Here is a 54,952-nt window from a genome sequence, read left to right as displayed (position 1 = left end):
ATGACCGCCTTCCGAGTTTGCCGCTGGGCCGCTTGGGCCCCCGGCCTGGAAACGCCGGAAGCCTGGAATGCCTGGCTGGCGGCGCCCGTCTGGCCGCTGCCCGCGAGCGACGCCATGGCACCGCTGGCCGAAGTGCCGGCCATGACGCGCCGTCGCATCGACCCACTGGGCCGTGCCGCGCTGCAGGCGGCGTTCTGGGCCCAGGGCGAGGCGGCAACTGGCCCGGTCGTGTTTGCATCCCGCTGGGGCGAGATCGCCCGCTCGGTCGGGCTGCTGCAGCAACTGGCGCACGGCGAGCTGCTTTCTCCGACCGCGTTCAGCCTGTCGGTGCACAACGCCAGCAGCGCGCTCTACTCCATCGCGCGCGGTGACACGGCCAACTACGCCGCCGTGTCGGCCGGGCCTGGCAGCGCGGCGGCCGGTGTCTGCGAAGCCCAGGGTCTGTTGGGGGAGGGCGCAAAGCAGGTCCTCGTCGTATCTGTCGAGGCCGAACTGCCTGAGCCTTACCGGGGCTTCGAGGCGCAACCCGGCCCCGCGCGCGCCTGGGCCGTGCTGCTGGAGGCGGCCGAGCGTGGCCTGAGCCTGCAGGCCTGCGCGCCGACGGACGACGCTGACGCAGCCGACCTGCCCTCCGACCTCGCCACGCTGTGCGTGCTGAACGGCGCCGTGCCGTCCCTGCGCCGCGACGGCTGGCGCTGGAGCCGCGATGTCTGAGCTGCTGCAGTGGCCCGGCCGCGTCTGGCGAATCTTTGCCACGGGGCTGGCCTTCGTCTGCTTCGGCATCGGCGGCATGCTGCTGTGGCTGGTGGTGTTCCCGCTGCAGGCACTGTTGCTGCGCACGCCGGCACGGCGCCAGCAGGCCGCGCGCACGGTCGTGCAGGCCGTGTTCCGCCTCTTCGTCGGCTTCATGAGGCTGCTGGGGCTGATCCGCTACGAGCTCATCGGCATCGAGAAACTGCAGCGCCGCGGCCTGCTGATCCTGGCCAACCACCCGACGCTGATCGACGTGGCTTTCCTCATCGGTCTCGTTCCGAACGCGAGTTGCGTGGTCAAGTCCACGCTGGCAGACCACCCCTGTACACGGGGGCCGGTGAGAGCCACGGGCTACATCTGCAACAATCCGGACTCTGATTTGTTGCTGGCATGTACAGAAACGCTGGCAGCGGGCAGCAACCTGATCATCTTTCCTGAAGGCACGCGGTCGCGGCCCGGGCAAGCCCTGAAGATGCAGCGCGGCGCGGCGCAGATTGCGCTGCGCGGCGGACTGGACATCACGCCGGTGCGGATCCACTGCGAACCGCTCGGCTTGTACAAGGGGCAGCCCTGGTGGACCGTCGCCAAGCGCCCGCTGCGCTTCACCATCGAGGTCGGCGACGACCTGCGCACCGCCCCCGTGATGGAGGCGGCGGATGGCGAACACGGACGGGCCGCGCGGCGGCTGACGGAAAGCCTGATCCAGTTTTTCACAGAACCGACAAGGTCATCGAGGGCGGAAGCGAAGGGGAGCCATGCAAGCGCTGGAACAAGAAATCAAGGAACTGCTGATCTCGGCACTCCAACTTGAGGACCTCAAGCCGGAGGACATCGACGCCGAGCAGCCGCTGTTCGTCGAAGGCCTGGGCCTGGATTCCATCGATGCGCTCGAACTCGGCTTGGCCCTGCAGAAGCGCTACGGTCTGAGCATGGCCGCCGACTCGGCCGAGACGCGCGAGCATTTCGCCAGCATCCGCGCCCTGGCGCTGTTCGTCACGAGCCACCGCAAGCTCGCTGCGTGAGTCCCATCATGACCGACCAGGAAATCTTCGACCGCCTGCGCAGCATCCTCGTCGAGACCTTCGACATCGAGGCCGAACGCATCTCCCCGCAGGCCAAGCTCTACGACGACCTCGACATCGACAGCATCGATGCGGTGGACCTCATCGTGAAGCTCAAGCCCCTGGTGGGCAAGCGTCTGCAGCCCGAGGCCTTCAAGGCCGTGCGCACGGTGCAGGACGTCATTGACGCGCTGCAAGGCCTGATGAAGGCCGAGCCCGCCGAGGCCGGTGACCGGCCGACGGCGGCGACCGCCTGACCCAGGGGCAAGCGATGCGCTGGGCCCTGGTGCTGGCCCTGACGGCCGCGTATCCGCTGATCGTCTACCTCAGCCTGGGGCACATCGAACCACGCTATCTCGCGTTGTTGCTGCTCGCGCTGGGTGTGCTGCGCTGGCTGGCCGGCGGCGCGCAGGTTGTGCAGGCGCGCTGGGTTGCCGTCGTCGCGCTGCTGCTGGCCGGCGGCACGGCGCTGCTCAACCAGAGCCTGCCGCTCAAGCTCTACCCCGTGCTCGTCAACTTCGCCTTGCTGGCCGTGTTCGGCCTCAGTCTGTGGCGCGGCCCCACCGTCGTGGAGCGCATCGCGCGACTGCAGGAACCTGACCTGGACGCTCGCGGCCAGGCCTACACGCGCCGCGTGACGCAGGTCTGGTGCGGCTTTTTCGTGCTCAACGGTGGCCTCGCGCTGGCCACGGCGCTGTGGGCGACGGAGAAGGTCTGGGCGCTCTACAACGGCCTCATCGCCTATGGCCTCATCGGCACGTTGATGGCCGGCGAGTGGCTGGTGCGCCGCCAGTTGCGCGCCCGCTGGGCCAGGGGCCAGGCATGACGCCAGCGCAACGCCTCGCCTCGCTGCTGACGCTGGCGCCGCCGCCGGTTGTCGGCTGGCGTCGTGGTGAGCCGGTGTCCGGTGCCGACTGGCTCGCCGATGCCGCCCGCTGGCAGGCCGCGTTCGCTGCACATCCGGGCCAGCGGTTCGCGCTGTTCTTCCTGGACAGCCTGGCCTTTGCCGCTGCGCTGTTCGGCGCCTGGCAGGCCGGCAAGCAGGCCTGGCTGCCGGGGGACATGACGCCGGCCAGCCGGCAGGCGCTGCGCACGCGCGTCGACGGTTTTGCCGGCGACGGCGCGGCCGTGGACGGCCTGCCTCGCATCGAACCTGCCGCGCAGCCTGCGCGGGCCGAGTGCCCGCTGGACCCCGACGCCCAGCAACTCGTCGTCTTCACCTCTGGCTCCACCGGCGCGCCGCAGGCGCTGCCCAAGCGCCTGCGCCAGCTGTTCGACGAGATCACGGCGCAGGAGCAGGCCTTTGGCGCTGTCGCTCCCGACGCGGCCGTGCTTGCCAGCGTGTCGCACCAGCATGTCTACGGCCTGCTGTTCCGCGTGCTGTGGCCGCTGGCCACGGGGCGGGCGCTGCAGGCGCAGAGCGTCGTCGTCCTGGAAGACCTGGCTGAGCTGACCCCACCCGGCGCGAACGTCATCCTCATCGCCAGCCCCGCCCACCTGAGCCGGCTGCCGCTGCAACCGCAGCCCGGCGTCGTGCAGCTGTTCAGCTCGGGCGCACCGCTGCCCGACGCAGCGATGCCCGACTGCCTGCGCGTGTTCGGCCGTGCGCCCATCGAAATCTACGGCAGCAGCGAGACCGGTGGCGTCGCCTGGCGCCAGCGCAACCCCGGCGCGCCCGCGTACTGGCAGGCGCTGCCCGGCGTCGAATGGCGGCTGCAGGACGACGCGCTGTGGCTGCGCTCGCCGCACCTGGACGAGGCTGACTGGATGCCCAGCGCGGACCGCGCCGCGGCGGTTGACGGCGGCTTCGAGTTGCGTGGCCGCGCCGACCGCATCGTCAAGATCGCCGAGAAGCGCGTGTCGCTAACGGCCGTGGAGGCCGCGCTGCGCGCGTCGCCGCTGATCGCCGACCTGCGCCTGCTGCCGATGAGCGAGCCGCGCGAGCAACTGGCCGTCGTCGCCGTGCCCAGCGAGGCCGGCTGGCAGCTGCACGACGAGCACGGCAAGCGCGCACTGGCCGAGGCGCTGCGCGGCGGCCTGGCCGATGTCGTCGAGCGCGTCGTGCTGCCGCGGCGTTTCCGCTTCCTGCCCGAGCTGCCCGTCAACGCGATGGCGAAGGCGACGCAGGCGCGCCTTCTGGCCGAGTTCGACCCGCGCCGGCCCGCACTGCGTGCCGTTCATCGCACCGAAGACGGTGAGGACCTGACGCTGATCGTCACCGCCAGCCTGCCGCAGTTCGAAGGTCACTTCCCCGACCATCCCATCCTCGCTGGCGTCGTGCAGCTCGAATGGGCGCAGCTGTTCGGCCGCGAGCGCTTCGGCTTCACCGGCGAGTTCGCCGGCATGGAAGCACTGAAGTTCCAGCGCGTCATCGTGCCGGGCCAGCGCGTCACGTTGTCGCTCGCCTGGGCGTCGGGCAAGCTGACCTTCCGCTACCACTCCGAGCTGGGCCAGCACGCCAGCGGCCGGCTGCTGTTCACGGCGTCATGAAGATCGGCGCCGTCATCCCCGTCTACAACCACGGCGGCCCCATCGCGGGCGTCGTCGCGGCGTTGCGCGCCCACGGCCTGCCGGTGCTGCTGGTGGACGACGCCAGCGAGCCCGGCTGTGCCGCCGTGCTCGACCAGCTCGCGTCGCAGGCCGACGTGACGTTGGAGCGACTGCCCGTCAACCAGGGCAAGGGCGGCGCCGTCATGGCCGGCCTGCGCCGCGCGGCCGAACTGGGCTGGACGCATGCGCTGCAGATCGACGCCGACGGCCAGCACGACACGCGCGACGTGCCCGCCTTCACGGCCGCCGCCGTGGCCGAGCCCGCGCAGATGATCTGCGGCTACCCGATCTACGACGACAGCGTTCCCAAGGCACGGCTGTACGGCCGCTACGCGACGCACATCTGGGTCTGGATCAACACGCTGTCGCTGGCCATCCGCGACTCGATGTGTGGCTTCCGCATCTATCCGCTCGCGGGCACGCTGCCCCTCGTGGAACGCCAGCACATCGGCCGGCGCATGGACTTCGACACCGAGATCGCCGTGCGGCTGTTCTGGTCAGGCATGGGCATCGTCAACGTGCCGACGCGCGTGCGGTATCCCGAGGACGGCGTCTCGCACTTCCGCGTCTGGCGCGACAACGTGCTGATCTCGGCCATGCACACGCGCCTCTTCTTCGGCATGCTGGTGCGCGCGCCCATGCTCCTCTGGCGGAAGGCCTTGGCGTGACCAGCAAGCCGCGTCACTGGGCAGCGATGGGCGAGAACACCTTCGTCGCCGGCATCTGGCTGCTGTTCGCCGTGCACCGGTTGCTGGGCCGCGCGGTGTTCCGCGTGCTGCTGTGGCCCATCGTGCTGGTCTACTGGCTGGCGCAGCCGGGCCTGCGCGCGCACAGCCTGGGCTATCTGCGCCGCCTGCAGCCCGCGGCCGGCTGGCGCCAGGGCCTGGCCCATGTGCGGCTGTTTGCCGAGACCATGCTCGACAAGCTGCTCGCCATCGCTGGCCGCTACCCGTTCTCGCGCGTTCAGTCGCGCGGCACGGGGGCGGTCCACGCGCACGCTGCAACGGGGCAGGGCGCCGTGCTTGTCACGGCCCACACCGGTTGCCTGGAGCTGTGCCATGCGCTGGCCGAGACGCATCCCGACCTCAAGGTCAACGTGCTGGTGCACACCAAGCATGCCGAGAGCTTCAACCGCATCCTCACGCGCCTGAACCCGAACCGTGGCGTCGAGCTCATCGAGGTCAGCGACCTCGACATGGGCCTGACGCTGAAGCTCGCCGAACGCGTTGCCGCTGGCGAGTTCCTGGCCATCGCCGGCGACCGCGTGCCGGTGCGCGGCAGCAAGACCGCGCGCATCCCCTTCCTTGGCGGCGAGGCCGACTTCCCGGTCGGCCCCTACCTCATCGCCGGCCTGCTCGGCTGCCCGTTGTTCCTCATGCTCTGCCTGCACGAGGGCCGCGGCTACGCGCTGGAGTTCGAGCTGCTGGCCGACAAGGTGGCACTCCCGCGCCGTGCCCGCGAGGCCGCGCTGGCCGAGCATGCCCGCCGCTTTGCCGATGCGCTCGCCGCGCGGCTGCGCCGTTCGCCCTATGACTGGTTCAACTTCTACGCTTTCTGGGACCGACCCGATGTCACGCATCACGTTTGATGGCCAGCGCCTCGCCATCGAGGACATCGTCGCGCTGGCCAAGCGCCAGGCCGGCGCCGAGCTGGGCCGCACGCCCGAGTTCCAGTCGCGCATCCAGGCCGGCGCGGACTTCGTTGCCCGCCTGCTGGCCGAGGACGGCGTCGTCTACGGCGTGACCACCGGCTACGGCGACTCGTGCACCGTGGCTGTGCCGCCGTCGCTGGTCGCCGAGTTGCCGCACCACCTCTACACCTACCACGGCATCGGCGCCGGGGCGCTCCTGAGCGCCGAGCAGACCCGTGCCGTGCTCGGCGCGCGGCTGGCATCGCTGTGCCAGGGCTATTCCGGCGTGAGCCTGGACCTGCTGCGCCAGATCGAGACGCTGCTGACCCACGACATCCTGCCGCTGATCCCCAGCGAGGGCTCGGTCGGCGCGAGTGGCGACCTGACGCCGCTGTCCTACCTCGCCGCCGTGCTGTGCGGCGAGCGCGAGGTCAGCGTCAACGGCGAGACGCTGCCGGCTCTGGAGGCACTGCGTGCCGCCGGCGCCACGCCGCTGAAGCTGCGCCCCAAGGAGGGGCTGGCCATCATGAACGGCACGGCGGTGATGACCGGCCTGGCCTGCCTGGCCTTCGCGCGCGCCGACTACCTTGCCAAATTGGCCACGCGCATCACGGCGATGAACGTCGTCGCCAGCGCTGGCAACGCGCATCACTTCGACGCGACGTTGTTCGCAGCCAAGCCGCACGCCGGCCAGCAGCGCGTGGCCGAGCGCCTGCGCGCCGACCTGACGAGCGAGCAGCCCTCGCGCAACGACCACCGCCTGCAGGACCGCTACTCGCTGCGCTGCGCGCCCCACGTCATCGGCGTGCTGGAGGATTCTCTGCCCTGGCTGCGCCAGATGATCGAGAACGAACTCAACAGCGCCAACGACAACCCGCTGATCGACCCCGTCGAAGAGCGCGTGCTGCACGGCGGCCACTTCTACGGCGGCCATATCGCGATGGCGATGGACACGCTCAAGACGGCCGTCGCCAACCTCGCCGACCTGCTGGACCGCCAGCTCGCGCTGCTGGTGGACGCGCGTTACAACCACGGCCTGCCGGCGAACCTGAGCGGTGCCAGCGGCGAGCGCGCGGCCATCAATCACGGCCTGAAGGCCCTGCAGATCAGCGTGTCGGCGTGGACCGCTGAGGCCCTCAAGCAGACCATGCCGGCCTCCGTGTTCAGCCGCTCGACCGAGTGCCACAACCAGGACAAGGTCAGCATGGGCACCATCGCCGCACGCGACGCGCTGCGCGTGCTGGACCTGACCGAGCAGGTCGCCGCCGGCCTGCTGATCGCCGCGCGCCAGGGCTTGGCGCTGCGCGAGCGCGTGACGCCGCTGGCGCTGACGCCGGACCTCGCCGCAATGCAGGCCGACCTCGCCGAGCGCCTGCCGCTCATCGATGAGGACCGGGCGCTGGACAAGGAGCTGGGCGCACTCATCTCGGCCATCCGTGGTCAGGCGTGGGACTTGTATGCCTGAGTTGTGGCACGAGATCGAGATCACGCCGGCCTTCCATGACCTGGACCCGATGGACATCGTCTGGCACGGGCATTACGTGAAGTACCTGGAGCTGGCCCGCAACGCGCTGATGTCCCGCTTCGACTACGACTACCCGCAGATGCGCGAGTCCGGCTACGCCTGGCCCATCGTCGACATGCGGCTCAAGTACGTGGACATGCTGCCCTACGGCCGCCGCGCCATCGTGCGAGCCGAGATCGTCGAGTGGGAGAACCGCATCAAGGTCGACTACGTCATCCGCGACGCCGAGACTGGCAAGGTCATCAACAAGGCCCACACCATCCAGGTTGCGCTGAACATCGCGACGCGCGAGATGGAGTGGGTCTGCCCGCCGGTGCTGTGGCGCAAGCTCGGAGTGAGCCCCGCATGAAGCGCCGAGCGCTGCTGATCGCCGTGCTGCCCGCCACGGGTTGGGCTGCCGAGGCCAACCTCGCCCAGGCCGTGCGCGAGCGCCTGCAGCAGCCCGAGTGGCTGCGCGGCGAGTTCACGCAAACCAAGAAGGTGCCGGGCTTCGCCAAGCCGCTGGTGTCCACCGGCAATTTCGTCGCGGCGCGCGGCCGCGGCGTGTTGTGGCGCACGTTGAAGCCCTTCGCCAGCGAGCTGAGGCTGACGCAGAACGAGATCCGCGCGACGCAGGGCGGCCAGACGGCGATGAAGCTGGACGCCTCGCGCGAGCCGGCCGTGCGCCTCATCAACACGCTGATGTTCGCGCTGCTGAACGGTGACGTCGGCGGGCTGGCCGAGCTGTTCGAACTGAGTGGCAGCACCAAGGGCCCGGCGTGGCAGCTCGCGCTGACACCCAAGCCCGGCCCGCTGCAGCAGGTGCTGAAAAAGGTCGAACTGGAAGGCGACGGCTTCGTGCGCCGCATCCAGCTGTTCGAGGCCAACGGCGACGAGAGCCTGATCCAGCTGACCCAGCCGCGCACCGACGGCGCGGCCGAGCCGGGCCTGTTCCAGTGAGCCTGGAGCGCACCACTCGCCGCCTCGCGTGCCTGTGGCTCGTGCTCGTGCTCGCCTGTGTCGCCCACAACGTCTGGCACTGGGCCGTGCAGCACCGCGCGCCGGTGACCGACATGCTGGCCATGCTGCCGCGCGACGAGCAGCGCCCGCTGGCGGCCCAGGCCACGCAGGCGCTGGCCGATGCGGGCGCGCGGCGCATCAGCGTGCTGATCGGGGGGGGCGACGCCACCCAGGCCGCGCGGGCGGCGGATGCCTTCCTGCAGGCGCTGGGCGACGTGCCGGCACGCCACCGCGTCGCCGATGCCGACCAGAATGCCTGGCTGGGTTTTTATGCGCCGCTGCGCGCCGGGCTGCTGTCGCCGCAGGCACGCGAGCAACTCGGCACGGCCACGACCGACACGCTGGCCGACCAGGCACTGGCTGCGCTCTACCAGCCCGTCGGCGGCCCGCGCGTCGGGGCCTGGGCGGATGACCCGCTGAACCTTTTCGGCCAGTGGCTGGCCGAGCGCGGCCAGATGAGCCGTGTGCGCGTGCAGGACGGCCGGTTGATGCTGACCGACCCGGCAGCACCCGACCACCACTTCGCGCTGGTGCTTATCGAGCTGCCCGGCTCGGGCTTCGAGATCGGCGCCCAGCGCGCGCTGCAGCCGAAGCTGGACGCCGCCGTGCGCGCGGCGCAAGGGCAGGGCGCGACGGTCCTCCGCGCCGGCGTGCCGCTGTTCGCGGCGGCTGCGTCCGAGCAGGCGGAGCGCGAGATCCACACCATCGGCCTGGGCTCGCTGGTGGGCATCGTGGCGCTCACGCTGCTGGCCTTCCGATCGCTGCGGCCACGGCTGCTGGTGGCCTTGTCGATGGCCGTGGGTCTCGCGGTCGCAACGTCGGTGAGCCTGCTGGTGTTCGGCGAGCTGCACCTCGTCACGCTGATCTTCGGCGCCAGCCTGCTGGGCGTGGCCGAGAACTACGGCAGCAACTACTTCAGCGCGCGGCAGGGCCTGGAAGCGCACGAGCGCTGGGCGATGCTGAAGCGCCAGGTTCCCGTCGTCAGCCTCGCGATGGCGACCACCGTCATCGGCTACGCGCTGCTGGCGCTGCCACCGTTCCCGGGCCTGCGCCAGATCGCGGTGTTCTCGGCGGTCGGTCTCGTCGCGGCCTTCGTGACGGTGCTGTGGTGGTTCCCGCTGCTGGACGGCTCAGGCCGGCTGCAGCCGACGCGCTTCGCCCAGTGGCTGGGCTCGCGCCGCGCGCTGTGGCCCAGCCTGGGCCGGCGCGACCTGACCGTGTTGCTGGTGGCGACCGCTGGGCTGGTTGCATGGGGCGCCAGCCGCCTCCAGGTGAACGATGACATCCGCCAGCTGCAGTCCGCGCCGCCGGCACTGCTGGCCGAGCAGCGTGAGTTCGCACGGCTGATGCAGGCGCCCGGCCTGGCGCAGTTCTTCGTCGTGCAGGGCGCGAGCGAGCAGCAGCTGTTGGAGCGCGAAGAGGCGCTGACGGCGCAACTGCGTGGTCTGGAGGTCGGCGTGCAGGCTGTCAGCGATTGGCTGCCGTCGCAGCGCCGCCAGCGTGACGACGCCTTGCTGTCCGCCCGCCGTGCGGCCGAGCTGCAGCCGGTGCTGGCGGACAAGCTGGGCCAGCCGGTTGCGGCCACCACCGTCTCACCCAATGAGCTGACGCCGCAGGCCTGGCTGGCCAGCCCCGTCAGCGAGCCACTGCGCGCGCAGTGGCTGGGCCGGCTGGGAGGCAGCTTCGTCAGCGTCGTGCTGCTGCATGGCGCCGAGGCGGCCGACACGCGCGCCGAGCTGGCGGCGCTGAAGCTCGACGGCGTCGCCTGGGTCGACAAGGTCGGCGAGGTCAGCCACCTGCTGGGCCGCTACCGTGAGCTGATGTCCGTCGTGCTGTTCGTCGGCTTCGCGCTGACCTGGGGCGCGCTGGCCTGGCGCTTCGGCCGCGCGGCGTGGCGCGCGCTGGCGCCGACGGCGCTGGCCACGGTGCTGACCGTGGCGCTGCTGGCCATCGGCGGGCAGGTATTGCAGCTCTTCCACATCCTGCCGCTGCTCATCCTGCTCGGGCTGGGCGTCGACTACGGCATCTTCCTGCTCGAACAACCCGGCCGCGCGGAAGTGCGGCCTTTCCTGTCCGTGACCCTCGCCGCCGCGTCGACGCTGCTGTCCTTCGGGCTGCTGGCCTTGTCCGGCACACCTGCCCTGCAGGCCTTCGGGCTGACGCTGCTGATCGGCGTCTTCCTGGCCTGGCTGCTCACTCCGCTGTTCCTTCCGTCCCATGCCTGAGACCAAGAAGTTCTCCCCGCCGAAGCAGCGGGCCTTCGACGCCCGCTTCGAGGCCCAGAAGATCGCTTTCGGCCCGGTCGTCTTCCACTGCGTGCGCTACGCCTGGAAGCGCGGCATGCTGCAGGCGCTGGCCGAAGCCGGCGCGCAGGGCATCACGCTGGACGCGCTGGAGGCCACCGGCCGCTGGAGCCGCTACGCGCTGAAGCTGGTGCTGGAGTCCTGCCTGTCGGCGGGCGTCGTCATGATCGAGGGCGGGCGCTGGCAGCTGGACAAGGCCGGCTTCTGCCTGATCTCCGACGACATCACGCGCATCAACTTCGATTTCGTTCACGACGTCTGCTACCAGGGCCTGTTCGAGCTGGAGCGCTCGCTCGACGCCGGCAAGCCGCTGGGCCTGGCGCATCTCGGCCCGTGGCCCACGCTGTACGAGGGCATGGCCGAGCTGCCCGAGCCGGCCAAGACGAGCTGGTTCGCGTTTGACCACCACTACTCCGACACGTCCTTCCCCGACATCCTGCCCGACGTGTTCGCCACCGCGCCCAGGCGCGTCATGGACATCGGCGCCAACACCGGCAAGTTCAGCCGGGCCGCGCTGGCGCACGATGCGCGCGTGGAGCTGAACCTCGTCGACCTGCCGCAGCAGCTCGCCGTGGCCGACGCCAACCTCGCCGCCGCCGGCCTGCGCGAGCGCGCCCGGCTGCACCCGCGCAACCTGCTCGACCCGGCGGCGTCGCTGCCCGAGGGCATGGATCTGGTGTGGATGAGCCAGTTCCTCAGCTGCTTCGGCGAGGCCGAGATCGCCAGCATCTTCGAGCGCGCCGCGGCCTGCCTGGCCGACGGCGGCCAGGTGCTGGTCATGGACACCTTCTGGGACCGCCAGCGCTACGACATCGCCGCCTACTGCCTGATCAACACGTCGCCGTACTTCACGGCCATGGCCAGCGGCAACAGCAAGATCTACGAGAGCGGCGACTACATCCGCCTCGCCGAAGCCGCCGGCCTGCGCCTGCTGACGGTGCGCGACGGCATCGGTTACTGCCACAGCCTGCTGAGGTTCACCCGCGCATGAAGCGTCGTCTGTTGCTGCTGACTGCCGCGCTGCTGGCCGGCTGCGCGAGCACGCCTCCCAAGCCCAGTGGCCTGCCGGCGCTGCGCCTGGCGCCAGCCTTGCTGGGCGATGCACGCTGGGCCCTGAGCCAGCGCCTGAGCGTGTGGCGGCTGGATGCACCCGCCGCGCCGCCGCAGCGCGTCGATGTGCAGCTGCAGCTGGACGCGTCGGGCCTGCTGCTGGCCGGCTTCGCCTTCAGCCAGCGCGTGCTGCTGATGCAGTGGGACGGCAAGGATCTGCAAGTCCAGCGCCACGCCATGCTGCCCGCCGAGGTCGACACCGACCGCATGCTGCGTGACCTCTGCCTGACTTTCTGGCCGGCCGATGCCGTCCGCGCGGCGCTGCCCGACGGCTGGGCCTGGGTGGCCACCGCCGACGGCCAGGCGTTGCAGCAGGCGGGAGAAGCCCGCGTGCTGCTGCGCCGCCCGGGCGCGAACATCGTCGAGATCGTCAACCTGGCCGAGGGCTATCGGCTGCTGATCGAATCCCTGTCCGCGGAGGCATCGTCGTCGTGAACCTCTACCTGCAAGCCCCCGGCGTCATCTGCGCGGCCGGCCACAACCTGGCCGCGCTGCGCGAGGCCGTCTTCGCCGACCAGCCTTGCGGTGTCGCAGCGAACGGCGCGGTCTGGCCGGGGCACGAGCTGCACCTGGGCGCCGTGCGTGCCGAACTGCCCTCGGTCGAGCACCTGCCGCTGCCACAGCGCAGCCGCAACAACGCGCTGCTGCTGGCGGCGCTGGCGCAGATCCGGCCCGCGGTCGACGCGGCCATCGTGCGGCATGGCGCCGGGCGCGTCGGTGTCGTGCTCGGCACCAGCACATCGGGCGTCGGCGAGAGCGAGGCGGCTATCGCCGCGCTGGCCCGCGACGGCGCGCTGCCGGCGGGCTTCCATGTCGAGCAGCAGGAGCTGGGCTCGCCGGCACTGATGCTGGCCCAGCTGCTGGGCATCCACGGGCCGCGCTACGTCGTGTCGACGGCCTGCTCGTCCGGCGCCAAGGCGCTGGCCAGCGGCGCGCGGCTGCTGCGTGCGGGTCTGTGCGACGCGGTGCTGGTGGGCGGCGTCGATGCGCTGTGCGCGATGACGGTGGCCGGCTTCACGGCGCTGGACTCAGTGGACGCCGCGCGCTGCCGGCCGATGAGCGCGACACGCTCGGGCATCAACATCGGCGAGGGGGCGGCGCTGTTCGTGCTGAGCCGCGAGGCTTCGCCCGTGCGGCTGTCGGGCTGGGGCGAGAGCTCCGACGCCCACCACATCTCGGCCCCCGAACCCGGCGCCCGGGGCGCACTGGCAGCGATGCGCGAGGCGCTGGATCGCGCCGGTCTGCAGCCCGCCGACATCGGCTACCTGAACCTGCACGGCACCGCCACGCCGCAGAACGACGCGATGGAAAGCCGCGCAGTGGCCGAGCTGTTCGGGCCGGCACTGCCGTGCTCGTCGACCAAGCCGCTGACGGGCCATGCGCTCGGCGCGGCCGGCGCCATCGAGGCCGCCATCGCGTGGCTGACCGTGGCCGGTGATGGTCGATTGCCCGTTCATCATTTCGACGGCCGGCGCGACACTGAGTTGCCGGCCATTGCACTCGTCACGCCGGGCCAGCGCCTGACGGCGGCGCCGCGCCATGTGATGAGCAATTCCTTCGCCTTTGGTGGCAACAACGCGGCGCTGATCCTCAGCCATGACTGACACGCTGCCTCCCATCCGCGAACTGGTGCCTCATGCCGGCGCTATGAGTCTGCTCGACCGCGTCATTGCCGTCGAAGGTGATCGGCTCCGCGCCGAGGTCGTCGTGCCGGCCGAGGGCCTGTTCAGCCAGGACGGCGGCGTGGGCGCCTGGGTGGGCATCGAATACATGGCCCAGGCCGTTGCTGCCTGGGCCGGCTGGCAGGCGCGCGAGAAGGGGCAGCCGCCGCGCATCGGCCTGCTGCTGGGTACGCGGCGCTACCGCTGCAGCGTTCCGCGTTTCATGGTGGGGCAAAGGCTGCAGGTCGACATCGAGCGCGGCTATCAGGCGGACAACGGCCTGGGCCAGTTCGAATGCCGCATCCACGCCGACGGCGCGGAGCTGGCGAGCGCCACGCTGACGGTGTTCGGGCCCGAGGACCCGAGCACTTTTTTGAATGGAGAGAACGTATGAGTACGGTGCTGGTCACCGGGTCGTCCCGCGGCATCGGCCGAGCCATCGCTTTGCGACTGGCGCGCGATGGCTACGACATCGTCCTGCATTGCCGCAACCAGCGCGAGCAGGCTGAGGCCGCTGCGGCAGAGATCACGGCGCTGGGCCGCACGGTCCGTGTTTTGCAGTTCGACGTGGCCGACCGCGAGGCCGCGTCCGCAGCGCTGCTGGCCGACGTCGAGGCGCACGGGTGCTACTACGGCATCGTCTGCAATGCCGGCATCGCCCGTGACGGAGCCTTTCCGGCGCTCACCGGCGAGGACTGGGACGCCGTCATCCACACCAACCTCGACGCCTTCTACAACGTGCTGCAGCCGCTGACGATGCCGCTGGTGCGGCGCAAGGCGCCGGGGCGCATCGTCACGCTGGCGTCGGTGTCGGGGCTGATGGGCAACCGCGGCCAGGTCAACTACAGCGCGGCCAAGGCCGGCATCATCGGCGCGACCAAGGCACTGGCCGTCGAGCTGGCGAGCCGCAAGATCACCGTCAACTGCGTCGCGCCGGGGCTGATCGAGACGGACATGATCGACGCCGGCCTCGTCGAGGAAGCCTTGAAAATCATTCCCGCCAAGCGCGTCGGTCGACCCGAAGAGGTGGCCGCGGTGGTGAGTTTTCTGATGGGCGAGGATGCGGCGTACATCACTCGCCAGGTGATCTCCGTGAATGGGGGCATGGTGGGATGAGCAAGAAGAGAGTCGTCATCACGGGCATCGGCGCGCTGTCGCCGCTGGGCCATGACATCGAGACCGTGCTGGACAGCCTGCGCGCCGAGACCAACAAGGTGCAGCGCATGGTGGAGTGGGCCGAGTACGAGGGGCTGAACACCCAGGTCGGCGTGCCCTGCGCGCCGTTCGAGCTGCCGGGCGACCGCTACAACCGCAAGAGCATGCGCAGCATGGGTCGCGTGGCGCAGATGGCGACGCGCTCGGCCGAGCTGGCGCTGGAGCAGGCCGGCCTCATCGGCGACCCGCTGGTGACCAGCGGCAAGCTGGGCGTGAGCTTCGGCAGCTCCAGCGGTACGCCCAGCGCCGTGGGCGACTTCGGCCGCATGATGAGCGCCAAGAGCATCGAGGGCATCAACGCCAACACCTACGTGAAGATGATGTCGCACACAGCGACGGTCAACATCGCGGTGTTCTTCGGCATCACGGGCCGCATCATCACGACGAGCAGCGCCTGCACGTCGGGCAGCCAGGGACTGGGCTATGCCTACGAGGCCATCCAGAGCGGCCGGCAGATCGCCATGCTGGCCGGCGGCGCCGAGGAGCTGGACCCGACGCAGGCCGCCGTGTTCGACACGCTGTTCGCCACCAGCACCAAATACAACGACCAGTCTCGCCTGACGCCGCGCCCCTTCGACAAGGATCGCGACGGCCTGGTGCTGGGTGAGGGCGCCTGCACCTTCGTGCTGGAGGAGTACGAACACGCCAAGGCGCGCGGCGCGCACATCCTCGGCGAGATCGTCGGCTACGGCACCAACTGCGACGGCACGCACGTCACGCAGCCGCAGTCCGCGACGATGGCGCAGGCCATGCGCCTGGCGCTGGAAGACGCCGACCTGCCGCCCGAGGCCATCCCCTACGTCAACGCGCACGGCACGTCGACGGACCAGGGCGACGTGGCCGAGAGCCAGGCCACGCAGGCCGTGCTGGGCAGTCGCGTCGCGATCTCGTCGCTGAAGAGCTACATGGGTCACACGCTGGGTGCCTGCGGGGCGCTGGAGACGTGGATGACGCTGGAGATGATGAAGGCTGGCTGGTTCGCGCCGACGCTGAACCTGCGCCAGGTCGACCCGCGCTGCGGCGAGCTGGACTACGTGCTCAGCGGTGGCCGCAAGCTCGAGACCGAGTACGTCATGACCAATAATTTTGCTTTTGGTGGCATCAACACGTCGTTGATCCTGCGGCGCCTTTGATTCACAGGGAGGGAACTGATGGAGAAGAACGTTCTGACCGTTGCGTTGCTCGTGGCTTGCGCCGCGACGCAGGCCGCGACGCCTGAGCAGGAAGTTGCCGAAGGCAAGAAGATCGCAGCCGGCCTTTCACAGGCAGGTCGAGACCTCTGTGTCTTCGACAACGGTGCGCCGGCCGATGTGCCGCACCAGATCGTTCGCAAGCTCAAGGTGGCCAAGGGTACCTATGGTGGCGTGAAGGAGTTGCTGCCGAAGCTGGTGGAAGAAGCGCTGGCGAGCAAGGCCGATGCCATCGCCGACTACAACAGCTCGCAGCGATTCGGCTTCTGGCCGTGGCGCGTAGTGCGCCCTGTCGTCACGGCGACGGCTATCCGTTGGGATGAACCGCCACGCAAGACCTGCGAGGCGATGGGGGGCGTCCGCCTGGAGGTCATCCTCACGACCAACCGCAGCCCCGAGGCGCTCGCGAATTCGCGGGGGCCGTCGTCCGAAACCCCAACGCCCGCCGAGGCGGGCGAGCCGGCGGCGTCCTCGCCCCAGTGATGGTTCGGCGGGTGCGCGTTTGTCGGACTTTGCCTATCTGATGCCCTCGACCGCCGTTGCATCATCAGCGGCTCTCTCCTTCTGAAGGAACCTGTTCATGAAGTCTCGTTTTGCTGCTCTGGCCGCCGTGGCCCTGATGTCGTCGCTGTCGAGCGGCCCCGCTGCTGCCCGGGACACGGTGCTGCACATCCCGCTGGCCGATGTGCTGGCCATGCCTGAGGCCAAAGCCAAGCTCGATCCCGCCTTCAAGTTCTATCTGGCCGGCCAGGCGACGCCCAACGTGTCCAGGCGCTTTTCGAGCGACGTGAGCAACCCCAAGACCAACGGCTTCGGCAAGGACGACAACTTTGGCTGCAAATGGGCGGCGCTCAGCGCGCTGATCAGCCTGCAGGAAAGCGCCAAGCGCCAGGGCGGCAATGCCGTCGTGGACATCGTCAGCTACTACAAGAAGGTCGAGTACAGCAACCCGACCGACTTCGAATGCCATGCCGGTGCGTTCATCATCGGCGTCGCTCTCAAGGGCACGGCAGCCAAGGTTGACGAGTAAGCATTCGACCTGGGCCTGCGCCGCGCCGCTGGAGCAGACCCTCGCGCCGGTCGGTACCGATGCCGGCTGGCTGAGCCCGGCCGAGCGCGAGCGCTGCGAGCGCTTCTCCGGCGCGCAGCGGCGCCGTCAGTTCGTCGGCGGACGCTGGCTGGCGCGGCTGCTGCTGGCCCATGTCCGCGGTGTGGCCGACCCTGCCAGCCTCGTGCTGGGACTGGACCCCGACGGCCGCAGCAAGGCGCCGCCGCCGTGGCGGCTGTCGATCAGCCACAGCGGTGACTGGATCGGCGTCGCGGTGGCCGACGCGTCGCTCGTGGGCATGGACCTGCAGGTCGACGCGCCGGGCCGCGACTGGCAGGCACTGGCCGCGTTCGCCGGCCTGCAGCCGTGCCTGGACTCGGCGTATTTCTACCGGCACTGGACGCTGGCCGAAGCCTGGCTGAAGGCCCACCCGGACATCACCAGCCTGACATCGCTGCGCGGCCTGCGCTGGCAGCCCGATGCCGCCGGCCCGGCCTGGCATGGCCAGGTCGGTGCGCTGCACTGGACCGTGGTCGGCGCCAGCGCGCCGCAGTGGGTGGGCAGCCTGCTGCCGCAGAGCCTGCAGCCCGCACCCGGTGATGGCTGGGCGCCGCTGGACGGAACGGTCAGCGGGGCTTGACCGCCACCGCGTTCAGCAGCGTTTCTTCCCGCACCTTGGGCACGCCGAAGCCCATCCACTCCAGCGCGCCCAGGTCCTTGCGGCTCCACCACAGGTAGGGCGTGCTGATGTGCTCGTCGGCGACTTCGAAGCCGGCCGCGCGCAGCATGGCCAGGAACTCCGGCGCGCTGCGTTGCACATGCATCGGGTGGCGGAACAGCAGCCGGATGATCCAGCTGTGGATGTAGGCGCGCGTGCTCTCGGCCAGCAGCAGCCGGCCGCCCGGCTTGAGCACGCGAAAGACCTCGGCCAGCGCGGTGGTCTGGTCGACGATGTGGTGCAGCGTCTGGTGGCACAGCACGACATCCACCGACGCGTTGGGCAGCGGGATGCGCTCGGCATGGGCCTGGTGCAGCGTGACCGGCACGCCGCAGGCCTCGCGAGTTGTGGCGACGCGCTGGGCGAAGTCGGGCTCGGGGTCCAGCGCGTGGATGTGGGCCGGCTTGAAGCGCTCGGCCAGTTCGAGCAGCGAGTGGCCCTGGCCGGTGCCGATGTCCAGCATGACGGCGCCGGGGGGGATGTCGGGTGCCATACGCTGCAGGTCGCTGAGCGCGCGGCCCAGCACGTGCACGCGCCAGGTCGGTGTGGACAGGAACCACAGTCCGAAGCGAGTCTCGGGGACGAAGGCCGGCGCGCGGGCCGAATTGGGCTGGAGGGTGTTCATGGTGATGTTGTCGTGCTCGGCCGGCTGCAGTCGCTGGCGCTCCCTGTCCAGCGGGTGGCGATGATAGGAGGATCGGCTTCCCACGCGATGCACCCACGCACCAGCCGCAGCAGCAGCTTGTGGCCGATCCGGAAGTTCCGTTTGAAGCGGGCCAGCGGTACGAAGAAGCAGGACGTGTGGCCCACGGACAGGCCGATCTCGTTGGCGATGGCGCCCGTGCCCCCTCAAGGCTTGAGCCTCAGCAGCGAATGCCAGAAGCCGGCGATGTGCTGAACCGGTTCGCCGGCGCTGACGGTGCGGGCCAGCGCGACGCGCTCGATGTCTTCGCCCTGGCCGTAGAACGGCCGCTCCGACACGCGCAGGCCCTCCCGTCGCGCGCTGTCGACCAGCAACTGCAGGTATTCGGCCAGGTGCTCGGCAGTGAAGGGATTGGGGTCGTGGAAGGTGACGACGACGGGGATGACACCGTCGACGACCGGCAGCTCGCCGGCCTGCACGCGCGGCCTCAGCAGGTCCATCTGGTAGCGCATGTGCTGGCGCCGGCGCGGGCTGCCGTTGGGCCAGACGATCTTGCCGTCGTTGGCGCTGACGTCGGTGATCAGCGCGTGCAGGCCAGCCTCGGCGTAGATATCCAGCGTGCGTGCGTCGTAGGCCCACATCGGCGGGCGCACGAGGCGAGGCGTGCCGCCGCTGATGTCGGCGTGATCGGCCAGGCCGTCCTGGATGCTGCCGCGCAGCTTCTCGCTGGGCATGCCGAGGTGGTTGGTGTGCCCCGGCGTGGCCGTATGGAAGCCCAGCACATGGCCCAGCGCCAGTTCGCGCGCCATCAGCGCCCGGCCTTCGGGCGTGCCGCCGCCGTTGGTAGTGCGGGTCTGCACGAAGAAGACGGCCCGGATGCCCGGCTGCAGCGGGTTGCTGGCCAGCGTTCGCAGCACCTGCGCCGTCGGGTTGGGCTCGCTGCGGATGCTGGGGCCGTCGTCGAATGTCAGCAGGAAGCGCAGCGGCGGCGTGTCGGGCGATACGGGCAGCGGCGTCGAGCGGCAGGCGCCCAGCAGCGCAGCGGTGATCAGTGCAAGGCCGACGGTGGCGGCGCGGAGAGAGGTGCGGCGGCTCAAGACAACGGGCGGCTCGGTCAGGGCCGGCCGGTGTCTCGACGGCAATCTCTGCGAGGCGGGATGTTTTGCGGGGTGACGATTCTATGAAGTTCCGCGATCCCGCACCCTCCTGAGGACGCGGGGGCAGTCCACGCGCACTCGCGCCGAGACGGCCGCGCCCACCACCGTGACCTGGGTGCCGTGGGGCGGCGCCGGGAACCTAAACTGCCGGCATGCCTCTTGCCAGCCACGAATCCATTCAACTGACCGCGCCCGATGGCGCCTCCGTTTCGCTGTCGCTGCATGGCGGCCAACTGCTGTCGTGGAAGCCGGCCGGCGCGCCCGAGCAGCTCTACCTGTCGCCGCGCAGCGAGTACGTGCCGGGCAAGGTCATCCGCGGCGGTGTGCCGGTGTGCTTCCCGCAGTTCGCCGATCGCGGTCCGCTGCCCAAGCATGGCTTCGCGCGGACACTGCCGTGGGAACCGGTGAGCCAGGAGGTCGGCAAGGATGACGCGCTGGCGGTTCTGCGCCTGCGCGACAGCGACACGACGCGCGCGATCTGGCCGCACGCGTTCGAGCTGGAGCTGAGTGTGCGCGTGTCCGGCCGCGCGCTGGACGTCGAGCTTGCCTGCGAGAACACCGGTGACGCTACGCTGCAGTTCACGACGGCACTGCACACCTATCTGCGCGTGGCGGACCTGGACGACGTCAGCATCGAAGGCCTGGCCGGCCTGCGCTACTTCGACAGCATCAAGCAGGCCGAGGCGCTGCAACGCATGGACCTCCTGCTGACCGGCGAGAAGGGCGTGCTGGACCTGGACCGCATCTACTTCGGCGTGAAGGAGAAGCCGTTGCTGGTGGCGGAGAACCGTCGGCAGCTCGTGATCACGCAGCAGGGCTTTGACGACGTGGTGGTCTGGAACCCCGGCCCGGAGCGCTGCGCCAAGCTGGCCGACATGCCACCCGAGGGCTGGTCCGAAATGCTGTGCGTGGAGGCGGCCAGCATCGGTCGCCCGATCGAGCTGCAGCCTGGCGAGAGCTGGGTAGGACGCCAGAGCATGAGCTTGCTCTGAATCAGAGGAAGGATTGGGGCCGCCGCCGATAATCCGGCGATGTTCGCCCCCCTGCAAAACGACACCTTCCTGCGCGCCTGCCTGCGCCAGCCCACCGAACACACGCCCGTCTGGCTGATGCGCCAGGCGGGGCGCTACCTGCCGGAGTACCGCGCCACGCGCGACAAGGCCGGCAGCTTCATGGGCCTGGCGACGAACACGGACTACGCGACCGAGGTGACGCTGCAACCGCTGGAGCGCTTCCCGCTCGATGCGGCCATCCTGTTCAGCGACATCCTGACCGTGCCCGACGCGATGGGCCTGGGCCTGTCGTTCCAGCAGGGTGAAGGGCCGAAGTTCGCCAAGGTCGTGCGCGACGAGGCCGCCGTCGCGGCGCTGCAAGTGCCGGACCTGGACAAGCTGCGCTACGTCTTCGACGCGGTCACGTCCATCCGCAAGGCCTTGAACGGCCGCGTGCCGCTGATCGGCTTCTCCGGCAGCCCGTGGACGCTGGCCTGCTACATGGTCGAAGGCGGGGGCTCCGACGACTACCGGCTCGTCAAGAGCCTGATGTACTCGCGCCCGGATCTGATGCACCGCATCCTGGACGTGAACGCTCGCGCCGTTGCGGCTTACCTCAATGCGCAGATTGACGCCGGCGCGCAAGCCGTCATGGTGTTCGACTCCTGGGGCGGCGTACTGGCGGACGGCGCCTTCCAGCAGTTCAGCCTGGCCTACTCGCGCCAGGTGCTGGCCGCGGTGAAGACCGAGCATGATGGCCGGCGTATCCCGCGCATCCTGTTCACCAAGGGTGGTGGCTTGTGGCTGGACGAGATCGCCGACGCCGGTGCCGACGTCGTGGGGCTGGACTGGACGATGAATCTCGGCGCCGCCCGCGCCCGCGTGGGCGACCGCGTCGCGCTGCAGGGCAACCTGGACCCCAATGTGCTGTTCGCGCCGCCCGAGGCCGTGCGTGCCGAGGTTCGCCGTGTGCTGGACAGCTTCGGCCCTCACCCGGGCCACATCTTCAACCTGGGGCACGGTATCAGCCAGTTCACGCCGCCGGAGGGCGTCACGGCGCTCGTGGACGAAGTTCACAGCTACTCGCGCCGGTTGCGCGCGGCGGGCTGACGAAGCGAGAAATTTGCACTTGCCCGGGGACTTATCCCCAAAAATTGGGATACGAGGCGGCGCGTTGAAGAATGGTGCAGCGCAAATTAGCGTTTTCCCTCTCCGCTGCTAAGTGATTGATTTTCAAGGGCTGCCCCAAAACCATGCGTCGGGCCACGTCGGGGCGCTCCGCTCGGCGCCTGTGCTGCGATGGACCTCGATAGCCGAATTGCTCACAAACTTATCCACAGAAATTGTGGGCAACCCAAGAAGTCAAACTAATCATGGACTTGGCTTTGGTTCTTGAGCCGCAGCTTCACAAAACGCGCGGAGCGGAGCGTGGTTGAGAACCCGGTGGCGGGCGTCGTCCGCGTCGCCGTGGACGCCCCCCAGCACAGCGGTTTGAACGGCCCGCTTGACTATGCGAGTGAGCAGGCGCTCGCCTCCGGCTCGCTGGTGCGGGTGCCGCTGGGCAAGCGCGAGTTGCTGGGTGTTGTCTGGCCGGGCGACGCGGTCGGCGAGCCCGAGGTGGCGTTGCGGCCGGTGGCGGCCGTGTTCAGTGTGCTTCCACCGTTGGGCGCGGACTGGTGCCGGCTGCTGGACTTCGCGGCCGGCTACTACCAGCGCTCGGTTGGCGAGTTGGCCAGCGCCGTGCTGCCGCCCCAACTGCGCGAACTCTCGCCCGAGCAACTGGCGGCCCGGTTGCGCAAGCTGGAGAAGAAGCCGGCCCAGGCCGCGGCGGCCGAGCCGGTCAAGCCGGAACTGGCGCCCGAGCAGGCCCAGGCCGTGGCCCGCATCGAGGCTCAGCTCGGCGAAGCGGCACCCAAGCCGGTGCTGCTGTTCGGCGTGACCGGCAGCGGCAAGACCGAGGTCTACCTGCGTGCCGCCGAGGCCGCGCTGGCCGCCGGCCGCCAGGTGCTGGTGCTGGTACCCGAGATCAACCTGACGCCGCAACTGGAGGCCCGTTTCACGGAGCGCTTCGCCGCGCTGCTGCCGGAACCCATGGCCATCGTCTCGCTGCACAGTGCGCTGACGCCGGCCCAGCGCCTGCAGAACTGGCTGGCTGCCCACCTGGGGCGCGCCCGCCTCGTGCTGGGCACGCGGCTCGCGGTGTTCGCGTCATTGCCCGAGCTGGGCCTCATCGTCGTCGACGAGGAGCACGACCCGTCCTACAAGCAGCAGGACGGCGCCCGCTACTCGGCGCGCGACCTGGCCGTCTGGCGTGCACACGACCTGAAGGTGCCGGTCGTGCTCGGCTCGGCGACGCCGTCGCTGGAGAGCTGGCAGCACGCCGAGAGCGGCCGCTACGAGCGGCTGACACTGGCCGCGCGCATCGGCGGCGGCGCGCTGCCGCGCGTGCGTCTCTTCGACATGAAGGCCCTGCCGCCTTCACCCGGCGTGACAACGGCGTTGACCGCGCCGCTGCTGGCCGCCCTGAAGGAGCGGCTGGATCGCGGCGAGCAAAGCCTCGTCTTCCTGAACCGCCGCGGCTACGCGCCGGTGCTGCACTGCGGCGAATGCCAGTGGAAGAGCGACTGCCCGCATTGCAGCGCCTGGCGCGTCTTCCACAAGCGCGACCGCACGCTGCGCTGCCACCACTGCGGCTTCACCGAGCGCGTGCCGCAGGCCTGCCCCAACTGCGGCAACCATGACATCGCACCGATCGGGCGAGGCACCGAGCGGCTGGAGGAGCAGCTCGCCGAGGCCCTGCCCGGCGCGCGCGTGCTGCGCATCGACGCCGACTCCACGCGACGCAAGGGCGAGCTGGAGGCGCAGCTGAAGGCCGTGCATGACGGCGAGGTCGACATCCTGGTCGGCACGCAGATGATCACCAAGGGCCACGACTTCCGGCGCATCCGCTTCGTTGCGGCCGTGAATCCGGACGGTGCGCTGTTCAGCAGCGACTTCCGCGCGCCCGAGCGGCTGTTCGCGCTGCTGATGCAGGCCGGCGGCCGGGCCGGGCGGGATGCCGCCGGTGAGTCACCCAGCGAGATGTGGGTGCAGACCTGGCACCGCGAGCATGCGCTCTACCAGGCGCTGGCGCGGCACGACTATGTGCGCTTCGCCAGGGATCAACTGGCCGAGCGTCAGTCGGCCGGCCTGCCGCCGTTTGCCCATCTCGCGCTGCTGCGCGCCGAGGCGCGCACCGTGGAGGCGGCCAAGGCATTCCTGACGGCTGCCGCGGACCTGATGCAGGACGACGGCGTGCTGGTCTACCCGCCGGTGCCGCATGCCGTCGCGCGGGTGGCCGACGTGGAGCGCATGCAGATGCTGATGGAAGCGTCGCAGCGCGGGCGGCTGCAGGCCTGCCTGCGGGCCTGGGTGCCCGCGCTGATCGCGCTCAAGCGCGAGCACAAGGCCGTGCTGCGCTGGGCGGTCGACGTGGACCCGCTGGCGATCTAGGAAGCGTCGCGCTTCAGCGCGCTCGCCAGCGCGACCGCACGGCGAGCTTCGGCGCGGCGGCGCAGCACGGGCGGCATCAGGAAGGCGCCCGCCAGCGCAGCAAAGGTCAGCGCCAGGCTACCCGGCTCGGGCACACGGTTCTGCAGGCTGACGTTGTCGAGGCTGCCGCCGACGCTGTCGCTGGTGCCCACCGCCGCGAAGCTCAGCAGGTTGCGGCCCGCCTGCGCGGTCAGCAGGTACTCGTGCATGCTCCAGTTGTTGCCACTGCCGCCCGTGCCGGTCAGCGTGTCGCCAATCTGCACGCCGTTCCAGAACACCTGGATACCGTTGGTCGAGGCGGCCTGTCCTTCGCGTGGCGAGTACCAGAAGCTCAGGTCGTAGACGGCACCGCCGACGAGGCTGTCCAGGTACTGACCGATGGTCGTGTTGCCGTTGGTGTCCAGCTCGACGTAGTTCCTGCCCTCCTGGGCGGCGCCGGCCACGTTGTTGCGGACCTCGAAGCCCGTGCCAGGGCCGGCCAGCCGGGTCCAGCCGGCGATGCTGGAGACGTTGACCCAGTTGCCGTTCGCGACGGTGGTGCTTTCGAAGCCGCCGTTGACGAGCAGGTTGGTGACGGGGGCGGCCGAGGCGCAGGCGCCAGCGGTGGTCAGCGCGATCAGGGCGAGGAGGCGTTTCATGGCGTGCGGCTTGTTGTGTTGGCCGCGATTCTTCGGCCTGTGCCGCTGGGCGCCGGGTGCAGACTTCACACCCGATGAAACGACCCCCTCAAGCGGGTGTGTGCCGTGTGATGCAAGTCACTGCCGGCAGATCTCAGCTGCGCGGCTGATGGCCCAGCGTGCTGGCCAGCGCCGTGGCGCGGCGCTGCTGTTCCTGGCGGCGCAACAGCCGGACGACGGGACGCGACAGCGCAAAGCCCAGCACGCACAGCGCGACGAGTAGGTAGCCCGGCTCGATCTCGTTGGCGACGCCGCTGAAGTTGGCGCCTTCGGAGCCCGAGCGGCCGGCGTCGGTCCAGGGCCTGCCGTCGTTGAGCGAGGACAGGCTGGTCGAGGACAGGTGGTCGGCACCGGTCATGACGGCGACTGTGGCGGTGTCGGCTTTGGTGGCGGTCTCACGTGCAGCACCGGCGAAGGCGGTGGAACTCAGGGCAGCAAGAGCGGCAGCAAGGATCAAAGCTTTCATGATGCGGGCTCACCGTGAAGAAGGGCTGGAACGCATTGTTCGCAGCCTAGCGTGGCAAAGCTGTGAAGACTTCACGAGCTTGCGGGGGGCCCCCGTGAATGGGCGATCCAGTGTCCGCAGTCCGCAGTTTTGTCGTCAGGGCTGCGGCTCGTCCCGGGCCGCCGCCTTGGCAGCCAGCTCCGCCCGCATGCGCTTGAGCTTCTCGCGCGGGTCCTCGCGGGTGCCGCCTTCGTTGAGCTTCATCTCGGCGAGGAAACGACTCGGAATGCCCACGACGGTGTCACGGCCTTTCTTGCGCCGGCGCAACGTCGACACAGCCAGCGTCGTGCGCGCCCGCGTGATGCCCACGTACATGAGCCGCCGCTCCTCCTGCAGCGCCTCGGCCGTCATCTCCTCCTCGTCGCGCTTGAACGGCAGCAGGCCCTCGTTGACGCCGGCCAGCACGACATGCGGCCACTCCAGCCCCTTGGATGCGTGCAGCGTCGTCAGCGTGACCTGGTCCTGCTCCTCGCCGCGCTCGGCCAGCGACAGGATGACGGAGATGGTCTGGGCCACGTCCAGCACGCTCTGCTTGGGTTCGGTGAAGCTGACGCCGCCTTCCTCGCTGTGCTGGCCGCCGCAGCGCTTGGCGATCCAGTCGACGAAGTCCAGCACATTGCCCCAGCGCGCCTGGGCGACCTTCTCGTTCTCCTCGTTGTCGATGAGGTGGGCCTCGTAGCCGATGTCCTTGAGCCACTCGGTCAGCATTGCGTGCGCGGCAGTGTGGCCTTCGGTGTGCCTGGCCTTGTACTGCAACTCGTTCACGGTGCGGCCGAACTCGTGCAGCTGCGCCAGCGCGCGCGCCGTGACGGCGGTGGCCAGGCTCTCGGAGAACAGCGCCTCGAACATGCTGCACTTCCACTGCGCCGAGAACGTGCCCAGGGCACCCAGCGTCGTGTGGCCGATGCCGCGCTTGGGGGTGGTGACGGCGCGCAGGAAGGCGGGGTCGTCGTCCTGGTTCACCAGCAGGCGCAGCCAGGCGCACAAGTCCTTGATCTCGGCCTTGTCGAAGAAGCTCTGGCCGCCCGAGACCTTGTACGGGATCTGCGCGCGGCGCAGCGCCTGCTCGAACACGCGGGCCTGGTGGTTGGCGCGGTACAGGATGGCGAAGTCCTTGAACGCGGGGCCTTTGCCGTCGGCGCGCAGCTGCTGGATGCGCGCGACGGCGCGCTCGGCCTCGTGCTCCTCGCCGTCGGCCTCCAGCAGCACGACGGGCTCGCCGTCGCCGTACTCGCTCCACAGCTTCTTTTCGAACAGCTTAGGGTTGCCGGCGATGACGTTGTTGGCCGCGCGCAGGATGGCGCCGGTGGAGCGGTAGTTCTGCTCCAGCGGGATGACCTTGAGCGCCGGGTAGTCCTGCGGCAGCCGCTTGAGGTTCTCGATGGTGGCGCCACGCCAGCCGTAGATGCTCTGGTCGTCGTCGCCCACGGCCGTGAACATGCCGCGCTCGCCCACCAGCGCCTTCAGCAGCTCGTACTGCACGGCGTTGGTGTCCTGGTATTCGTCGACGAGCACGTAGCGAAGCTTGTTCTGCCACTTCGCGCGCGCCTCGGCGTCGGTGGTCAGCAGCTTCAGCGGCAGCGTGATGAGGTCGTCGAAGTCCACGGCCTGGTAGGCGGCCAGGCGCTCCTGGTAGCGCACCATGACGGCGGCTGCGGCGCGCTCGTCGTCGTCTGCGGCGATCTGCGCGGCCTGCAGCGGGCCCACGCCGTTGTTCTTCCACAGCGAGATGGTCCACTGCCAGCGCTGCGCCTGCTTGGCGTCCGTCGTGCCGCCGGCGTCCTTCAGCACGTTGAGCACGTCGTCGCTGTCGAGGATGGAGAACTGCTCCTTCAGCCCTAGCCGCGTGCCCTCCTCGCGCAGCAGGCGCACGCCCAGGCTGTGGAAGGTCGAGATGGCCAGGTCCTTGGCGGCCTTCTTGCCTACCAGGTGCTGGGCACGCTCGCGCATTTCCTGCGCGGCCTTGTTCGTGAACGTGATGGCGGCGATCTGGCTGGCGCGGTAACCCGAGTGCAGCAACTGCCAGATCTTGGTCGTGATGACCTTGGTCTTGCCCGAGCCGGCGCCGGCAATGACCAGGCAGGGGCCGTCCAGGTGGTGGACAGCAGCTAGCTGGGCCGGGTTGAGGCCGGCGGACGGCGGGGCGTTGGACGACATAGACGTTTGGAACTGCGCGGGCCGAGCGCCGGGCCGCTCCCAAGCCGGCCCGCACTGGCGATGTGCGAGCGGCTCAATGCCGCGAGCATCGCCGTCCCCTCGGGAGCTGAGGCCGGACTCATTGTGCCCAGTGGGCACGATGTGCCTGCCGAAGCGTTACGGCGCAAGCCGCGGCGCGGTCCCGGCCAAGGTACGCCTTGGACGAGGGGTCCACATCATGCCACCCTCGCCACACCTTCCCCTGGCAGCGCCCGCAAGCCCAGGCCCAGCAGCAGCAGCGTGAAGAACAGGAAGCCGATGCGTGGCGCATCCAGCAGGCTGTCGAAAGCGCCGACGGTGCCGAAGCCGATCAGTGCGGCCACGATGGCCGGCGCCAGCGGATGGTCGCGCCCGCGGCCGAAGCTCAGGCGCACCAGTGCCAGCGCGTACGCGCCGCCCAGCAGCGCCAGGCCCACGAGGCCTTGCTCGAACAGCACGTGCAGCGCGACGTTCTTGATGTGCCAGGGCAGGTGGTAGCGGTCGCTGGAGAAGAACCAGCGCGCCATCTCGCGGTTGAAGTCGCCGTTGGCGAGCAGCTGGCGGCCCTGCGAGTCCTGCATGGCGATGCGGGCGATGTCGACGCGAGCGCCGCGCGTGTCCAGCGCCATCGAGAAGGTCACGAAGCGCGGCGCCCACCAGTCGCCGCCCAGCGCCGGCACGGCCCCGAGCGTGATCTTGCTGGTCTGCCAGGCGCTGGCGCCGGTCTCGGGCTGGCCCTCGGCGCGAACCGGCTTGAGCAGGGGCTCGACGCTGCTGCAGCGGTCCGGGTAGATGAGGTTCTTCTCGCAGATCTGCAGCACGAGGTTGGCGTCGGCCGCGGTGCGGCTGACCAGCGTGATCGTGACCGGCCCGGGCGCCGGCGCCGCGATGCGCTGGCTGAGGCGGAACTGCTCGCCGCGGCCCAGCATGTGCTTGCCGCCGGTCAGGGCGACGAAGGCCTCGGTCTCGTCGGTGCGCAGCCGGTAGTCGCCGATCTGCGAATCGGCGGGGCCCTCGTACAGGTTGCTGCTGACGAAGCGGCCGGCGCCCTTGCCCAGCAGCCATTGCTCACCGCCGTGCAGCAGGTGCAAGCCGTCGCGCCAGTGGGTCAGGCGGGTCTGGCCGTCCTCCTTCCAGTTGGCAACGCGGTCGCGCAGGTAGGAGCCGCCGCCCAGCACGGCGACGATGGCCATCACCAGCAGCAGCCCGGCCACCAGCAGCGCACGCTTGCGCCAGCCGGCGGCGCCCGCCTTCTGCAGCGGCCACAGCTGCGGCTGCAGCAGCATGGCGGCCCACACGCCGGCCAGCGCCAGGCCGGCGGCCAGCGCCGTCCAGCGCCCGCTGGTGCCGCCCCAGTAGTCGGCCACGATGACCATCGTGGCCAGCAGCCAGAACCAGGCTGTCGTCACCAGCAGCACGTAGATCGGCCGCTGCCGGCCCGGCTCGTCGCGCCAGCGCAGCGCGGCGCAGCACAGCGTCGCGATGAAGTTCAGCACGTAGGCGGCCTTGGGCACGGCCATGGACAGCGCCCAGCTCGCGCCACCCAGCAGCAGGGCCAGCACGCCGCCCATCAGCAGCGCCGTCAGCCGCTGCGCCAGCGGCGGCAGCCACAGGCTGGCCGGCATCGTCAGCAGGATGACCATGACGAAGAACAGCGCCAGCAGGCCGCGGTAGCCACCGCCACCGAACACCAGCGCCGCCGCCAGCGCGAAGGCGGCGGCCATGCCCAGCGCACCGATCTTGGCCAGGCGCGGCATGGGTTTGTCGACGGCGCCCAGCGTGCTGTCGATGTGGCTGCTGTCCGCGCCCGACGCGGCCGCGCGGCGGCGCTGCGCGTCCGCCAGCAGCACCATGGGCACCAGCGCCAGCGGCAGCGCCAGGTACACGCCGCGCGAGAAGGTCGTCAGCACCGCATAGGCCGCCAGCAACGCGATGACCAGGCCCACGGCAAAGCGCCACGGCGAGCGCGTGCGCAGCAGTGCCAGCAGCGCGAACGGCAGCGTCATGACGAGGAAGCCGTCCAGCGCGGCGCCGCCCACGTGCATCTCCCAGAACAGCGCGGTCGTGCGGTAGTCGGTGGAGAAGTCCAGCAGCCCCGTGTAGGCCAGGCGCTCCCACAGCGCGGCGGCGCTGCCGGCGGCCAGCGCGGCAACCAGCCCCAGCAGCAGCCCGCGCGAGAAGCCGCGCGGTCGCGCCGCCGCGGCGGCCGTCCACAGCGGCAGAAGCGCCAGCACGAGGAAGATCGCCTTGGCGTTGCGCACCGAGTTCATGGCCTCGTGGTAGCCGTGGAACCAGCCGAAGGCGAAGCCGCCGGCATCGTCGAAGCCGCGCTTCACGCTCAGCAGCGTCCACAGTGCCACCGCCAGGATCAGCACCAGCACGGCCGGCGAGTAGACGAGGGCGTGGCGCCAGGCGGGCGCGCGGTCGCGAGCGTTCAGCTGCAGCGCGTAGGCCAGATAGCCGCCACAGCCGCAGGCGGTGACGAGCAGGTCCTGCTCCTCGAAGGTGATCCAGCCGCTCCACGGCGCCAGGCCGATCAGCGGCAGCGGTGCGAGCAGCAGCACCGGCGTCTTGACCCAGAACAGCGCCGCCAGCAGCACCACGACACCCCAGGCCGCCAGCGCCAGCGGGCCGGACAGCGGGTGGTGCCAGGCCAACTCGGCGCCGACCAGGCCCAGGCCCACGCCGGCAGCCAGCGCCAGCCATTGCACCTTGGTGGCGGGCAGGCTGAGCCGCAGCTCGCCGAAGCCCGTCAGCCCGGCCGGGGGCGCTACACCGAGGGCAGCCATCAGCGCTTGCGCCGCCAGCCGGCCAGCAGAACCAGCCCGCCCAGCAGCAGCGCGGCACTGGCGGGTTCGGGGACGGCGGTGACCTGGATGTTGTCGAAGCCGACGATCTCGCCGGGCCCGGCGTGCAGTTCGCCATTGATGGTCAGGCCGGTCACGTGGGCGAGCACGCTGGCCAGCGGGGCGCTGCCGGTCCAGCCGGCGGCGGACGTCAGCGACACGCTGTAGTGGTGCCACAGGCCGTCGGCCGTGGGCTGGCCGGGCGCGGCGATGTCGAGCACGACGCTGCCCGCCGTGCCGCTGATCGTGACTTCGCCGAAGCCCGGCCAGTCGGTTGAGAGGCCGTTGACGTTCCTGGCGTCGAAGGAGAACGTGCCGCCGTTGTAGGCCGACCAGTCGCCCAGCCAGGCCGAGGGGGCCGTGAGGTGGATGTCGGTGTTGCCGTCGGTGTCCTCCACCTGCACCCAGCCTCCGCCGTTGCCACCGGTGGGCATCCAGGTCTGCGTGCCACCCACAGGCGTCGTCCAGCCCTCGTCACCGGAATTGAAGCTGGCCGACGCGGCGGAGGCGGCCAGGGGCAGGGCGATCAGTGACGCAAGCAGCAGCGAACGACGGGCCATGGGAACCTCCACGAGTGGGCGCGCATTGTTGCGCAGCGCCGTGACAGGCGCATCCCGAGAACCCCGCGAACTTCGCGAAAAGGCGGCTCGTCAGGCGCGGGGCTGCGCCGGCCGCAGCCAGCGCTTCCACCAGGCCAGCGGCTTGGCGGGGGCCTCGGCGGCCGTGGCACTGCGCGGCGGGCTCAGGCCCAGCCACTCGCGCAGTTCGTCGGCCAGGCCCTCGGCGCCGCGCGTGCGCAGCTCGGGCGCTTCGGCCATCGTGGCCCGCAGCAGGGCGTCGAGCTTGATCTGCTGCTCCTCGCGCATCATGGGCCACTGGTCGGCCGCGCTGCCGCGCAGCGGGGCCAGGCCCTTGGGCGTGTCTTCCCAGCCGCAGATCAGCACGCGGGCCAGGGCGCCCAGGCCGTAGACCTCGCTGGCCAGGCTGGGCGGCTCGCCGTTGCGGCGCTCGGGCGCGACGAAGGCGGGCGACGCGCCCAGGCTCAGGCCGCGGTCGAAGGGGTCCGTGGGGTCGGGGATTCGGGCCAGGCCCAGGCCCATCAGCCGCACGGCGCCGTCGGGGCCGATCCAGATCATGGCTGGGTCCAGTTCGGCCAGCAGCCAGCCCTGCTGGTGGGCCGAGCGCAGGGCCTCGCACAGCTGCACCAGCAGCTCGATGCGCTCGCGCAGGCCCAGCTGGTGCAGGCGTGGCAGCAGCGGCTCGCCATGCTCGCCCTCGAGGATGAGATAGGGGTGGGCGTCGGGCGTCACACCGCTGTCGCTGGGCACGGCGATGTGGGCGTGCTGCAGCCGGGCGAGGTCGCCGGCCTGGTCGGCGTAGCGCAGCATGACGCCGGCCCCCTGGTCGCTGCGGTCCAGCACGAGGACGGCGGCCTTCTGCTCCTTGGCCAGCCCATGGTGGGCGCTGTACCACTGGCCGGCATGCGCCTGCTCGCCGTCGGGCAGCGGCTGCTCCAGCCGCCACACGCCCAGCGCCTGGCCTTCGTCCAGCGGAGCGGCGGCGGCAGGCGGTGGCAGGGAGAGGTTGGGCATGCGCATGGCGACGCATATTAGGGGTGACCCGAGGGGGCCGCCCATCGTCCGCTGTAACAAAGCCGGGGTGGCCGCGCATTCGCTCACGCCCGCATGGCGCCGGTCGTCCTCAGCGCGTGGTGGGATGCGGGGGGGCGGGGCAGGCTGATCGCGACCCTCAGCCCGCCGCCGTCGCGGTTGCTCAGCGCGATGCGGCCGTCGTGCGCCTCCGCGATCTCGCGCACCAGCGCCAGGCCGAGCCCTGTGCCGCCCTGTGAGCCGGCGTCAGAACGTTTTGTCGAATAGAACGGCAGCAACGCCTGCGCCAGCACGGCCTCGCTCATGCCGGGGCCGCGGTCCAGCACCTCGATGCGCTGCTCGCCGCCGGCCTGCGTCAGCCGCAGCGCGATCTCGGCCGGGTCGCTGCCGGACTCGTGCGCGTTCTTGATGAGGTTGAGCAGCGCCTGCTCGACCTGGGCCGGGTCGAACCAGCCGGGCTCCGGCGGTGCAGGGCCGTCCATGCGGAACTCGCCCAGCGTGGCCAGCCGGGCGAGGAATGCCGTCCAGTCCACTGCCTCGCGCCGCGGCGCCGGCAGCTTGGCGAAGCTCGCGTAGCCGCTCAGGAATCCGTGCAGGTGCGCGGCCCGCTCGCCGATGCTGGCCAGCACCTGTGGCAGCCGCTCAGTGTTGCCGCGCCGGGCCAGCTCCGCGCCGCTGTGGGCCAGCGACGAGATCGGCGCCAGCGAGTTGTTCAGCTCGTGGCTCAGCACGCGGATGACGCGCTTCCACGTTGCCACCTCGGCGCGCGACAGCTCGCGCGTCATGCGCCGCAGCAGCCGCAGCCGGTGCGGCTGGCCCTGCAGCCGGAACGAGCGCGTGCTGTGGTGGAAGGTCTCCTCGGTGCCGCCGGGCAGCGTCACCGTGAACAGCCGGTCGCCGTCACCAGCCAGCGCCTCGCGCAGCGTCTCGGGCAGTTCGGCGATGACGGTGGCGAAGTCCAGGCCGACGAGGCTGCGGCCGTCGCCCAGCAGCTGGCGTGCGGCCAGGTTGGCGATGGCGATGCGCTCGCTCGGGGCCGTCAGCACCAGTGCGACGGGCGTGTTCTGCACGACGGTGTCCAGCAGCAGCTCGCGCTGCGCAAGATGCTGGCGCTGCTCGCGCAGGGCCAGTCCCAGCCCGGCATGCAGCTGCGTCAGCTGCACCAGCTCGCGCGGGCCGTCGGGCCGGAGGTTGAGGCTGAAGTCGCCGTCGCGGTAGCTCAGCACGGCGCCTTCCAGCGCGCGCGTCAGGCGCAGCAGCGGCGCCAGCCAGCGCGAGGCCAGCCAGGCCAGCAGCGGCAATGTCAGCAGCGTGGTGGCCGCGATGGCGGGGATGTCAGCCAGACCCAGCCGGCGCGCGCCGACGAAGATCAGCGGCGGCAGCACCGCCGCAGCGGCCAGCGACAGCAGCGCGCGGACGCGCAGCGGCAGGTTCAGCGTCAAGGCGTGATCCCGTAGCGCTCCAGCCGCCGGTACAGCGCCTGGCGCGACAGGCCCAGCTGCGTCGCCGCGCGGCTGACGTTGCCGCCCACCGCGTCCAGCGCCGCGATGACGGCCTCGCGGCTGGGCTCGTCGAGGTTGCGCCAGGCGCCGGCGTTGCCGGTGGCTTCGTCCAGCCCCAGCAGCGTCGGCGTGATCTCGCCGCCCTGGCACAGCAGCGCGGCGCGCTCGACGGCGTTCTTCAGCTCGCGCACGTTGCCGGGCCAGCGGTGCGCCAGCAGCGCATCGCGCGCGGCATCGCCGAGCCGTGCGCGGCCGGCCAGGAAATGCTCGGCCAGCGGCAGCACGTCGTCGCGCCGCTCGGCCAGGGCGGGGAGCTTCAGCTCGATGAGGTTGAGGCGGTAGAACAGGTCTTCGCGGAAGCTGCCTGACTTCACCATCGAGCGCAGGTCGGCGTTGGTGGCGCTCAGCACGCGCACGCGGGTCTGGCGCGTCTTGCTGGAACCCAGACGCTCGAACTGGCCCGTCTCCAGCACGCGCAGCAGCTTGACCTGGCCGGCCAGCGGCAGGTTGCCGATCTCGTCGAGGAACAGCGTGCCGCCGTCCGCCGCCTCGAAGCGCCCCACGCGCGCCTTGGCCGCGCCGGTGTAGGCGCCGCTGTCGCTGCCGAACAGCTCGGCCTCGATGAGGTCGGACGGCAGCGCACCGCAGTTCAGCGCAACGAAAGGGCCGTCCTTGGCCGCCGAGTTGGCGTGCACGAAGGCCGCCACACGCTCCTTGCCGGCGCCGTTGGGTCCGGTGATGAGCACCGGCACCGGCGCGGTGGCGATCTGGCCGGCCAGTTCCAGCAGGTTGGCCATCGCGTCGGAGCCGAACACCACGCCGGCGAGGTCGTAACGACGCGCCAGCGCCGCGCGCCTCGCGGCGCGCGCCTCGCGCAGCCGCGCGATCTCGCGGTTGGCTTCGCCCAGTTCCAGCAGGTTCTCCACGGTCGCGACGAGCTTGGCGTCGTCCCACGGCTTGGCGAGATAGTCGGCCGCGCCGGCCTTCACGAGCGCGACCGCCGCGTCCAGCCGCGTCCACGCGGTCAGCAGGATGATGGGCAGGTCCGGCCGCTTTGCGCGGATGGCGCGGAACAGCACCTCGCCTTCTTCGCCGGAGGTCGTGTCGGCCGTGAAGTTCATGTCCTGGATGACAAGGCCGAAGGGGCGTGTCTCCAGCAGCGCCAGTCCCTCTGCCGGGCTGGCGGCGACGCTGGCCTCGATGTCGTGCAGGGACAGCAGCAGCTCCAGGGCCTGGCCCACGCCTGGATGGTCGTCGATGATCAGAACGCGTCGCATGGCGCGCGAGGATAGGGCGTTTCGCCCGGCCCTTCGCGCGGAACATCTCTAACGGCCGGTTACCACTGCACTATCACGCTAGGTATTTACGCGTGCGGTTGTGCATGTCAATGACATACGTCAAAACGTATGCTGCGAACCCGTTCGTGGCACCCCTGCGAGCGGGCCGATGGCCGCGATCGCGGCTCATTTCAAACAAGTCGTTGAAGGAAACAATCGATGTCTTCCGTTGGAATTGATGCCGTGCCCGGTCCGGGCCGGAGCTCAGGCTGGCTGGACAAGGAGAGAACCATCGCCGGCGTCGGCTTCAACCGCTGGCTCGTGCCACCGGCCGCCCTCGCCATCCACCTGTGCATCGGCATGGCCTATGGCTTCTCGGTGTTCTGGCTGCCGCTGAGCAAGGCGCTGGGCATCAAGGAGGCCATCAAGTGCGGCCCCGAGGTCGGCTTTTTCCAGGAACTGTTCGTGTCCAGCTGTGACTGGAAGGTCTCGACGCTGGGCTGGATGTACACGCTGTTTTTCGTCTTCCTCGGCTGCGCCGCGGCGATCTGGGGCGGCTGGCTGGAACGTGCTGGCCCGCGCAAGGCCGGTGTCGTGTCGGCCGTGTGCTGGTGCGGCGGCATGCTGATCTCGGCACTGGGCATCCACCTGCACCAGTTCTGGCTGATGATCCTCGGCAGCGGCGTCATCGGCGGCATCGGCCTCGGGCTGGGCTACATCAGCCCGGTGAGCACGTTGATCAAGTGGTTCCCGGACAAGCGCGGCATGGCCACCGGCATGGCCATCATGGGCTTCGGCGGCGGCGCGATGATCGGCTCGCCGCTGGCGGCCGAGCTGATGAAGATGTTCGCCACGTCCACCGACGCCGGCGTCACGCAGACCTTCATCGTCATGGCGCTCGTCTACTTCGTCTTCATGATGGGCGGCGCGCTGGGTTACCGCGTGCCGGCCACCGGCTGGAAACCCGCCGGCTGGACCGCGCCCGCCGCGCAGGCCGGCAACGCCATGATCACGCAGCGCCACGTGCACGTGAAGAAGGTCTGGGGCATCCCGCAGTTCTGGCTGGTGTGGATCGCGCTGTGCATGAACGTGTCCGCCGGCATCGGCGTCATCGGCATGGCCAGCCCGATGCTGCAGGAAGTGTTCGGCGGCTCGCTGATCGGCCTGACGGCCAAGTTCGGCGAACTCGACAAGGCGCAGCTCGCAGCCATCGCCGGCGTTGCCGCCGGCTTCACGGCGCTGCTGAGCCTGTTCAACATCGGTGGCCGCTTCTTCTGGGCCAGCCTGTCCGACAAGCTGGGCCGCAAGATGACCTATGTGGTCTTCTTCGTGCTGGGTGGCGTGTTGTACGCCAGCATCCCGAGCAGCGCGGCTGCCGGCGCCAAGCTGGCCTTCGTCGGTGCCGTTTGCATCATCCTGAGCATGTACGGCGGCGGCTTTGCCACCGTGCCGGCCTACCTGGCCGACCTGTTCGGCACGCAGATGGTGGGCGCCATCCACGGCCGCCTGCTGACGGCCTGGGCCACGGCCGGCATCCTGGGGCCGGTCGTCGTGAACTACATGCGCGACTACCAGCTGGGCCTGGGCCTGCCGCGCGAGCAGGTCTACAACCAGACCATGTACATCCTCGTCGGCATGCTGGTCATCGGCCTTGTCGCCAACCTGCTGGTGAAGCCGGTCGCGGACAAGCACTTCATGAGCGACGAGGAACTGGCGCACGAGAAGAAGCTGGCCCACGAGCGCGCGGTCGCTGCGGAAGTGGGCAGCGGTGCCGGCCAGGCCGCGGCCACGTCCGGCGTCACCGTGCTGCTGGCCTGGGCCGCCGTCGGCATCCCGCTGGCCTGGGGTGTCTACAAGACCCTCATCAGCGTCGGCAAGTTCTTCCACTGAGACACTGCGTGCTGACCGGCCCCGTGTCCTGCACAAGGCGCGGGGCCTTTTTGCTTGAAGAGCCATGAGCGAACAGAAGATTGAGTTGTACGACGGCCCTGCCGGCGGCTGGGGCGCGCTGAAGAGCGTGGCCCGGACGCTCAACGAGCAGGGCATCGCCGTGAAGGGCGCCAAGACGCTGCTGCATGCCAACCAGGCCGACGGTTTCGACTGCCCCGGCTGCGCCTGGCCCGACCGCGACCACCGCTCGACCTTCGAGTTCTGCGAGAACGGTGCCAAGGCCGTGGCCGCCGAGGCCACCGCGCGGCGCGCGACGCCCGAGGTCATCGGGGCGAAGACGCTGGCCGAGTGGGCCGAGGTGTCGGACTACGAACTGGAGGCCGCCGGGCGGCTGACCGAGCCCATGGTCTACGACGCCGAGACCGACCGCTACCAGCGCACAACCTGGGACGCGGCCTTCGCGCTGATCGCCGCGGAGCTGCAGGCATTGCCCAACCCGAACCAGGCCATCTTCTACACGTCGGGCCGCACCAGCAACGAGGCCGCCTTCCTGTACCAGCTGTTCGTGCGCGAGTACGGCACCAACAACTTCCCCGACTGCTCCAACATGTGCCACGAGCCCAGCGGCTCGGGGCTGCGGCCGACCATCGGCGTGGGCAAGGGCACGGTCACGCTGCACGACTTCGAGCAGGCCGACTGCATCCTCGTCTTTGGCCAGAACCCCGGCACCAACCACCCGCGCATGCTGGGCGAGCTGCGCGCGGCCCGCAAGCGCGGCGCGCGCATCGTCAGCTTCAACCCGCTGCGCGAGCGCGGCCTGGAGCGCTTTGCCGACCCGCAGAACGCGATGGAGATGGCCACGCTGGGCGACTCGCCGATCAGCAGCCACTATTTCCAGCTCAAGGTCGGCGGCGACTTCGCCTTGCTCAAGGGCATGTGCAAGCGCGTCGTCGAGCAGGGCGCGCTGGACCATGCCTTCATCGCCGAACACACGCAGGGTTTCGACGCCTTCATCGCCGACCTGCGCGCGCAGCCGTGGGAGCCGCTCGTCGAGGCCTCGGGCCTGACGCGCGAGCAGATCGAGCAGGCAGCCGACATCTACGCCACCAGCGAGCGCGTCATCGCCTGCTGGGGCATGGGCATCACGCAGCACCGGCACTCGGTGGCGACCATCCAGATGATCGTCAACCTGCTGCTGCTGCGAGGCAACCTCGGCCGCGAAGGCGCCGGCGCCTGCCCGGTGCGCGGCCACAGCAACGTGCAGGGCGACCGCACGATGGGCATCTACGAGAAGCCAGCGGCAGCCTTCCTCGACAAGCTGGGCGAGGTCTTCGGCTTCGAGCCGCCGCGCGAACATGGCGTCGACACCGTCGGCGCCATCCAGGCCATGCTTGACGGCAAAGGCAAGGTCTTCATCGCGATGGGCGGCAACTTCGCCGCCGCCACGCCCGACACGGCCGCCACCTGGCGAGCGCTGCGCCAGTGCGAGCTCACCGTGCACGTGACGACCAAGTTCAACCGCAGCCACGTCGTGCATGGCAGGAAGGCGCTGGTGCTGCCGGTGCTGGGCCGCACCGAGATCGACGTGCAGGCCAGCGGCCCGCAGGGTGTGACGGTGGAGGACTCGATGAGCATGGTGCACCTCTCGTCGGGCATGAATGCGCCGGCCTCCGAGCACCTGATCTCCGAGCCCATGCTGGTCGCGCGCATGGCCACCGCCACGCTGACGAACAGCCGCACGCCGTGGCTGCAGCTCGCCGGTGACTACGCCCTCATCCGCGACAAGATCGAGGCCGTGCTGCCGGACTTCGCCGGCTTCAACGAGAAGATCAAGCAGCCCGGCGGCTTCCGCCTGCGCAACACCGCCAGCGAGCGCGTCTGGACCAACCCCGGCGGCAAGGCTGCGTTCAGCACGCATGCGATGCCGACCGACCTCGCCGTCGAGCGCGTCGCCGAGCGGCAGCGCGATGTGCGCGTGTTCACGCTGACGACGCTGCGCTCGCACGACCAGTACAACACGACCATTTACGGCCACGACGATCGCTACCGCGGCGTCTACGGCCACCGCCGCGTCGTCTTCATCCACGCCGACGACCTGAGGGACCTCGGCATGAAAGCCGGCGACTGGGTGGACATCACCAGCCTGTACGTCAGCGAATCGGGCACGGATGTGCAGCAGCGCCACGCCGAGCGCTTCCTGCTCGTCGAGTACGACATCCCGCGTGGCTGCCTCGCCAGCTACTACCCCGAGACCAATCCGCTGGTGCCGCTGGAGAGCTTCTCGATCACGGCGCGCACGCCCACCAGCAAGTCCATCCCGGTCACGCTGAGCCGGCATGGCTGAGCACGCGCTGCTGCGCCTGCTGCTGGAGCTGGACGAAGGCAGGGGCGTGGCACTGGCGCGGCTGGCCAAGCGGCTGGACGAGCGCGTCAGCGTGCTGCTGCGCGAGGGCACGGCGTTGAGCGCCGCTGTCATCGGCGGCGCGCCCGGCCCAGGCTGGGTGCGGCTGGTCTGCGACGATGCGGGTCGTTGGACCGCCCATCTCACCCCCGCCGGCCGCGAGGCCGCGCAACAACTGACACCCCCGCCATGAAGCTCCTCGGCCGCCTCGCCTCCATCAACGTCCGCAAGGTCATGTGGACTGCCGCCCAACTCGACCTGGACCTCGAACGCGAGGACTGGGGGCCAGGCTTCCGCTCGCCCAAGGAGCCCGAGTACCTCGCGCTGAACCCCAACGGCCTCATCCCCGTCCTCATCGACGGCGACTTCGTGCTGTGGGAGAGCAACAGCATCTGCCGCTACCTCGCCGGCAAGTTCGGTGCGACGACGCTGCTGCCCACCGAGCCGCAGTCGCGCGCCAGGGTCGAGCAATGGATGGACTGGCAGGGCGGCGAGCTGAACAACTCGTGGCGCGTGGCCTTCATGGCCTTGCTGCGCGGCCAGCCGGCCACGCCCGAGGCCATCGAGGCCAGCGTGACCAACTGGAATCGCCACATGACCCTGCTGGACGCGCAGCTCGCGCGCACCGGCGCCTACGTGACGGGCGACGACTTCACGCTGGCCGACGTCGTGCTGGGCCTGTCCGCCCAACGCTGGAAGAACGCGCCGATCACGCGTGCTGAACTGCCTGCCGTGGACGCCTGGTTGCAGCGCCTGAGCACGCGGCCGGGGTTTGCTGACTACGTCGGCAACGGGATGGCTTGAGGGCGCGCCTACTGGGCCTGCCGTGCGGCCTCAGCGCGATCAGCCCACGACTGACAGCGCGAGGTGCGCAGCCGACCGCAACGCAGAGAACAGCAGTTCCAGCACCCAGCGAAGGAACGCGACGGTGATCTGCGTGCCCTGGATCACCGTGCGGCCCAGGAACTTGAAGATCATGCCCACCAGCGTCGTGATGCCGCGGCCGAGCTCGACCGAAGCGTGTACCGCCTGGTTCAACAGCCAGGCGATCTGGTCGAGGATGGTCACGCCGCCGGCGAAGGCCAGGCCCACGGCACCGCCAATCACCTTGCCGGCAGCCTTGAGCAGGTAGGTCAGCACGCGGCCGATCATGTCGATCAGCTTGGCCGAGCCCATCACGAAGCCGCCGGAACCCTGGGCGGCGTTCTCCAGCCACCCCTTGACTTCTCGCTCATCGGGTGCCTTGACTCGAAGGTGCTCCCAGCTCCTTGCAGCAACACCGGGACAGCGACTTGAACATCAGCGCGCCCGACGTGCCGGTGAAGCGAGATGAGCCTCCGACAAGCCGTCGATCTTCAGAGGGGCGGTCTTGGCGATGCTCATCGCCTCCGAAGGCTCGACGCGCAGGGAGCAGACGCCAGAGGCAACGGTCGCAGCCTGACTGGGAGTGTGTGTGTGCTCATGATGGGCTGCCCTCCCTGAGATTTGTTAGTTGAATTCGCAAATGCTCGTGATGTCGCCGTGGGCGGCGAGCTCGGCTTCAAGGCGGCAAGTGATGTTGATGGGCCGCCCGTTGGTCTCGTCGTTGTGGTTGTAGTCGCGCTTGAAGTACGCCCAGGCGTCGTAGCTCTTACCCTGGTACTCGATCGTCATGACCTGCTCGATCACCGGCTCGTGCGGCAGGAAACCGAGCAACGAGCGGCCTTCGATGGCCGGAAAACTGAACTCGCCCGCCGCGTTGGCCACGGTCCGATCAGATCCCTTCTCGTTCTTCCAATGCCAGCTGTAGTTCCTCACCAGCACCGCCCCCGCCGCCGGCTGCCCCTTCAGCAGCACGCGGCCTTTCATCGCTGACCACAACACCATCTTTGCCATTGCCGTTCCTTGCATGAAGCCGAGCACCACCACCACGGCGCCGATGGCTATCCAGAGTCCACGTCGATTCATTGCGCGACACCCCACCGCGTTCGCGACGTCAGGCCATTGTTCAAGCCCTTGATGGTTTGCTTCATCAGGTTCATCGGCCCCCCCCAAGGCCGGTCATGTCGTCGCGACTTCGCCAGCCCTTTCGTTGACGTGGAGGCTTGCGAAGGTCAAGGCGTCGACATTGTCATCGCTCACCCGCTGGACTCCGGATCGCGTGCCTCCTAGAACGGCTTCACTGTTTTTCCGGGGTCATGGCTGCCCGGCGGCCTTCAGCCGCGCGACGATCTGCTGCCCGGCCAGCGTGGCCGCTGCCTGCTGTTCGGGTGTCGGCGGTGTCTTGAACCGCTGCGCGCTGTGAATGGCCAGGGACCGGGCCACGTTGATGCTGTGCGGTTCGTCGGGCTCGTCGCCCAGCTGCTTCACGGCGGCATGGAATCCCAACCGTTCGGCGTCGGTCAGCCCCCAGGCCTCGTCGGCCTCCATGGCGGCGAGCAGACTCATCACGCCGTTGGTCTGGGCGTCGCGTCGCAGCGCGTCGGCCACTTCCTGGCGCTGTGTCGCGGTCAGGCTCGCGGGATCGACGGCACCGGCGTAGGCTGCCGCGGCCAGCGGCACGGAGGCGCGCATGGCCCGTGCGGCCAGCTCCGGCAGCATCGCGCGGTGCTCGGCGGTGACGGTCTGGCAGCGGCGGGCTTCCGCGTCCATCTGGCCCATCAATGCGCCGGCCGCCTGCTGCGGCAGCGTGCCCTGGTCGCGCAACTGCTCGAAGATCTTGCGCCGCTGCTCGTTCGAGGCGCAGTTCTGCAGCCACTGCACCGCCAGCCAGGCGGCGGCGATGTCGTCGCCGGCCAGCGCGCGCTCGATGTGCGGGCCATAGCCCTCGGAGCCGACGGGTGGAGGCGAGGCCGGGGCGTTGATCGCGGGAGGCGCTGCCGAGGCTGGGGCGGCGCTGGCCGGCGCGGCGTGGGGCAGGTTCGATGCCCGGGCGGCCATGGCTGGCCGCTCGGCTGCCGCCGGTACGCCTTCTTCAGGGGCGCGCGTCGCGAAGAGCAGGCCGGCGGCCACGGTGCCGGCGGCGAGCAGGGGCAGCGTCCAGCGAGGCGCGTTCATGCCGTCACCGGGGCATTGCCTTGGCGCGGGCACGCTCCACGATCGCCTGCGCCGCCTGTTTGGCCACGGCCAGTTGTTCGGGTGTTGGCGGTGCCTTGAAGCGGACGATGCCCTGTTCGAGCAGGGTCTTGGCGGTGGTCGTGGCGTCGGGTTGGTCCGGCAGGTTGCCGTAGGCCGTCAGGTAGCCCAGCTTCTCGGCGTCACTGAGCCCCCAGGCCTCGTTTGCAAGCATGGCGCCGAGCAGGCTCAATGCGTCGCCGGCATTGGCGTCGCGGCGCATGGCGTTGGCTACCTCCTGGCGCTGCGCCGGCGTCAGGTCGCCGGGAAAGACGCTCTCGGCATAGGCCGACGCCGCCTCGGGCACGCCGCCGCGCATGGCCCGCGCGGCGAGCTCGGGCAGCATGGCGCGGTGTTGGGCCGTGACGGTCTGGCAGCGGCGCGCTTCGGCGTCGGCCTCGACCATCAACTGCGTCATCAGCTCCGGCGCCACGCCCTGGTTGCGCACGTTCTCGAAGCTGTTGCGTCGCGCCTCGGTGGAGGTGCAGTTGCGCAGCCATTGCACCGCCTCCCAGGCCGCCTGCGCGTCGTTGCCGGCCTGCGCGCGGTCGATGTGCGGGCCGTAGCCTTCGGAGCCGATGCGTGGCGGTGGCGGGGCAGAAGTGGCAGGTCTCGCCGGCAGCGTGGCAGTCAGGATGCCGCTGGCCGCCGTGGTCGCAGCCGACGCGGCCGCGGGCAGGCTCGTCGACGATGCCGGCGCCAGCGGCTGCGGGGCGGGCGGGGGCGGGCCGTCGGCAGGCTCGCGCGCCAAGAGAAGCAGGCCCGCGGCCGCGGCACCGGCGGCCAGCAGGGTCAGCGTCCAGCGCAGAGGTGTCATGTCAGCTCGCGAAGTTGAATCGCACGACAGCCATGCTGAGCGCGAACAGGTAGCCGTAGGCGAAGCGGTCGATGCGCAGCACGGCGTCGCCGCGGCGGGCGCGCCAGCGGCCCAGCAGCGCCATGACCAGGCCGGCGATGACCGGCGTGACGACCAGGTTGAGCAGTCGCGGCCAGCCGTCGCGCATGAGGTGGTGGGGCCAGGCCCACAGGCTCAACGCACCCAGCAAGGCACCCAGCAGCGCGTGGCCAAGCACCGCCAGCCAGACGTTGGGCTGCCTGCGGAACGGGGCGACCAGCGACTGCAGGCCCACTTCCACGAGCACCTCGCCGAGAACCTGGAAGAGCAGTTCGGCCAACAGTTCAAAGAGGATTTCCAGCGCGCGCCCCGTGGTTGATGCGACGGCGCGCAGCCTAGCGCAGCGGGTGGCCGCAGCCGGCGTGAGTTTTCACCCGGCCATAAAAAAGGCGGACCCGCAGGCCCGCCGAAGGTGTGCGCCGAGCCGATCAGCCCAGCCGCACCGGCACGAAAATCTGCTGGCCGTCGCGCGACACGAGCAAGGCGACCTGCTTGGGGTTGCTCTTGAGCGCGGCACGCACCTGCTCCACGTCCTGCACGGGCTTGCCGTTCAGCGCCAGCAACACGTCGCCGGGCTGCACGCCAGCCAGCTGGGACGGGCCGGCCACGCGTTCGATCAGCAGGCCGTGGTCCAGCCCCGAGCCACGCAGCTCCTGCGGCTGCAGCGGGCGCAGTGCCAGGCCCAGCGAGGCGCCTTGCGGTGCGGCGGCGGCTTCCTGTTCGTCCTTGTCGGCATGGCCCAGCGCCACGGTCTCGGTGGTGCGGGACTTGTCGCGCCACAGCTCCAGCTTGAGCTTGTCGCCGGGGCGCGCCAGGCCCACGCGGCTGGAGATGTCACCCGCCACGTGCACCGTCTCGCCGTCGATGGCGGTGATGACGTCGCCCGCCTTCAGGCCGGCCTTGGCTGCGGCGCTGCCCGGCACGACGCTGGACACCAGGGCGCCGTTCGGTGCGTCCAGCCCGAAGGACGCGGCCAGCGGGGCCGACAGGTCCTGCAGCGTCACGCCCAGCCGCGCATGCTCGACCTTGCCGTGCGCGACGATCTGGTCCTTGACCTTCAGCGCCACGTCCACCGGGATGGAGAAGGCCAGGCCCTGGAAGCCGCCGCTCTGCGAGTAGATCTGCGCGTTCACGCCGACGACGCGGCCCGAGGCGTCGAACAGCGGGCCGCCGGAGTTGCCGGGGTTCACGGCCGCGTCGGTCTGGATGAAGGGCACGACGCTCTCGCCCGGCAGCGAGCGGCCCTTGGCGCTGACGATGCCCTGCGTGGCTGTCTGCTCGAAGCCGTAGGGCGCGCCGATGGCCAGCACGTAGTCGCCCACCTGCACCTGCTTGGGGTCACCCAGCTGCACGGTGGGCAGGCCCTTGGCATCGACCTTCAGCACGGCGATGTCCGTGGCGGGGTCGCTGCCCAGCACCTTGGCGGAGAACTCACGGCGGTCGCTGAGCTTGACGGTGACCTGCTTGGCGTCGCGCACGACGTGGGCGTTGGTCAGCACCAGGCCGTCGCTGCTGATGATGAAGCCCGAGCCCTGGCCGCGGAAGGGCTGGGCGCCGGGGTTCATCTGCTGCGGCATGCGCAGGCCGGGGATGCCGCGGAAGAAGCGGAAGAAGGGATCGTCGCCGCCCTGGCCGTTCGAAGCACTGGAGGCGTCGTCGTCCGACTCCATGTTGCCGACCTTGTGCAGGCCGGCCACGGTGATGCCGACGACGGCCGGCCCCTGCGTCTGCACGATGGCGCGGTAGTTGGGCAGCTGGGCGGGTGGCAGCGCGCCGGCGGTGGCCGGTGTTGCCGTCGGCGTGGCCAGGGCCACCGTGGTGGGCGATGCGCTTCCCGACGAGGCATCGGCGGCCGCGGCGGTCGCGGGGGTCTTGCCAAAGCCGGGCAGGGTCCAGCCCGAAGCCGTGGTGGTCAGCGTCACGCCGGCGGCCAGCAGCGCGGCGGCTGCGGCGGTCAGCGACATCTTGGCGGTCTGGGTCATCGAGAACTCCTTGGTCAGGCTGCGGCGCAGCCGATGACGTTGACTCTAGGCAGCGCCGGTGAGGGCTCGATGAGGCGAAGGTGAGGCGAAAGTTAGGACGGTGCCCGCGAGAGCCATGGACGCAGATGGACCGGACAAGACAGAGGCCACTGCCGCTGGCTCCGTTGTCGGAGCGTCGCTTGCAGTGGCCTCGTCGAGCATGGGTGGCGGCTCTGAGCCGCTGGGGTCAGCGCTGTGTCGGTGCCGGCACGGCGCGGGTGGACCACAGCGGCTGGCGTGCCAGCTCGGCCGCGGTCGCATCGTCGGCGGTCACGGCGTACTCGTGGCTGCTGCGCTCCACGAAGTAGGCCGAGCGGTAGCGTTGCAGCAGGTTTCCGAGTGCCTGGCGGGCCTGGGACGTCGGGCCGTTGAAGGTGAGGGTCAGCGTGGTCATGGTCGGGCTTTCGTCAAGGGGCCGGTTTTGTTGGCCGGTGTCTCCTTGAACGTCGGCCCGCCGGCTCGGTTGACGGGCCGGAGTGCTACAGCTTGTGAACGGGCCTCAATCCGGCAGCCACTGCAGCGCCGCCGCGGGCAGCGCGAGGTCCAGCCGCGCGCCGGCTCCGGGTGGGTGCGCGCCGGGCGGCAGGTTCAGCACGAGGGCATGACCGTCCCAGGCCCGCAGCTCGACGCTGGTGTGCTGCAGCCCGGGGTGGGCCGCCACCACGTCGGCAGTGAAGCGCCAGGCGTCGGCCGGTGTGTCAGGCGTGGCGATCTGCAGCGACGCGAGCGGGGCGATCCAGCTGCCGTTGTCGCGGCGCCAGGGTTCGGGCAGCGTACGTGCATCGAGCCGGTTGAAGGCGCCGAGGAAGTCGGCCACGCGCCGCGTGTGCGGGCGCTGCCACAGCTCGGCCGGCGGGCTGCATTGCTCGATGCGGCCGTCGAACATCACGGCCACCTGGTCGGCCAGCTCGAAGGCTTCGTCGCGGTCGTGCGTGACGAGCACGCAGCTCTGGCCCAGCTCGCGCTGCAACTGGCGGAAGGAGCGGCGCAGCGGGATGCGGAAGGATTCGTCCAGCGCCGAGAAGGGCTCGTCCAGCAGCAGCAGCGAAGGACGCGGCGCCAGCGCGCGCGCCAGGGCCACGCGCTGGCGCTGGCCGCCGGAGAGCTGGCCGGGGCGCTTGGCCGCGTGCTCGGCCAGGCCCACCAGCGCCAGCAGTTCGGCGATGCGGGCCTGCTGCGCCGCCGCACTCTCGCCGCGGGCCTGCAGGCCGAAGCCGATGTTGTCCTGCACGCTGAGGTTGGGGAACAGCGCGTAGTGCTGGAAGACGACGCCGATGCCGCGCGCCGTCGTGGGCACCCGGCTGACGTCGCGGCCGTCGAGGTGGACCGTGCCACCGTCCAGGGCCTGCAGGCCGGCGATGGCACGCAGCAGCGTGGTCTTGCCGCAGCCCGAGCCGCCCAGCAGGGCCAGCACCTGGCCGCGGGGCAGGTCGAGATCGATGCCTTGCAGGATGGCCCGGCCGCCAAGGGCCAGGTGGGCCTGGTGGATCAGGAGCGCGCTGGGGTTCGCCATGAGGTGAGCAGATGCACGAGGATGCCGAGCAGGGTGACGATGGCGAGGCTGACGACGATCAGCGCCGCCGCGAGGTGGCCGTTGGCGCCGCGCAGGCCGTTGACGAGGGGCTGCAGCAGCTCCAGCGAGCCGGCCAGCAGCAGGTTGGCGATGGCGAACTCCATGGCCGCCGTCGTCCAGGCCAGCAGCCCGGCCGCCGCGAAGGCCGGCAGCAGCAGCGGCAGCAGCACGCGGCGCAGCAGCAGGCCGTCGGAGGCACCCAGCGTGCGGCTGGCGTCGATCAGCGGCCGGGCGTCCAACTGCTGCAGTGCGGCGGACAGCGTCTGGTGCACCAGCGGAAACAGCAGCGCGGCCAGCAGGCCGACGTAGACGGCGCGCAGGTCCAGCACATCGCCCCAGCGGCCGACGAACAGGTCCAGCGCGCCGATGGCGACGACGACCGGCGGGATGGCGTAGGGCAGCAGGGCCAGCGCATCAAGCAGGGCCTTGAGCCGCGGTGACGCGAGATGGCCGGCCAGGCTGGCCGCGCCGCCCAGCACCACGGCCAGCGCGGCGGCGGCGCCGGAGATCCAGACCGAGTTCCACGCGGCGGTGCGCACGTGCTCGTCGGCGGCCAGCCCGGCCAGCCAGTGCCAGGTGGCGCCTTGCGGCAGCAGGCCCTGGTCCCAGCGCTCGCTGAAGGCGTAGGCCGCCACGGCCAGCGGCGGCAGCAGCACGAGCAGCGCCGCGGCCCAGAAGGCGATGGCGGGCAGGCGCCAGGGGCGGTTGAGCGCCTTCATGCCGAACGCCTCAGCCGTGCTGACCACCAGCGGCCGCCGGCGATGACGGTGAGCAGCAGCACGGCCATCACCAGCGACAGGGCGGTGGCCAGCTCGGGCTGCGAAAAGATGTCGCCGCTGACGGCCGCGGCGATGCGCACGGCCAGCACGGGGCTGGCCGTGCCGGCCAGCGCGAAGGGCGTGGCGTAGGCGGCGGCCGCGTTGGCGAACAGCAGGCTGGCCGTCTCGACGAGGCTGGGTGCCAGCAGCGGCAGGCCCACGCGGCGCCAGAAGGCGGCGGGCCGGGCGCCGAGCGTGGCGGCGGCTTCGGCGAGCGCGGGGTCCAGCAGGCGCACCGGTGCGATCAGCAGCGCCACGGCCAGCGGCACCTGGAAAGCGGTGAAGGCCAGCAGCAGGCCGGCATCGCTGTTCAGGTCCCAGCTCTGCAGCAGGCCGGCGTCGCGAGCGATGGTGGTCAGCACGCCCTGGCTGCCGAGCAGCAGCGTGAGCGACAGGGCCAGCGGCACGCCGGCGAAGTTGGCGCCCAGGCCGGCCAGCACGGCGACCGGCTTCTCCCAGCGCGGGTGGGCGACGAGGTGCAGCGCGGCGCCCAGACCCAGCACCAGGCCCAGCGCCGTCGATGCCGCCGACAACAACACGGTGCGCGCGATGGCGTCGATGTAGAAGCGGTCGGCCCACAGTTCGTGCAGCGCGCATTCGCTGCCGCTGACGCAGGCACGCAGCAGGTCGACGCTGCGCCAGCCGAACGGCAGCAGCAGCGCCGCGGCCATCAGCAGGAGCAGAGGCCCGGCGGCGAGCCAGGCGCGGGCCGGGGTCAGCTGCATCCGAGGCGCCGCGCGACGAAGCCGCGGAGGCCAGTCTGCGTCGTGGGCCAGCCGGCCGGGGCCTCGGCGCCGCCGGTGTGCGGCAGCCAGACCAGCGGCACGTCGCGCTCGACGGGCAGCGGGCCGCCGTGCCAGTGGTCAGCGTGCATGCCGTGGTCGCTGGTCAGCAGCAGGTCGTAGCCGGCGGCATGCCAGCGCGGCAGCGCCTGGGCCAGCACCATGTCGAGCTTGCGTGCGGCCATCGAGTAGCCGGTGGACTCGCCGCCGTGGCGGTGGCCGGCCAGGTCCAGCCCCATCGGGTGGACGAGCAGAAAGTCGGGCGACTGTGCCAGGCGCATGGCCTCGGCGTCGGCCAGCAGGTGGGAGTCGGGATAGTCGTCCTCCCAGTACCAGCGAGCGGCCTCGATGCCGAGCTGGGGCAGGGCGGTCTCGCGGTGCGCCAGCGGGTCGAAGACGGCGCCCGTCAGCAGCTCGAAGACCCAGTGATAGGCCGCGACGGCCGACGTACGGCCGGCGGCGGCGAGGTCGTCGAAGACCGTGTCGCCACAGCGCTGGCCAGCCTGGCTGTTGCCGAGGATGCCGTGGTCCAGCGGCGTGCGGCCGTTCAGCACGGTGGCGTAGAGCGGGCGCGACAGGCTGGGCAGCTCGCAGCGCAGCGTGCTCCAGTGCGCGCGGCCGGCCTCGTTCAGGGCCTGGACGTAGCCGAGGTAGTCGCGCGCCGTGTCGGCACGCAGGCCGTCGACGAGGAGGAGGACGAGCTTGTTCATGCGCCGAGGACTTCCCGTTGCCAGGCGCGCGGCAGCTTCTTGACCTCTTCGGTCCACAGCTGCGGCTTGAGCGCGCGGGCGGCCGCGTACTGCGCCGCCGGCAGCAGCTTCTTCTTCACGTCGTCGGGCAGGGCCAGGTGATCCACGCGAATGGGTCGCGCGTTGCCGCGGGCGAGGTTGAGCTGGCCGGCGTCGCTGAAGATGTACTCGCGCGCCAGGTTGCCGGCGTTGGGGCGCTTGGAGTAGGTGTTCAGCAGCGTCGTGTAGCCGCTGGTGATGGAGCCATCGCCGGGGATCAGCACTTCGTAGTCGGCCGCGTTGGGCAGCTTGTCGCGGTAGCTCAGTGCGTTGAAGTCCCACAGCAGGAAGACCTCGGCCTCGCCGCGCTCCATCAGCGCGGGCGACGGGTCGGTGGACAGCAGCTTGCGCGCCTTGGCGAGTTGGGCGAAGGCCTGCAGCGCGGGCTGCAGCTTCGTCTCGTCGCCGCCCAGCGCGTGGGCCGCGGCCAGCACGGCCGCGTTGGCCTGGGCCGCGCGGCCGACGGCGCCGACCATCACGCGCGGTGCCGCCGCGAACAGCGCCTTCCAGCTGCGCGGCACGTCCTTCAGCAGCCGCTTGTTGACGGCGAAGGCGATGGTGCCGGTGTAGGCCAGCGCCCAGTGGCCGTCGGCGTCCTTGGCCCAGTCGGGCACCTGGGCCCAGGTGGTGGGCTTGTAGGCGCGCGTGATGCCGCGGGCCTTGGCGATGGCGCCGAACTCGAAGCCGACGTCGCCGATGTCGATGCTCGCGTTGGCGCGCTCGGCCTCGATCTTGGCGATCTCCTCGGCGCTGGTCATGTCGGTGTCGACATGGGCGAGGCCGTACAGCCGCTGCAGGTCGGCCCAGGTGGCGCGCCAGTTGGCCCAGTCGTCGGGCATGCCGACGCTGGCGACGCGGCCCTCGGCGCGCGCGGCGGCCACGAGGTTGGCCGGCTGCGCACCGGCGAGCGGCGCGAGGCCGGCACCGGCCAGGCCGGCGAGGAGTTCACGGCGGGTGAGAGTGCTCATGCCTTGCTGGGAAAGCGGAGTTGGTCGAGGTTCAGGCGGTGTTGCAGGCGGGTCTCGCCCTTCACGTCGCGGATGCTGAGGGTCAGCGCCGGTACGGGGCCGGAGAAGTCCAGGTCGACGAGGCCGAAGTTGATGTCAGCATAGACCCCGCCCACGCGGCGCGCGTTGGGGGTCGGGATGTCCCAGACCTCGGTCAGGCCGCTGGAGGTGAGGTCCCACAGCGGGTAGCAGGCGGGGGTGTCCCAGCGCGACAGGTCGGCGTAGTGCATGTCGCCGCTGACGACGACGACGCCTTCGGCCCGCTTCTCGCGGATCAGGTCGACGAGGCGCTGGCGTTCGAGCGGGAAGTTGTTCCAGCCCTCCCAGCCCGTGCCTTCGGCAGCCAGCTGCACGCTGGAGCAGAGGATGCGCACGTCGGCCGGCTCGGCCAGGCGCTCGGCCAGCCAGGCCCACTGCGCCTCGCCCAGCAGCGTGGCGGCGGGGTCGAGATTGGGCACGTACCAGCCCTTCATCGGGCCGCCGCCGAGCTTGGCCTTCGTATACATCGCCACGTAGCCCTGCTTCAGCGCGGGGTCGGCGACGAGCGACGTGCGGTTGAAGCGCAGGTCCAGCATCAGCACCTGCACCGTGCGGCCGCCGCGCTCGATGCGGTAGGCCTCGTAGACGCCCGGTCGCGTGCGGCGCGGCGAGTCGGCGGGCTCGCCCCATTCGTCGCAGAACAGCTGCTGCGACAGGGCCTTCAGCGGGTAGTCGCCGCCCACGTCGTCATCGCCGAAGTCGTGGTCGTCCCAGATCGCGAGGTGGGGCACGTCGCGGCGGAAGGACTGCAGCGCTTCGACGCGGCGGAACTCGGCGTAGCGCTGGCGCAGCGTGTCGGCGTCCTGCGCGTCGGCGTACAGGTTGTCGCCGAGGAAGAGGAACAGCTCCGGCCGCGCGGCCCGCACCGCCGCCCAGATGGGCTGCGGCTTGGACTGCTTGGCGCAGGAGCCGAAAGCGATGCGCAGGTGCTGCGCGTCGGCGGGCGCTCCGAGCGCCAGCGGGCGCGAGCCCGCCTGGGCGCTCACGCCCACCGCCGCCAGCCCGGCGGCCAGCACGAGCTGGCGCCGGTCGAGCTGGGCGGGGGCCATCAGAGCTTGCCGGTGAAGGTCACGAAGAACTGGCGCGGTGCGCCGGTCAGCAGCGTCTGGCTGTCGCCGCTGTTGCCGAAGCCGTTGCTGCCCACCGTGGAGATGTACTTCTTGTCGCCCAGGTTGGTCACGCCCACCTGAACGCTGCCTTCGGACAGGAAGCCCAGCGACTTGGCGCGCAGGCCGCCGCTCAGGTTGAACAGCGTGCGGCCGGACACCGCGGCGTCGTTCAGGTAGCTGTAGTAGCGCTTGGACATGTAGTCGGCGCCGAGGTTGCCGAACCACTGGCCGTCGTCGTAGCTGAGGATGCTCTTGACCATCTGGTCGGGCGCGTCGACGACATGCTTGCCGGCGGTGGCCACGGTGACGGGGTTGTTGCTCGCGTCCTTGCTGACGACGTTGTCGCGGTAGGTCGAGTTGCTCAGGCTCAGGCTGTTGTACCAGCTCACGCCCGGCATCAGGCGCAGCGACAGCGCGGCTTCCAGGCCCTTGGTGCGCACGCCGCCCACGTTGCTCAGCACGGTGGGGTTGCCCTGGATGCCGGAACCTTGCGTCACGCCCAGCAGGCGGTCCTTGAAGTTGACGAGGTAGGCAGTGACGGCAGCTTCGTAGAGCTTGCTGCTGGTGCGCCAGCCGGCTTCGAAGTTGTCCGACGTTTCAGGGCGCAGCGAGCCCTTGATCGCGTCGAAGCCGGTCTGCGTCGTCGCGAACGGCGTCGTACCGGTGGCGGCGCCCTGGTAGGCGCGCATGTTGCGCGACACGCTGGCGAACAGCTCGTCGCTGCGGCTGAGGCGGTAGTTCAGGCCCACCTGCGGCAGGAAGCCCTTGCTGGCCGTGATGCTGCCCACCGGACCGGTGCCGACCTGGCGCTCGGCGTCGATCTTGGCGCGCAGGGACTTGAAGCCGGCACCCAGCGTCAGGTCTTGCGTGAGGGCATAGGTGTCGGACAGCGAGAACTGGTCCGTCTTGGTGTGGAAGGTGTACTGCCACTGCGTCGCGAACGGGTTGCTCGGGAAGCTGTAGACGTCCGGAATGGCGTTGGCGCTGACGGCGTAGAAGCGGCGGGCCTGGTCGAAGTCGTTGCTCTCGTGCCAGACCGAGGCGCGCAGCTGGTGGCCGGCGATCTCGTAGTCCAGCGTGGCGGTCAGGCCGTCGCGCTTGATGCCGTACTCGGTCGTGCGCAGCGAGATGGGCGTGCCGTCGGGCGACGCCACGTAGGGCGTGAACCACAGGCCGCGGCCGTCGTTCTTGTGGTGGTAGACGGTGGTCTTCAGGCTGAGCTTGTCGGCCAGCTTGGCGTCCAGCGTCACGCCGGCCAGCGTGTCCTTGCGCAGGCCGGAGCCGGCGTAGTAGGCGTCGTCCATGCTGGTCTCGCCGTGGGTCCAGACGCCCTTGGCCGACTGCAGCGCGGCGTTGAAGTCGGGGTAATAGTTGTCCCAGTTGTAGCCCAGGCGCTTGATCATCTCCAGCGACATGTCCTGGTAGTCGACTTCGCGACGGTTGGACGTGTTGATGAAGGCCGACAGGCGGTTTTCGCCGAAGTCCTTCACGTACTTCAGGTTGAACTGGTCCTGACGCTGCTCGCCTGCGCCGCGCCACTTGTCGGCCTGCTGGTGGGTGTAGCTGGCGTAGATAGCGCCAAGGTCGGACTGGCCGCTGTCCAGGCGCACGAAGGTGCGGTGGTTGCTGTCGCTGCCCAGCGTCTGCGAGGCCTGCAGGCCGAAGGCCTTGGCCGGGTCGGATGAGTAGAACTGCAGCGTGCCGCCGAGGTTGCTGGACGAGGGCGTGTCCAGCGAGCCGGTGCCTTGCGACAGGTCGGCGCGGGCGACGTTCTCGCTGCTGATGGCGCGGCTGATGTGCAGGCCGTTGAGGTTGCCGTAGCTCATGTCGCCCAGCGGCACGCCGTCCAGCGTGAAGCCCAGCTGGTTCTGCGAGAAGGCGCGCACCGTGAAGCGGGTGGACCACTCGTAGTTGCCCAGCGGGTCGGCCGACTGGAAGTTGACGCCGGGCAGGCGCGACACGGTGGCCAGCGGGCTCTGGCCGACGGCGGCAGCAGCCTCGAAGTCGGCCTTGGTCAGGCCCTGCACGGAGCGGATCTGGCCGCGGCCCTGTGTGACCGTGACGCGTTCGAGCTCGGTGGTCTCGCTGGTCTGGGCCAGCGCCGGCAGGGTGAAGGCCAGGCCCAGCAGGGCGGCCAGGGGGGTGAGGGCGTGAACTGCAGATCGCATGATGTGGGGCGCGTTGCGCGTGTGGAGGCTGCGGATGCCGCCCTCGGGGATGACCCGAAGGCGGCTGTGTGACGCGCCGCAATGTCACAAAAATCCACGACAGTTCTGCGACAACTCGGTGTCTGTGACCTGATTTCCACGGATTTCCACATCCAGCCTCAGATTCACACAATCGCCACGCAGCTCTGGCCCACTCCGGCCGCGCTCCTCCTTACTGTCCCTTGCCGCTCATGTGGGTTGCCGAACGACACCGCCGCATCCTGGACCTGCTCCAGACCCATCACCGCCTGACGACCGAACACTTCGCCGAGGCGCTGGGCGTGTCCCGCGAGACCGTGCGGCGTGACCTCATCGAACTGGAGCGCTCGGGCCAGCTGGCGCGCGTGCATGGCGGCGCGGTGCCACCTGCCGCGGCGCCGGCCGTGCCGCCCGAGCCGGCCTACCTGGAGCGCACCGGCCTTCGGCAACTGCAGAAGCGCCACATCGCCCGCCTCGCCGCGGCGCTGATCCAGCCGGGCCAGGCCTGCTTCCTGGACGCCGGCTCGACGACGCTGGCGCTGGCCGACGAACTGGCGCCGCGCGAGGGGCTGATCGTCATCACCAACTCGCTGGACGCCGCGACCGTTCTGGCCCGCAACGCACGCCACGAGGTGCACCTGCTGGGCGGGCGGCTGGAGACCGACGTGCCGGCCACCTACGGCGAGCAGACCGTCGCCGAGATCGGCCGGCTGCAGGTCGACTGGGCGCTGGTGTCGCCGGTGGGCTTCGACGCCATCAACGGCGCAATGGACTACCTCTGGAACGAGGCCACCGTGGCCCGCGCGATGCTGTCCCGCGCGCGCCAGCGTGTCGTGCTGGCGGACGCCAGCAAGCTGGGCCAGGCCAGCCGCATCCAGATCTGCCCGACGGCCGAGGTGGACGTGCTGGTGACCGATGCCGACGCGGATGCGCGCGTGCTGGAGTCACTGGCGGCCGCGGGCGTGAAGCGTGTGCTGGGAGGCGCGGCGGCGGCGTGACCGCCCGCGCGGGCCGGGCGCCTACGGCGACCCGGCCGTCTTGATCATTGCGGCGCGGTCCAGGCCTCCACCTCGGCAATGCGCGAGAGGCTGTACATGGCGCTGTTGACCAGGATGCGGATGCGCTGCGTCGTGATGGGGGAGAAGGTGAACTGGCGCCACACCTTGTTGTTGCCGATGACGTTGCCGCCCGGCACATCCACCCACTTGGCGCCATCCCAGTACTGCACCTCGAAATGCGTGATGCCGTACTGGCTGAACGTCATGGCCAGCGTCGGTGTCGAGGGCGAGTAGGCGTTGTCCTGCAGCGTGAACACATCGATCTCGGCGATCGTCTGCGTGCCGTTGAAGTCGATCTGCACCCAGTCCGGGAAGGCGTTCGAAGTCGCATCCGCCCAGGCGCCGCCAGCGCCCCAGTTCAGTCCGAGCCGGTCGCCGTTGTTGACGGCGCTGGCGGGGAACCGCGAGTCGAACGTACTGGACGCCGTGGCGACGCCACCGTTGGCGGCCGCGGCGACATTGATGGCCGCGCCGCCCGTCGTCGCTGCCGTGATCACCACCGTCTGCGTCGTGCTGTTGGTGAGGCCGCCCGCGTCGGTCACCGTCAGCGTGACCGTGTAGCTGCCCGCGGCGCTGTAGGTCTTGGTGGCCGACACGCCGCTGGCGCTCGTGCC

55 protein-coding genes (1 of these 55 only partly in view) are annotated in these 54,952 nt (G+C 70.3%); 29 read left to right on the top strand and 26 right to left on the bottom strand.

Features of this window, described 5'->3' with window-relative positions:
* The 21 genes from ACG04R_RS23630 to ACG04R_RS23530 all read left to right on the top strand — a co-directional run bounded on the left by ACG04R_RS23630 (position 1) and on the right by ACG04R_RS23530 (position 17,685).
* Positions 1-714, top strand: coding sequence for a beta-ketoacyl synthase chain length factor (locus tag ACG04R_RS23630; protein WP_394416173.1), 714 nt, complete (start codon positions 1-3; stop codon positions 712-714).
* Entirely contained in the window at positions 707-1,564 is an 858-nt protein-coding gene (locus ACG04R_RS23625) for a lysophospholipid acyltransferase family protein (protein ID WP_394416083.1), read from the top strand. Before ACG04R_RS23630 ends, ACG04R_RS23625 begins: the two co-directional genes overlap by 8 nt.
* Positions 1,509-1,775, top strand: a complete 267-nt coding sequence (locus tag ACG04R_RS23620; protein WP_394416082.1) for a phosphopantetheine-binding protein — start codon at positions 1,509-1,511, stop codon at positions 1,773-1,775. Before ACG04R_RS23625 ends, ACG04R_RS23620 begins: the two co-directional genes overlap by 56 nt.
* A gap of 8 nt (positions 1,776-1,783) precedes the next feature.
* Positions 1,784-2,071 (top strand): acyl carrier protein, encoded by a 288-nt coding sequence (locus ACG04R_RS23615; RefSeq protein ID WP_394416081.1) that lies wholly within the window; start codon positions 1,784-1,786, stop codon positions 2,069-2,071.
* 14 nt (positions 2,072-2,085) lie between these two features.
* A complete protein-coding gene (locus ACG04R_RS23610; RefSeq protein ID WP_394416080.1) occupies positions 2,086-2,640 on the top strand; it encodes a COG4648 family protein in 555 nt (184 codons plus the stop codon).
* Positions 2,637-4,304, top strand: a complete 1,668-nt coding sequence (locus ACG04R_RS23605) for an ApeI family dehydratase (RefSeq protein ID WP_394416079.1) — start codon at positions 2,637-2,639, stop codon at positions 4,302-4,304. Before ACG04R_RS23610 ends, ACG04R_RS23605 begins: the two co-directional genes overlap by 4 nt.
* Entirely contained in the window at positions 4,301-5,032 is a 732-nt protein-coding gene (locus ACG04R_RS23600; protein WP_394416078.1) for a glycosyltransferase family 2 protein, read from the top strand. The genes ACG04R_RS23605 and ACG04R_RS23600 overlap by 4 nt, the downstream gene beginning before the upstream one ends.
* Positions 5,029-5,952, top strand: a complete 924-nt coding sequence (locus ACG04R_RS23595; protein ID WP_394416077.1) for an LpxL/LpxP family acyltransferase — start codon at positions 5,029-5,031, stop codon at positions 5,950-5,952. Before ACG04R_RS23600 ends, ACG04R_RS23595 begins: the two co-directional genes overlap by 4 nt.
* Positions 5,933-7,459, top strand: coding sequence for an HAL/PAL/TAL family ammonia-lyase (locus ACG04R_RS23590; RefSeq protein ID WP_394416076.1), 1,527 nt, complete (start codon positions 5,933-5,935; stop codon positions 7,457-7,459). The genes ACG04R_RS23595 and ACG04R_RS23590 overlap by 20 nt, the downstream gene beginning before the upstream one ends.
* On the top strand, positions 7,452-7,868 hold the full coding sequence (locus ACG04R_RS23585) for an acyl-CoA thioesterase (protein ID WP_394416075.1): 417 nt from the start codon (positions 7,452-7,454) through the stop codon (positions 7,866-7,868). Before ACG04R_RS23590 ends, ACG04R_RS23585 begins: the two co-directional genes overlap by 8 nt.
* Positions 7,865-8,458 (top strand): LolA family protein, encoded by a 594-nt coding sequence (locus ACG04R_RS23580; protein WP_394416074.1) that lies wholly within the window; start codon positions 7,865-7,867, stop codon positions 8,456-8,458. Before ACG04R_RS23585 ends, ACG04R_RS23580 begins: the two co-directional genes overlap by 4 nt.
* A gap of 47 nt (positions 8,459-8,505) precedes the next feature.
* Positions 8,506-10,743 carry an MMPL family transporter gene (locus tag ACG04R_RS23575; RefSeq protein ID WP_394416073.1) on the top strand — a complete coding sequence of 746 codons (2,238 nt, stop codon included), beginning with the start codon at positions 8,506-8,508 and terminating at the stop codon, positions 10,741-10,743.
* The gene (locus tag ACG04R_RS23570; RefSeq protein ID WP_394416072.1) at positions 10,736-11,812 is read left to right on the top strand and encodes a class I SAM-dependent methyltransferase; all 1,077 of its coding nucleotides are present in this window, start codon (positions 10,736-10,738) and stop codon (positions 11,810-11,812) included. Before ACG04R_RS23575 ends, ACG04R_RS23570 begins: the two co-directional genes overlap by 8 nt.
* Complete coding sequence (locus ACG04R_RS23565) at positions 11,809-12,366, top strand: DUF3261 domain-containing protein (RefSeq protein WP_394416071.1); 558 nt, start codon at positions 11,809-11,811, stop codon at positions 12,364-12,366. Before ACG04R_RS23570 ends, ACG04R_RS23565 begins: the two co-directional genes overlap by 4 nt.
* A complete protein-coding gene (locus tag ACG04R_RS23560) occupies positions 12,363-13,535 on the top strand; it encodes a beta-ketoacyl-ACP synthase (RefSeq protein ID WP_394416070.1) in 1,173 nt (390 codons plus the stop codon). Before ACG04R_RS23565 ends, ACG04R_RS23560 begins: the two co-directional genes overlap by 4 nt.
* A complete protein-coding gene (locus ACG04R_RS23555) occupies positions 13,528-13,986 on the top strand; it encodes a hotdog family protein (protein ID WP_394416069.1) in 459 nt (152 codons plus the stop codon). Before ACG04R_RS23560 ends, ACG04R_RS23555 begins: the two co-directional genes overlap by 8 nt.
* Positions 13,983-14,708: a 3-ketoacyl-ACP reductase FabG2 gene (locus ACG04R_RS23550; RefSeq protein WP_394416068.1), complete on the top strand. Its 726-nt coding sequence runs from the start codon at positions 13,983-13,985 to the stop codon at positions 14,706-14,708. The genes ACG04R_RS23555 and ACG04R_RS23550 overlap by 4 nt, the downstream gene beginning before the upstream one ends.
* Entirely contained in the window at positions 14,705-15,940 is a 1,236-nt protein-coding gene (locus ACG04R_RS23545; protein ID WP_394416067.1) for a beta-ketoacyl-ACP synthase, read from the top strand. The genes ACG04R_RS23550 and ACG04R_RS23545 overlap by 4 nt, the downstream gene beginning before the upstream one ends.
* An 18-nt stretch (positions 15,941-15,958) precedes the next feature.
* Entirely contained in the window at positions 15,959-16,480 is a 522-nt protein-coding gene (locus ACG04R_RS23540) for a hypothetical protein (protein WP_394416066.1), read from the top strand.
* 97 nt (positions 16,481-16,577) lie between these two features.
* Positions 16,578-17,027 (top strand): excinuclease ATPase subunit, encoded by a 450-nt coding sequence (locus ACG04R_RS23535; protein ID WP_394416065.1) that lies wholly within the window; start codon positions 16,578-16,580, stop codon positions 17,025-17,027.
* Positions 17,017-17,685: a 4'-phosphopantetheinyl transferase family protein gene (locus tag ACG04R_RS23530; protein WP_394416064.1), complete on the top strand. Its 669-nt coding sequence runs from the start codon at positions 17,017-17,019 to the stop codon at positions 17,683-17,685. Before ACG04R_RS23535 ends, ACG04R_RS23530 begins: the two co-directional genes overlap by 11 nt.
* On the opposite strand, the gene ACG04R_RS23525 is transcribed toward ACG04R_RS23530, so the two are convergent.
* Both ACG04R_RS23525 and ACG04R_RS23520 read right to left on the bottom strand, forming a co-directional pair.
* Positions 17,672-18,388 (bottom strand): class I SAM-dependent methyltransferase, encoded by a 717-nt coding sequence (locus tag ACG04R_RS23525; RefSeq protein WP_394416063.1) that lies wholly within the window; start codon positions 18,386-18,388, stop codon positions 17,672-17,674. The two genes, ACG04R_RS23530 and ACG04R_RS23525, sit on opposite strands and share 14 nt — an antisense overlap.
* Before the next feature lie 224 nt (positions 18,389-18,612).
* Positions 18,613-19,503 (bottom strand): polysaccharide deacetylase family protein, encoded by an 891-nt coding sequence (locus tag ACG04R_RS23520; protein ID WP_394416062.1) that lies wholly within the window; start codon positions 19,501-19,503, stop codon positions 18,613-18,615.
* Between the two features lie 212 nt (positions 19,504-19,715).
* Between ACG04R_RS23520 and ACG04R_RS23515 the strand changes: the two genes are divergently transcribed.
* From ACG04R_RS23515 to ACG04R_RS23505, 3 genes are all read left to right on the top strand, one after another.
* Positions 19,716-20,555 carry a D-hexose-6-phosphate mutarotase gene (locus ACG04R_RS23515; RefSeq protein WP_394416061.1) on the top strand — a complete coding sequence of 280 codons (840 nt, stop codon included), beginning with the start codon at positions 19,716-19,718 and terminating at the stop codon, positions 20,553-20,555.
* Between the two features lie 39 nt (positions 20,556-20,594).
* Positions 20,595-21,665, top strand: a complete 1,071-nt coding sequence (gene hemE, locus ACG04R_RS23510) for a uroporphyrinogen decarboxylase (RefSeq protein ID WP_394416060.1) — start codon at positions 20,595-20,597, stop codon at positions 21,663-21,665.
* Positions 21,666-21,983: 318 nt separating this feature from the next.
* The gene (locus ACG04R_RS23505; protein ID WP_394416059.1) at positions 21,984-24,047 is read left to right on the top strand and encodes a primosomal protein N'; all 2,064 of its coding nucleotides are present in this window, start codon (positions 21,984-21,986) and stop codon (positions 24,045-24,047) included.
* On the opposite strand, the gene ACG04R_RS23500 is transcribed toward ACG04R_RS23505, so the two are convergent.
* The 8 genes from ACG04R_RS23500 to ACG04R_RS23465 form a co-directional block, all read right to left on the bottom strand.
* Positions 24,044-24,724, bottom strand: a complete 681-nt coding sequence (locus tag ACG04R_RS23500; RefSeq protein ID WP_394416058.1) for a carbohydrate binding domain-containing protein — start codon at positions 24,722-24,724, stop codon at positions 24,044-24,046. The genes ACG04R_RS23505 and ACG04R_RS23500 overlap by 4 nt on opposite strands.
* A gap of 133 nt (positions 24,725-24,857) precedes the next feature.
* The gene (locus ACG04R_RS23495; protein WP_394416057.1) at positions 24,858-25,229 is read right to left on the bottom strand and encodes a hypothetical protein; all 372 of its coding nucleotides are present in this window, start codon (positions 25,227-25,229) and stop codon (positions 24,858-24,860) included.
* 135 nt (positions 25,230-25,364) lie between these two features.
* Complete coding sequence (locus ACG04R_RS23490) at positions 25,365-27,425, bottom strand: ATP-dependent helicase (protein ID WP_394416056.1); 2,061 nt, start codon at positions 27,423-27,425, stop codon at positions 25,365-25,367.
* 215 nt (positions 27,426-27,640) lie between these two features.
* Positions 27,641-30,232, bottom strand: coding sequence for a hypothetical protein (locus ACG04R_RS23485; RefSeq protein ID WP_394416055.1), 2,592 nt, complete (start codon positions 30,230-30,232; stop codon positions 27,641-27,643).
* Positions 30,232-30,849 carry a PEP-CTERM sorting domain-containing protein gene (locus tag ACG04R_RS23480; RefSeq protein ID WP_394416054.1) on the bottom strand — a complete coding sequence of 206 codons (618 nt, stop codon included), beginning with the start codon at positions 30,847-30,849 and terminating at the stop codon, positions 30,232-30,234. Before ACG04R_RS23480 ends, ACG04R_RS23485 begins: the two co-directional genes overlap by 1 nt.
* Positions 30,850-30,939: 90 nt before the next feature.
* Positions 30,940-31,881: a serine/threonine protein kinase gene (locus ACG04R_RS23475; RefSeq protein ID WP_394416053.1), complete on the bottom strand. Its 942-nt coding sequence runs from the start codon at positions 31,879-31,881 to the stop codon at positions 30,940-30,942.
* Positions 31,882-31,964: 83 nt separating this feature from the next.
* A complete protein-coding gene (locus ACG04R_RS23470) occupies positions 31,965-33,341 on the bottom strand; it encodes a sensor histidine kinase (protein WP_394416052.1) in 1,377 nt (458 codons plus the stop codon).
* Positions 33,338-34,678 (bottom strand): sigma-54-dependent transcriptional regulator, encoded by a 1,341-nt coding sequence (locus ACG04R_RS23465; protein ID WP_394416051.1) that lies wholly within the window; start codon positions 34,676-34,678, stop codon positions 33,338-33,340. Before ACG04R_RS23465 ends, ACG04R_RS23470 begins: the two co-directional genes overlap by 4 nt.
* Before the next feature lie 219 nt (positions 34,679-34,897).
* Between ACG04R_RS23465 and ACG04R_RS23460 the strand changes: the two genes are divergently transcribed.
* From ACG04R_RS23460 to ACG04R_RS23445, 4 genes are all read left to right on the top strand, one after another.
* Positions 34,898-36,568, top strand: a complete 1,671-nt coding sequence (locus ACG04R_RS23460; protein WP_394416050.1) for an OFA family MFS transporter — start codon at positions 34,898-34,900, stop codon at positions 36,566-36,568.
* 64 nt (positions 36,569-36,632) lie between these two features.
* The gene (locus ACG04R_RS23455; protein ID WP_394416049.1) at positions 36,633-38,912 is read left to right on the top strand and encodes an FdhF/YdeP family oxidoreductase; all 2,280 of its coding nucleotides are present in this window, start codon (positions 36,633-36,635) and stop codon (positions 38,910-38,912) included.
* Positions 38,905-39,162, top strand: coding sequence for a hypothetical protein (locus ACG04R_RS23450; RefSeq protein ID WP_394416048.1), 258 nt, complete (start codon positions 38,905-38,907; stop codon positions 39,160-39,162). Before ACG04R_RS23455 ends, ACG04R_RS23450 begins: the two co-directional genes overlap by 8 nt.
* Positions 39,159-39,773, top strand: a complete 615-nt coding sequence (locus ACG04R_RS23445; protein WP_394416047.1) for a glutathione S-transferase family protein — start codon at positions 39,159-39,161, stop codon at positions 39,771-39,773. The genes ACG04R_RS23450 and ACG04R_RS23445 overlap by 4 nt, the downstream gene beginning before the upstream one ends.
* 39 nt (positions 39,774-39,812) lie before the next feature.
* Here ACG04R_RS23445 and ACG04R_RS23440 read toward each other — a convergent pair whose 3' ends face one another.
* The 14 genes from ACG04R_RS23440 to ACG04R_RS23375 all read right to left on the bottom strand — a co-directional run bounded on the left by ACG04R_RS23440 (position 39,813) and on the right by ACG04R_RS23375 (position 53,262).
* Positions 39,813-40,145, bottom strand: a complete 333-nt coding sequence (locus tag ACG04R_RS23440; RefSeq protein WP_394416046.1) for a hypothetical protein — start codon at positions 40,143-40,145, stop codon at positions 39,813-39,815.
* Positions 40,146-40,457: 312 nt separating this feature from the next.
* Positions 40,458-40,916 (bottom strand): DUF6795 domain-containing protein, encoded by a 459-nt coding sequence (locus ACG04R_RS23435; RefSeq protein WP_394416045.1) that lies wholly within the window; start codon positions 40,914-40,916, stop codon positions 40,458-40,460.
* 228 nt (positions 40,917-41,144) lie between these two features.
* Positions 41,145-42,005: a hypothetical protein gene (locus ACG04R_RS23430; protein ID WP_394416044.1), complete on the bottom strand. Its 861-nt coding sequence runs from the start codon at positions 42,003-42,005 to the stop codon at positions 41,145-41,147.
* A gap of 4 nt (positions 42,006-42,009) precedes the next feature.
* Positions 42,010-42,879, bottom strand: a complete 870-nt coding sequence (locus tag ACG04R_RS23425; protein WP_394416043.1) for a hypothetical protein — start codon at positions 42,877-42,879, stop codon at positions 42,010-42,012.
* Between the two features lies 1 nt (position 42,880).
* Positions 42,881-43,237: a hypothetical protein gene (locus ACG04R_RS23420; protein WP_394416042.1), complete on the bottom strand. Its 357-nt coding sequence runs from the start codon at positions 43,235-43,237 to the stop codon at positions 42,881-42,883.
* A gap of 148 nt (positions 43,238-43,385) precedes the next feature.
* Positions 43,386-44,939: a Do family serine endopeptidase gene (locus ACG04R_RS23415; RefSeq protein WP_394416041.1), complete on the bottom strand. Its 1,554-nt coding sequence runs from the start codon at positions 44,937-44,939 to the stop codon at positions 43,386-43,388.
* A gap of 226 nt (positions 44,940-45,165) precedes the next feature.
* Positions 45,166-45,372 carry a hypothetical protein gene (locus ACG04R_RS23410; RefSeq protein ID WP_394416040.1) on the bottom strand — a complete coding sequence of 69 codons (207 nt, stop codon included), beginning with the start codon at positions 45,370-45,372 and terminating at the stop codon, positions 45,166-45,168.
* A gap of 105 nt (positions 45,373-45,477) precedes the next feature.
* The gene (locus ACG04R_RS23405; protein ID WP_394416039.1) at positions 45,478-46,491 is read right to left on the bottom strand and encodes an ABC transporter ATP-binding protein; all 1,014 of its coding nucleotides are present in this window, start codon (positions 46,489-46,491) and stop codon (positions 45,478-45,480) included.
* Positions 46,467-47,270, bottom strand: coding sequence for an ABC transporter permease subunit (locus tag ACG04R_RS23400; protein WP_394416038.1), 804 nt, complete (start codon positions 47,268-47,270; stop codon positions 46,467-46,469). Before ACG04R_RS23400 ends, ACG04R_RS23405 begins: the two co-directional genes overlap by 25 nt.
* Positions 47,267-48,094, bottom strand: a complete 828-nt coding sequence (locus ACG04R_RS23395) for a hypothetical protein (RefSeq protein ID WP_394416037.1) — start codon at positions 48,092-48,094, stop codon at positions 47,267-47,269. Before ACG04R_RS23395 ends, ACG04R_RS23400 begins: the two co-directional genes overlap by 4 nt.
* Complete coding sequence (locus ACG04R_RS23390; protein WP_394416036.1) at positions 48,085-48,861, bottom strand: alkaline phosphatase family protein; 777 nt, start codon at positions 48,859-48,861, stop codon at positions 48,085-48,087. The genes ACG04R_RS23395 and ACG04R_RS23390 overlap by 10 nt, the downstream gene beginning before the upstream one ends.
* The gene (locus ACG04R_RS23385; RefSeq protein ID WP_394416035.1) at positions 48,858-49,907 is read right to left on the bottom strand and encodes an ABC transporter substrate-binding protein; all 1,050 of its coding nucleotides are present in this window, start codon (positions 49,905-49,907) and stop codon (positions 48,858-48,860) included. Before ACG04R_RS23385 ends, ACG04R_RS23390 begins: the two co-directional genes overlap by 4 nt.
* Positions 49,904-51,034 (bottom strand): alkaline phosphatase D family protein, encoded by a 1,131-nt coding sequence (locus ACG04R_RS23380; RefSeq protein WP_394416034.1) that lies wholly within the window; start codon positions 51,032-51,034, stop codon positions 49,904-49,906. The genes ACG04R_RS23385 and ACG04R_RS23380 overlap by 4 nt, the downstream gene beginning before the upstream one ends.
* Positions 51,034-53,262 (bottom strand): TonB-dependent receptor, encoded by a 2,229-nt coding sequence (locus tag ACG04R_RS23375; protein WP_394416033.1) that lies wholly within the window; start codon positions 53,260-53,262, stop codon positions 51,034-51,036. The genes ACG04R_RS23380 and ACG04R_RS23375 overlap by 1 nt, the downstream gene beginning before the upstream one ends.
* Positions 53,263-53,492: 230 nt before the next feature.
* Between ACG04R_RS23375 and ACG04R_RS23370 the strand changes: the two genes are divergently transcribed.
* A complete protein-coding gene (locus ACG04R_RS23370; RefSeq protein WP_394416032.1) occupies positions 53,493-54,278 on the top strand; it encodes a DeoR/GlpR family DNA-binding transcription regulator in 786 nt (261 codons plus the stop codon).
* Between the two features lie 44 nt (positions 54,279-54,322).
* On the opposite strand, the gene ACG04R_RS23365 is transcribed toward ACG04R_RS23370, so the two are convergent.
* Both ACG04R_RS23365 and ACG04R_RS23360 read right to left on the bottom strand, forming a co-directional pair.
* A complete protein-coding gene (locus ACG04R_RS23365; RefSeq protein ID WP_394416031.1) occupies positions 54,323-54,934 on the bottom strand; it encodes a discoidin domain-containing protein in 612 nt (203 codons plus the stop codon).
* Positions 54,883-54,952: the 3' portion of a PKD domain-containing protein gene (locus ACG04R_RS23360; protein ID WP_474103939.1), read on the bottom strand. It continues 2,201 nt past the right edge of the window; 70 of the gene's 2,271 nt are visible here — the last part of the coding sequence; the start codon falls outside the window, past its right edge; its stop codon occupies positions 54,883-54,885. Before ACG04R_RS23360 ends, ACG04R_RS23365 begins: the two co-directional genes overlap by 52 nt.

The organism is Pelomonas candidula (genome assembly GCF_043555985.1).
GTDB lineage: Bacteria > Pseudomonadota > Gammaproteobacteria > Burkholderiales > Burkholderiaceae_C > Pelomonas > Pelomonas candidula.
This window is presented reverse-complemented; position numbering and strand designations above follow the sequence as displayed.

Bases quoted from the DNA above. Each gene is read 5' to 3' on its own strand.
- ACG04R_RS23460 (WP_394416050.1), top strand. From the start codon at position 34,898: ATGTCTTCCGTTGGAATTGATGCCGTGCCCGGTCCGGGCCGGAGCTCA.
- ACG04R_RS23375 (WP_394416033.1), bottom strand. From the start codon at position 53,262: ATGCGATCTGCAGTTCACGCCCTCACCCCCCTGGCCGCCCTGCTGGGC.
- ACG04R_RS23465 (WP_394416051.1), bottom strand. From the start codon at position 34,678: ATGCGACGCGTTCTGATCATCGACGACCATCCAGGCGTGGGCCAGGCC.
- ACG04R_RS23370 (WP_394416032.1), top strand. From the start codon at position 53,493: ATGTGGGTTGCCGAACGACACCGCCGCATCCTGGACCTGCTCCAGACC.
- ACG04R_RS23435 (WP_394416045.1), bottom strand. From the start codon at position 40,916: ATGAATCGACGTGGACTCTGGATAGCCATCGGCGCCGTGGTGGTGGTG.
- ACG04R_RS23390 (WP_394416036.1), bottom strand. From the start codon at position 48,861: ATGAACAAGCTCGTCCTCCTCCTCGTCGACGGCCTGCGTGCCGACACG.
- ACG04R_RS23475 (WP_394416053.1), bottom strand. From the start codon at position 31,881: ATGCCCAACCTCTCCCTGCCACCGCCTGCCGCCGCCGCTCCGCTGGAC.
- ACG04R_RS23395 (WP_394416037.1), bottom strand. From the start codon at position 48,094: ATGCAGCTGACCCCGGCCCGCGCCTGGCTCGCCGCCGGGCCTCTGCTC.
- ACG04R_RS23580 (WP_394416074.1), top strand. From the start codon at position 7,865: ATGAAGCGCCGAGCGCTGCTGATCGCCGTGCTGCCCGCCACGGGTTGG.
- ACG04R_RS23445 (WP_394416047.1), top strand. From the start codon at position 39,159: ATGAAGCTCCTCGGCCGCCTCGCCTCCATCAACGTCCGCAAGGTCATG.
- hemE (WP_394416060.1), top strand. From the start codon at position 20,595: ATGTTCGCCCCCCTGCAAAACGACACCTTCCTGCGCGCCTGCCTGCGC.
- ACG04R_RS23565 (WP_394416071.1), top strand. From the start codon at position 11,809: ATGAAGCGTCGTCTGTTGCTGCTGACTGCCGCGCTGCTGGCCGGCTGC.
- ACG04R_RS23610 (WP_394416080.1), top strand. From the start codon at position 2,086: ATGCGCTGGGCCCTGGTGCTGGCCCTGACGGCCGCGTATCCGCTGATC.
- ACG04R_RS23615 (WP_394416081.1), top strand. From the start codon at position 1,784: ATGACCGACCAGGAAATCTTCGACCGCCTGCGCAGCATCCTCGTCGAG.
- ACG04R_RS23385 (WP_394416035.1), bottom strand. From the start codon at position 49,907: ATGAGCACTCTCACCCGCCGTGAACTCCTCGCCGGCCTGGCCGGTGCC.
- ACG04R_RS23570 (WP_394416072.1), top strand. From the start codon at position 10,736: ATGCCTGAGACCAAGAAGTTCTCCCCGCCGAAGCAGCGGGCCTTCGAC.
- ACG04R_RS23400 (WP_394416038.1), bottom strand. From the start codon at position 47,270: ATGAAGGCGCTCAACCGCCCCTGGCGCCTGCCCGCCATCGCCTTCTGG.
- ACG04R_RS23495 (WP_394416057.1), bottom strand. From the start codon at position 25,229: ATGAAAGCTTTGATCCTTGCTGCCGCTCTTGCTGCCCTGAGTTCCACC.
- ACG04R_RS23380 (WP_394416034.1), bottom strand. From the start codon at position 51,034: ATGGCCCCCGCCCAGCTCGACCGGCGCCAGCTCGTGCTGGCCGCCGGG.
- ACG04R_RS23535 (WP_394416065.1), top strand. From the start codon at position 16,578: ATGAAGTCTCGTTTTGCTGCTCTGGCCGCCGTGGCCCTGATGTCGTCG.
- ACG04R_RS23550 (WP_394416068.1), top strand. From the start codon at position 13,983: ATGAGTACGGTGCTGGTCACCGGGTCGTCCCGCGGCATCGGCCGAGCC.
- ACG04R_RS23525 (WP_394416063.1), bottom strand. From the start codon at position 18,388: ATGAACACCCTCCAGCCCAATTCGGCCCGCGCGCCGGCCTTCGTCCCC.
- ACG04R_RS23500 (WP_394416058.1), bottom strand. From the start codon at position 24,724: ATGAAACGCCTCCTCGCCCTGATCGCGCTGACCACCGCTGGCGCCTGC.
- ACG04R_RS23485 (WP_394416055.1), bottom strand. From the start codon at position 30,232: ATGGCTGCCCTCGGTGTAGCGCCCCCGGCCGGGCTGACGGGCTTCGGC.
- ACG04R_RS23585 (WP_394416075.1), top strand. From the start codon at position 7,452: ATGCCTGAGTTGTGGCACGAGATCGAGATCACGCCGGCCTTCCATGAC.
- ACG04R_RS23555 (WP_394416069.1), top strand. From the start codon at position 13,528: ATGACTGACACGCTGCCTCCCATCCGCGAACTGGTGCCTCATGCCGGC.
- ACG04R_RS23480 (WP_394416054.1), bottom strand. From the start codon at position 30,849: ATGGCCCGTCGTTCGCTGCTGCTTGCGTCACTGATCGCCCTGCCCCTG.
- ACG04R_RS23405 (WP_394416039.1), bottom strand. From the start codon at position 46,491: ATGGCGAACCCCAGCGCGCTCCTGATCCACCAGGCCCACCTGGCCCTT.
- ACG04R_RS23545 (WP_394416067.1), top strand. From the start codon at position 14,705: ATGAGCAAGAAGAGAGTCGTCATCACGGGCATCGGCGCGCTGTCGCCG.
- ACG04R_RS23600 (WP_394416078.1), top strand. From the start codon at position 4,301: ATGAAGATCGGCGCCGTCATCCCCGTCTACAACCACGGCGGCCCCATC.
- ACG04R_RS23625 (WP_394416083.1), top strand. From the start codon at position 707: ATGTCTGAGCTGCTGCAGTGGCCCGGCCGCGTCTGGCGAATCTTTGCC.
- ACG04R_RS23515 (WP_394416061.1), top strand. From the start codon at position 19,716: ATGCCTCTTGCCAGCCACGAATCCATTCAACTGACCGCGCCCGATGGC.
- ACG04R_RS23440 (WP_394416046.1), bottom strand. From the start codon at position 40,145: ATGGGCTCGGCCAAGCTGATCGACATGATCGGCCGCGTGCTGACCTAC.
- ACG04R_RS23430 (WP_394416044.1), bottom strand. From the start codon at position 42,005: ATGAACGCGCCTCGCTGGACGCTGCCCCTGCTCGCCGCCGGCACCGTG.
- ACG04R_RS23620 (WP_394416082.1), top strand. From the start codon at position 1,509: ATGCAAGCGCTGGAACAAGAAATCAAGGAACTGCTGATCTCGGCACTC.
- ACG04R_RS23415 (WP_394416041.1), bottom strand. From the start codon at position 44,939: ATGACCCAGACCGCCAAGATGTCGCTGACCGCCGCAGCCGCCGCGCTG.
- ACG04R_RS23490 (WP_394416056.1), bottom strand. From the start codon at position 27,425: ATGTCGTCCAACGCCCCGCCGTCCGCCGGCCTCAACCCGGCCCAGCTA.
- ACG04R_RS23605 (WP_394416079.1), top strand. From the start codon at position 2,637: ATGACGCCAGCGCAACGCCTCGCCTCGCTGCTGACGCTGGCGCCGCCG.
- ACG04R_RS23410 (WP_394416040.1), bottom strand. From the start codon at position 45,372: ATGACCACGCTGACCCTCACCTTCAACGGCCCGACGTCCCAGGCCCGC.
- ACG04R_RS23455 (WP_394416049.1), top strand. From the start codon at position 36,633: ATGAGCGAACAGAAGATTGAGTTGTACGACGGCCCTGCCGGCGGCTGG.
- ACG04R_RS23630 (WP_394416173.1), top strand. From the start codon at position 1: ATGACCGCCTTCCGAGTTTGCCGCTGGGCCGCTTGGGCCCCCGGCCTG.
- ACG04R_RS23590 (WP_394416076.1), top strand. From the start codon at position 5,933: ATGTCACGCATCACGTTTGATGGCCAGCGCCTCGCCATCGAGGACATC.
- ACG04R_RS23540 (WP_394416066.1), top strand. From the start codon at position 15,959: ATGGAGAAGAACGTTCTGACCGTTGCGTTGCTCGTGGCTTGCGCCGCG.
- ACG04R_RS23425 (WP_394416043.1), bottom strand. From the start codon at position 42,879: ATGACACCTCTGCGCTGGACGCTGACCCTGCTGGCCGCCGGTGCCGCG.
- ACG04R_RS23450 (WP_394416048.1), top strand. From the start codon at position 38,905: ATGGCTGAGCACGCGCTGCTGCGCCTGCTGCTGGAGCTGGACGAAGGC.